Annotated in this window: 50 protein-coding genes, 3 tRNA genes and 1 pseudogene; 14 read left to right on the top strand and 40 right to left on the bottom strand. The window is 62.3% G+C overall.

Translation table 11 applies throughout. From position 1 onward, the window contains the following. Positions 1-541: 541 nt before the first annotated feature. Positions 542-2,419 (top strand): ABC transporter ATP-binding protein, encoded by a 1,878-nt coding sequence (locus tag PQQ96_RS24905; RefSeq protein ID WP_408297608.1) that lies wholly within the window; start codon positions 542-544, stop codon positions 2,417-2,419. A 68-nt stretch (positions 2,420-2,487) separates the two neighbouring features. Here PQQ96_RS24905 and PQQ96_RS24900 read toward each other — a convergent pair whose 3' ends face one another. From PQQ96_RS24900 to PQQ96_RS24890, 3 genes are all read right to left on the bottom strand, one after another. After that, on the bottom strand, positions 2,488-2,952 hold the full coding sequence (locus tag PQQ96_RS24900; protein WP_408297606.1) for a DUF2214 family protein: 465 nt from the start codon (positions 2,950-2,952) through the stop codon (positions 2,488-2,490). Between the two features lie 162 nt (positions 2,953-3,114). Then, positions 3,115-3,966, bottom strand: coding sequence for a hypothetical protein (locus PQQ96_RS24895; RefSeq protein ID WP_408297604.1), 852 nt, complete (start codon positions 3,964-3,966; stop codon positions 3,115-3,117). Positions 3,967-4,230: 264 nt separating this feature from the next. Next, positions 4,231-5,295, bottom strand: coding sequence for a glycosyltransferase family 4 protein (locus PQQ96_RS24890; protein WP_408297602.1), 1,065 nt, complete (start codon positions 5,293-5,295; stop codon positions 4,231-4,233). A gap of 693 nt (positions 5,296-5,988) precedes the next feature. Here PQQ96_RS24890 and PQQ96_RS24885 point away from each other — a divergent pair. Beyond that, positions 5,989-7,824 (top strand): ABC transporter ATP-binding protein, encoded by a 1,836-nt coding sequence (locus PQQ96_RS24885; RefSeq protein ID WP_408297600.1) that lies wholly within the window; start codon positions 5,989-5,991, stop codon positions 7,822-7,824. A 124-nt stretch (positions 7,825-7,948) separates the two neighbouring features. Here the strand turns inward: PQQ96_RS24885 and otsA are convergent, their stop codons facing one another. Together otsA and otsB are read right to left on the bottom strand one after the other, a co-directional pair. Further along, positions 7,949-9,409 (bottom strand): alpha,alpha-trehalose-phosphate synthase (UDP-forming), encoded by a 1,461-nt coding sequence (otsA, locus tag PQQ96_RS24880; RefSeq protein WP_408297598.1) that lies wholly within the window; start codon positions 9,407-9,409, stop codon positions 7,949-7,951. A gap of 55 nt (positions 9,410-9,464) precedes the next feature. Continuing rightward, positions 9,465-10,214 carry a trehalose-phosphatase gene (gene otsB / locus PQQ96_RS24875; RefSeq protein WP_408297596.1) on the bottom strand — a complete coding sequence of 250 codons (750 nt, stop codon included), beginning with the start codon at positions 10,212-10,214 and terminating at the stop codon, positions 9,465-9,467. 474 nt (positions 10,215-10,688) lie between these two features. On the opposite strand from otsB, the gene PQQ96_RS24870 reads away from it, so the two are divergent. From PQQ96_RS24870 to PQQ96_RS24860, 3 genes are read left to right on the top strand one after another with little or no spacing between them, the layout of a single operon-like run. Then, on the top strand, positions 10,689-11,258 hold the full coding sequence (locus PQQ96_RS24870; protein WP_408297624.1) for an SCO family protein: 570 nt from the start codon (positions 10,689-10,691) through the stop codon (positions 11,256-11,258). An 18-nt stretch (positions 11,259-11,276) separates the two neighbouring features. Continuing rightward, positions 11,277-11,738, top strand: a complete 462-nt coding sequence (locus tag PQQ96_RS24865; protein ID WP_408297594.1) for a copper chaperone PCu(A)C — start codon at positions 11,277-11,279, stop codon at positions 11,736-11,738. 9 nt (positions 11,739-11,747) lie between these two features. Next, positions 11,748-12,638 (top strand): cytochrome c oxidase assembly protein, encoded by an 891-nt coding sequence (locus tag PQQ96_RS24860; protein ID WP_408297592.1) that lies wholly within the window; start codon positions 11,748-11,750, stop codon positions 12,636-12,638. A gap of 75 nt (positions 12,639-12,713) precedes the next feature. On the opposite strand, the gene PQQ96_RS24855 is transcribed toward PQQ96_RS24860, so the two are convergent. The 4 genes from PQQ96_RS24855 to PQQ96_RS24840 all read right to left on the bottom strand — a co-directional run bounded on the left by PQQ96_RS24855 (position 12,714) and on the right by PQQ96_RS24840 (position 15,120). Further along, entirely contained in the window at positions 12,714-13,214 is a 501-nt protein-coding gene (locus PQQ96_RS24855; RefSeq protein WP_408297591.1) for a GNAT family N-acetyltransferase, read from the bottom strand. 94 nt (positions 13,215-13,308) lie between these two features. Further along, the gene (locus tag PQQ96_RS24850) at positions 13,309-14,067 is read right to left on the bottom strand and encodes a TraB/GumN family protein (RefSeq protein WP_408297589.1); all 759 of its coding nucleotides are present in this window, start codon (positions 14,065-14,067) and stop codon (positions 13,309-13,311) included. A 47-nt stretch (positions 14,068-14,114) separates the two neighbouring features. After that, entirely contained in the window at positions 14,115-14,519 is a 405-nt protein-coding gene (locus tag PQQ96_RS24845) for a hypothetical protein (RefSeq protein WP_408297587.1), read from the bottom strand. A gap of 106 nt (positions 14,520-14,625) precedes the next feature. After that, the gene (locus PQQ96_RS24840) at positions 14,626-15,120 is read right to left on the bottom strand and encodes a hypothetical protein (protein ID WP_408297586.1); all 495 of its coding nucleotides are present in this window, start codon (positions 15,118-15,120) and stop codon (positions 14,626-14,628) included. Between the two features lie 496 nt (positions 15,121-15,616). On the opposite strand from PQQ96_RS24840, the gene PQQ96_RS24835 reads away from it, so the two are divergent. Together PQQ96_RS24835 and PQQ96_RS24830 are read left to right on the top strand one after the other, a co-directional pair. Continuing rightward, a complete protein-coding gene (locus tag PQQ96_RS24835) occupies positions 15,617-16,633 on the top strand; it encodes a hypothetical protein (protein ID WP_408297584.1) in 1,017 nt (338 codons plus the stop codon). 4 nt (positions 16,634-16,637) lie between these two features. Further along, positions 16,638-17,411, top strand: a pseudogene (locus PQQ96_RS24830) (IS110 family RNA-guided transposase); the annotation flags it as partial. A gap of 597 nt (positions 17,412-18,008) precedes the next feature. On the opposite strand, the gene PQQ96_RS24825 reads toward PQQ96_RS24830, so the two are convergent. From PQQ96_RS24825 to uvrC, 5 genes are all read right to left on the bottom strand, one after another. Beyond that, positions 18,009-18,082, bottom strand: a tRNA-Cys gene (locus tag PQQ96_RS24825). A 104-nt stretch (positions 18,083-18,186) separates the two neighbouring features. Continuing rightward, positions 18,187-18,262 (bottom strand) — tRNA-Gly (locus tag PQQ96_RS24820). 62 nt (positions 18,263-18,324) lie between these two features. Next, positions 18,325-18,400: transfer RNA gene (locus tag PQQ96_RS24815), tRNA-Gly, on the bottom strand. A 239-nt stretch (positions 18,401-18,639) separates the two neighbouring features. Beyond that, the gene (gene pgsA, locus PQQ96_RS24810) at positions 18,640-19,233 is read right to left on the bottom strand and encodes a CDP-diacylglycerol--glycerol-3-phosphate 3-phosphatidyltransferase (protein WP_408297583.1); all 594 of its coding nucleotides are present in this window, start codon (positions 19,231-19,233) and stop codon (positions 18,640-18,642) included. Between the two features lie 219 nt (positions 19,234-19,452). After that, on the bottom strand, positions 19,453-21,651 hold the full coding sequence (gene uvrC, locus PQQ96_RS24805) for an excinuclease ABC subunit UvrC (protein WP_408297581.1): 2,199 nt from the start codon (positions 21,649-21,651) through the stop codon (positions 19,453-19,455). 258 nt (positions 21,652-21,909) lie between these two features. Between uvrC and earP the strand changes: the two genes are divergently transcribed. The 3 genes from earP (at position 21,910) to PQQ96_RS24790 (ending at position 26,086) form a co-directional block, all read left to right on the top strand. Then, positions 21,910-23,103 (top strand): elongation factor P maturation arginine rhamnosyltransferase EarP, encoded by a 1,194-nt coding sequence (gene earP, locus PQQ96_RS24800; protein WP_408297579.1) that lies wholly within the window; start codon positions 21,910-21,912, stop codon positions 23,101-23,103. A 404-nt stretch (positions 23,104-23,507) separates the two neighbouring features. Further along, complete coding sequence (gene efp, locus PQQ96_RS24795; protein WP_097390005.1) at positions 23,508-24,065, top strand: elongation factor P; 558 nt, start codon at positions 23,508-23,510, stop codon at positions 24,063-24,065. Between the two features lie 638 nt (positions 24,066-24,703). Next, the gene (locus PQQ96_RS24790) at positions 24,704-26,086 is read left to right on the top strand and encodes a sigma-54-dependent transcriptional regulator (protein WP_408297577.1); all 1,383 of its coding nucleotides are present in this window, start codon (positions 24,704-24,706) and stop codon (positions 26,084-26,086) included. Positions 26,087-26,203: 117 nt separating this feature from the next. Here PQQ96_RS24790 and nagZ read toward each other — a convergent pair whose 3' ends face one another. From nagZ to PQQ96_RS24680, 22 genes are all read right to left on the bottom strand, one after another. Next, positions 26,204-27,232 (bottom strand): beta-N-acetylhexosaminidase, encoded by a 1,029-nt coding sequence (nagZ, locus tag PQQ96_RS24785; RefSeq protein WP_408297575.1) that lies wholly within the window; start codon positions 27,230-27,232, stop codon positions 26,204-26,206. A gap of 69 nt (positions 27,233-27,301) precedes the next feature. Continuing rightward, positions 27,302-27,745, bottom strand: coding sequence for a holo-ACP synthase (acpS, locus tag PQQ96_RS24780; RefSeq protein WP_054036229.1), 444 nt, complete (start codon positions 27,743-27,745; stop codon positions 27,302-27,304). 16 nt (positions 27,746-27,761) lie between these two features. Further along, the gene (pdxJ, locus tag PQQ96_RS24775; protein WP_120303336.1) at positions 27,762-28,526 is read right to left on the bottom strand and encodes a pyridoxine 5'-phosphate synthase; all 765 of its coding nucleotides are present in this window, start codon (positions 28,524-28,526) and stop codon (positions 27,762-27,764) included. Then, complete coding sequence (recO, locus tag PQQ96_RS24770; protein WP_408297573.1) at positions 28,523-29,443, bottom strand: DNA repair protein RecO; 921 nt, start codon at positions 29,441-29,443, stop codon at positions 28,523-28,525. The genes pdxJ and recO overlap by 4 nt, the downstream gene beginning before the upstream one ends. Beyond that, on the bottom strand, positions 29,430-30,329 hold the full coding sequence (gene era, locus PQQ96_RS24765; protein WP_408297571.1) for a GTPase Era: 900 nt from the start codon (positions 30,327-30,329) through the stop codon (positions 29,430-29,432). The genes recO and era overlap by 14 nt, the downstream gene beginning before the upstream one ends. Positions 30,330-30,384: 55 nt before the next feature. Continuing rightward, positions 30,385-31,542, bottom strand: a complete 1,158-nt coding sequence (gene rnc / locus PQQ96_RS24760) for a ribonuclease III (protein ID WP_408297569.1) — start codon at positions 31,540-31,542, stop codon at positions 30,385-30,387. A gap of 177 nt (positions 31,543-31,719) precedes the next feature. Further along, on the bottom strand, positions 31,720-32,613 hold the full coding sequence (lepB, locus tag PQQ96_RS24755; protein WP_408297567.1) for a signal peptidase I: 894 nt from the start codon (positions 32,611-32,613) through the stop codon (positions 31,720-31,722). An 18-nt stretch (positions 32,614-32,631) separates the two neighbouring features. Next, a complete protein-coding gene (lepA, locus tag PQQ96_RS24750; RefSeq protein ID WP_408297565.1) occupies positions 32,632-34,425 on the bottom strand; it encodes a translation elongation factor 4 in 1,794 nt (597 codons plus the stop codon). Between the two features lie 193 nt (positions 34,426-34,618). Beyond that, positions 34,619-34,909 carry a glutaredoxin family protein gene (locus PQQ96_RS24745; RefSeq protein ID WP_408297563.1) on the bottom strand — a complete coding sequence of 97 codons (291 nt, stop codon included), beginning with the start codon at positions 34,907-34,909 and terminating at the stop codon, positions 34,619-34,621. Then, a complete protein-coding gene (locus PQQ96_RS24740; RefSeq protein WP_408297561.1) occupies positions 34,906-36,426 on the bottom strand; it encodes a DegQ family serine endoprotease in 1,521 nt (506 codons plus the stop codon). Before PQQ96_RS24740 ends, PQQ96_RS24745 begins: the two co-directional genes overlap by 4 nt. Positions 36,427-36,463: 37 nt before the next feature. Next, positions 36,464-37,507, bottom strand: coding sequence for a MucB/RseB C-terminal domain-containing protein (locus PQQ96_RS24735; protein WP_074285873.1), 1,044 nt, complete (start codon positions 37,505-37,507; stop codon positions 36,464-36,466). A 4-nt stretch (positions 37,508-37,511) separates the two neighbouring features. Beyond that, positions 37,512-38,138: a sigma-E factor negative regulatory protein gene (locus PQQ96_RS24730; protein WP_408297558.1), complete on the bottom strand. Its 627-nt coding sequence runs from the start codon at positions 38,136-38,138 to the stop codon at positions 37,512-37,514. An 82-nt stretch (positions 38,139-38,220) separates the two neighbouring features. Further along, on the bottom strand, positions 38,221-38,820 hold the full coding sequence (rpoE, locus tag PQQ96_RS24725; RefSeq protein WP_073431795.1) for an RNA polymerase sigma factor RpoE: 600 nt from the start codon (positions 38,818-38,820) through the stop codon (positions 38,221-38,223). Positions 38,821-38,921: 101 nt separating this feature from the next. Beyond that, complete coding sequence (locus PQQ96_RS24720) at positions 38,922-39,323, bottom strand: protein YgfX (RefSeq protein ID WP_494478207.1); 402 nt, start codon at positions 39,321-39,323, stop codon at positions 38,922-38,924. A 99-nt stretch (positions 39,324-39,422) separates the two neighbouring features. Further along, positions 39,423-40,661 (bottom strand): beta-ketoacyl-ACP synthase II, encoded by a 1,239-nt coding sequence (gene fabF / locus PQQ96_RS24715; RefSeq protein WP_408297554.1) that lies wholly within the window; start codon positions 40,659-40,661, stop codon positions 39,423-39,425. 232 nt (positions 40,662-40,893) lie between these two features. Next, positions 40,894-41,133, bottom strand: a complete 240-nt coding sequence (acpP, locus tag PQQ96_RS24710) for an acyl carrier protein (RefSeq protein ID WP_004197638.1) — start codon at positions 41,131-41,133, stop codon at positions 40,894-40,896. 151 nt (positions 41,134-41,284) lie between these two features. Next, a complete protein-coding gene (gene fabG / locus PQQ96_RS24705; RefSeq protein ID WP_074282643.1) occupies positions 41,285-42,034 on the bottom strand; it encodes a 3-oxoacyl-ACP reductase FabG in 750 nt (249 codons plus the stop codon). A gap of 95 nt (positions 42,035-42,129) precedes the next feature. Next, on the bottom strand, positions 42,130-43,065 hold the full coding sequence (gene fabD / locus PQQ96_RS24700) for an ACP S-malonyltransferase (protein WP_408297552.1): 936 nt from the start codon (positions 43,063-43,065) through the stop codon (positions 42,130-42,132). A gap of 111 nt (positions 43,066-43,176) precedes the next feature. Further along, a complete protein-coding gene (locus tag PQQ96_RS24695) occupies positions 43,177-44,166 on the bottom strand; it encodes a beta-ketoacyl-ACP synthase III (protein ID WP_408297550.1) in 990 nt (329 codons plus the stop codon). Next, complete coding sequence (plsX, locus tag PQQ96_RS24690) at positions 44,166-45,272, bottom strand: phosphate acyltransferase PlsX (protein WP_408297548.1); 1,107 nt, start codon at positions 45,270-45,272, stop codon at positions 44,166-44,168. The genes PQQ96_RS24695 and plsX overlap by 1 nt, the downstream gene beginning before the upstream one ends. A 172-nt stretch (positions 45,273-45,444) precedes the next feature. After that, the gene (gene rpmF / locus PQQ96_RS24685) at positions 45,445-45,624 is read right to left on the bottom strand and encodes a 50S ribosomal protein L32 (RefSeq protein WP_120344197.1); all 180 of its coding nucleotides are present in this window, start codon (positions 45,622-45,624) and stop codon (positions 45,445-45,447) included. A gap of 101 nt (positions 45,625-45,725) precedes the next feature. Beyond that, on the bottom strand, positions 45,726-46,370 hold the full coding sequence (locus PQQ96_RS24680; RefSeq protein ID WP_408297546.1) for a DUF177 domain-containing protein: 645 nt from the start codon (positions 46,368-46,370) through the stop codon (positions 45,726-45,728). Between the two features lie 234 nt (positions 46,371-46,604). Here PQQ96_RS24680 and PQQ96_RS24675 point away from each other — a divergent pair, with 234 nt between their 5' ends. Both PQQ96_RS24675 and PQQ96_RS24670 read left to right on the top strand, forming a co-directional pair. Further along, entirely contained in the window at positions 46,605-47,222 is a 618-nt protein-coding gene (locus PQQ96_RS24675; RefSeq protein WP_408297544.1) for a Maf-like protein, read from the top strand. Further along, positions 47,219-47,938, top strand: coding sequence for an SAM-dependent methyltransferase (locus PQQ96_RS24670; RefSeq protein WP_408297542.1), 720 nt, complete (start codon positions 47,219-47,221; stop codon positions 47,936-47,938). The genes PQQ96_RS24675 and PQQ96_RS24670 overlap by 4 nt, the downstream gene beginning before the upstream one ends. 130 nt (positions 47,939-48,068) lie before the next feature. Here PQQ96_RS24670 and PQQ96_RS24665 read toward each other — a convergent pair whose 3' ends face one another. From PQQ96_RS24665 to PQQ96_RS24650, 4 genes are read right to left on the bottom strand one after another with little or no spacing between them, the layout of a single operon-like run. Then, positions 48,069-49,073 carry a S49 family peptidase gene (locus tag PQQ96_RS24665; protein ID WP_408297540.1) on the bottom strand — a complete coding sequence of 335 codons (1,005 nt, stop codon included), beginning with the start codon at positions 49,071-49,073 and terminating at the stop codon, positions 48,069-48,071. 33 nt (positions 49,074-49,106) lie between these two features. Further along, the gene (locus tag PQQ96_RS24660; RefSeq protein WP_408297538.1) at positions 49,107-49,511 is read right to left on the bottom strand and encodes a Rieske (2Fe-2S) protein; all 405 of its coding nucleotides are present in this window, start codon (positions 49,509-49,511) and stop codon (positions 49,107-49,109) included. Next, a complete protein-coding gene (locus tag PQQ96_RS24655) occupies positions 49,508-50,167 on the bottom strand; it encodes an HAD-IA family hydrolase (RefSeq protein WP_408297537.1) in 660 nt (219 codons plus the stop codon). The genes PQQ96_RS24660 and PQQ96_RS24655 overlap by 4 nt, the downstream gene beginning before the upstream one ends. Next, complete coding sequence (locus PQQ96_RS24650; protein ID WP_408297622.1) at positions 50,160-51,194, bottom strand: RluA family pseudouridine synthase; 1,035 nt, start codon at positions 51,192-51,194, stop codon at positions 50,160-50,162. The genes PQQ96_RS24655 and PQQ96_RS24650 overlap by 8 nt, the downstream gene beginning before the upstream one ends. A gap of 732 nt (positions 51,195-51,926) precedes the next feature. Between PQQ96_RS24650 and PQQ96_RS24645 the strand changes: the two genes are divergently transcribed. Beyond that, positions 51,927-55,250: an Rne/Rng family ribonuclease gene (locus tag PQQ96_RS24645; protein ID WP_408297536.1), complete on the top strand. Its 3,324-nt coding sequence runs from the start codon at positions 51,927-51,929 to the stop codon at positions 55,248-55,250. A gap of 240 nt (positions 55,251-55,490) precedes the next feature. Then, a complete protein-coding gene (gene moaA, locus PQQ96_RS24640; RefSeq protein WP_408297534.1) occupies positions 55,491-56,600 on the top strand; it encodes a GTP 3',8-cyclase MoaA in 1,110 nt (369 codons plus the stop codon).

The following is a 56,600-nucleotide window of genomic DNA, read 5'->3' as shown; positions in this document are numbered from 1 at the left end:
CCACCAGATTCGCGGGTCTCCGAAGAACCGCAAGAGAAAGCCCTCGAACGTAAGTCGAGGGCTTTTTTGTTTTTGTTTCCGTTTTTTGCGTGCGTGCGGCGGATTGATCACTCACATCACCCACGCGTACGCGCGCCAATACGCATCCGCACACGCACCACCAAACGCTCGAGCGCCGGCTCTGCTTCGAAGTCAACACCGAACTTTCGTACGATTGCGGTCGCCAAATACTGCTGATATAGTCAGTTTTCGGGCACTTGCCCCGTCTACTTTCTCCACCTCATTCGACTACAGGGAGGCGTCACATGTTCGCAGTGCATATCGTCGTCCCTGGAATGGCCTCACGGCCATTCTCGCGACCTTAAATCCGTCGCGTCGTCGCTCACGCGGTTCTGCCTGAACAGGCGTCCGCGTAAATACCAGACGGTCCGTAGTCTCATTGCCGGCGTTGTTGTCAACACAGCGCGGCTCGCTTGACTGTCTCTTCCTTTCGCTTCTGACTGGAACCTCGGTGCGCTCGCGCGCCACCGGGTCGTGGCAAATGACTAGAAAAAAACTCGACTTTCGCGGGCAAGCCTTCAAGGATGTCCTCGGCTTCACCTTCCTTCACTGGGCCAAACAGCCTTGGCGCATCTTTGCGATTAGCGCGCTGGTGCTGCTCTCGGCGTTGGCCGACGTACTCACGCCGATGTTCGCCGGACGGCTCGTCGATGCAATCGCTGCCGGCTCCGCCGGCGACACTGTCGCGTGGCACGCTGCGATCACGGCCTTCTGCGTGCTAGGCGCGCTGGGACTCGGCGCCACGCTGCTTCGTCAGGGTGTGTTCTTCAACATCATCAGGCTCACGCTCAAGATGATGAGCGAGATCGCTGCGAACGCGTTTCATCGCGTGCAACGCTTTTCGACGGACTGGCACGCCAACAGCTTCGCCGGATCCACGGTGCGCAAGATCACGCGTGGCATGTGGGCGCTCGATCTGCTCAACGACACGCTGCTGATCGCACTGTTCCCGTCGATGGTCATGCTGGTCGGCGCAACCGTGCTGCTCGGCTGGCGCTGGCCGATGATGGGCGCGGTCGTCGGTTTCGGTTCGGTGCTGTATATCGCGGTGACCGTGGCCATGTCGCTCGGCTTCGTTGCGCCCGCCGCACGCCTCGCTAACGCATGGGACACTCGTATGGGCGGCGCCCTCGCCGACGCAGTCAGTTGCAACGGCGTGGTGAAAGCGTTCGGCGCCGAAGCGCGCGAAGAAGCCCTGCTCGACCGTGTGATCGTCAAGTGGCGTCATCGCACGCGCCGCACATGGATACGCGGCACGATCAACGGCGGCTTGCAGGGCGGCATGCTGGTGGCAATCCAGGCTGCCATTCTCGGTGCTGCGTTGCTGTTGTGGATGCGCGGCGAAGCGAGCGTCGGCGACATCACGTTCGCGCTGACGATGTTCTTCATGCTGCAAGGCTATCTGCGCGACGTGGGTATGCACATCCGCAACCTGCAGCGTTCGGTCAACGACATGGAAGAACTGGTGTCGCTGGAGAGCCAGCCCCTGGGCATCGAAGATCGGCCCGGCGCGGGTCCGATCACGATCGGCAAAGGCGAAATTCGCTTCGAGCACGTCACCTTCCACTACGGTGCGAAAGCCACGCCGCTCTATGACAACTTCTCCGTGCGCATCGCGCCGGGAGAACGCGTCGGGCTGGTCGGGCATTCGGGTTCCGGGAAGACGACCTTCATCAAGCTGATCCAGCGTCTGTACGACATTTCGGAAGGCCGGATCACGATCGACGGTCAGGACATCGCCCGTGTGCGGCAGGCGTCGTTACGCAGCCAGATCGCGATCGTTCAGCAGGAGCCGGTGCTGTTTCACCGCTCGCTGGCGGAGAACATTGCCTATGCCCGGCCCGGTGCGAGCCGCGCCGAGATTGAACGCGCCGCGAGGCTCGCCAGTGCGCACGACTTTATCGCGACACTGCCTCAAGGCTACGACACGCTGGTAGGCGAGCGCGGCATCAAGCTCTCCGGCGGCGAACGTCAGCGCGTGGCGATCGCGCGGGCGTTTCTCGCGGACGCACCGATCCTGATTCTGGACGAAGCGACCTCGAGCCTCGACAGCGAAAGCGAAGTGCTGATCCAGCACGCCATGGAACGGCTGATGGTGGGCCGCACGACGCTGGTGGTGGCGCACCGCCTGTCTACCGTGCGAGCGCTGGACAGGCTGCTGGTGCTGGACAAGGGCAAGGTCATCGAGGAAGGCAGTCACGAGGCGTTGATCAGACTCGAGAACGGTCTGTACAGGCGGTTGTTCGAACGTCAGGCGCTGGAGTTGATCAAGGGCTTGAGCGACTCGGAGATCACGCACAAGACCGACAGCGCGAAGGCGAGTCGGCTCGATGACTCAGGCCTGGTGGTCGAGAAGTAAATGGCTGCGAGCGTGCGGGACGTCATGCGGAAGGTGCCGGCTGAACCAGCCGGCACCTCAACGCGCGACTAAACCACGCCCGCAGGCAACCCGATGCCTCGCGCCATGCCGGTAGCCGCGAACACCATCAACACCAGCAGCACGGTCTGGATCACGCTGAAACGCGCATACGTACGGGCTTTTCGCAAATCAGGCGGGGTGCCGCTTCTGATCGAGGCGCGCCAGCGTATCAGGCCGAGCATCGTCGGGACTTCGAGGATGAGTATCAGCACGAGCAGCGTCATCTTGACGTGAAAGAGCGGCTCGTGAAGGTAATAGTCGGCGCCCTTTTCGAACCCGCCAAAGGCGCGCATCAGACCGGTGACGACCAGCACCAAGGCCGAAAGGCCCCACCGCGTATCGGAGCGGAATACGGATCGCAGCGCTGCAGGCACACTGGCTCGCCGTAGCGACCAGGTACGCCGAAGAATCGACGCGAGGGCAAAGCCAAAAGCGAGCAGATGAAGGGTGGCAAGCAACCAGCGAACCAGCATAGCGACTCCTGCAAACGGCGCAATACGATCGATGTATGTCTCACTCGCCCACTGAAACAAAACGCCGGGCGGCACTTTTTACACTTCTTATTATCGACTACAGCTCACTTCACGACGCCTGCTTCGGCAATGCGATGTGGTCAACGGCACATAGCACCCGATTCAGACTTGCCGCAACGATGTGTCGAGCGCACGCGCGGCGACCCGATCGCCCTCGGTAGTCAGCGCGGTGCGGAACACGGTTTGCCGATTGTGGCCTGCCGCAGCCGGCGAATCCCATAGCAATTCGATTTTCGGACGCCGGTGGAAGCCACCGCGAGCCAACGCAGGCGCGCCCACCGTGCCTAGCGGCGCCGCAGGCCCACCTGACTCGCCGGCAACACCGAACGCCACCACGGGGGCAGGTGTTGGCGTCGCGCTCACGCCGTGATCCGCCCATCGTACTGACAATTCGCGGGCGTCGTACTGGCCCACCTTGCGACGCTCGGCCCAGACGACCACGGTGCGTGTGGCCGGATCGAGTGCGACCGCGTAGCGGCCGATCGCAAAGCGCCGCGCGGCGATATTGGTTCGCCACAGCGCGCGCGGCCGGCAAATCCACACGACCGCCGCGTACAACGCCGGCGCAGCCAATAGCCAGCCGTTGGTGGCCGCCACCGCCTGCGCGGCGCGCCGCCAACCCGCGCTCGCCGCAAATGCGCCGACCGACCAGACCGCAAACAGGAATCCGAGGAAAGCAAACAGGCGCAGCGCCTGCCGCAGCCATTGCGGCAGCGGATGTAAGGGACGCTCGGCCACGGCGCGCGCGCCCGGCAGGAAGATCAGCAGGAACAGGAACACCAGGTTGATGCACGCCCAGGGCGAGGACACCATCGCCGACAGCGACGCGCCCAGGTCCATCTGCGCCATCGAAAACAGCCAGCGAGCGAGGAGCACGAGACCGATGGCGCGCAACGCGAAAATCGTTCCGGCGCCGGGCGCCGCGTTCGCACGCGTCTCTTTCGTTCTCGCCAAGGCATCCTCCTGTCGTCGGCGGCGCCGCAGCCAAATTTGCGGCAGGGTCATTATAGGGATATTACCGAGACAGGCTCATCCTTGCCGGTCTCAAAACGTACTTTCTGCCGCTCACGGGGCCAAAACGCGGCGCGCATGCAACAACGCCCCGTGGGCGAGATGCGCGCGGGGCGTTGTTGGGGTGCAGCCGGACCACCTGATCGCCGTGGCCGCCGAGCCAAAGGCGCGCCGGCAAACCGGCCTGACTGCTTTGACTGACCGTGCTTAGCCGGCGTTGACTTCGCGCAGCACCGTACGATGCTTCTGACGCAGCAGTTCTTCGTAGGTGGCGACGTAGTTCTTCGCCATCACCTTCGACGAGAAGCGCGATTCGAATGCCGCCCGCACCTTGGCGCGCGGCAGCGTGTGCAAGCGCTTCACAGCGGCGACCGCGCTGATTTCGTCTTCGACGACGAAACCCGACACGCCGTTTTCGATCACTTCCGGCACCGAACCACGGTTGAACGCGATCACCGGCGTCCCGCAAGCCATGGCTTCGATCATCACCAGGCCGAAGGGCTCCGGCCAGTCGATCGGGAACACCAGTGCATGCGCGTTGCCGAGAAACTCACGCTTTTCGGCTTCGCCGATTTCGCCAATGTATTCGACGTGCGGGAGCGCCATCAGCGGCTTGATCACTTCTTCGTAATAGGCACGGTCGGCCTTGTCGATCTTGGCGGCGACCTTGAGCTTCATGCCTGCCTGCCCGGCGATGCGGATCGCGCGGTCGAGACCCTTCTCCGGCGAGACGCGGCCGAGGAATGCGAGGTAGCCCGGCTCGACGTCCTTGATCGGCGTGAGCACGTTTTCCGGCAGGCCGTGATAAACGGTTTGCAGCCAGTTCGCCTGTTGCAGCGGGATGCGCTGGTTGTCCGAGATCGACACCACCGGCACGTCGCTGAACGTATTGAAGATCGGTTGCAGTTCCGGCAGATCGAGACGGCCGTGCAGCGTGGTCAGGAACGGCACCGGCTGGCGGGCGAACAGCGAGAACGGGTAGTAATCGATGTGGAAATGCAGCACGTCGAATTCGTCAGCGCGGCGGCGCACTTCTTCGAGCAGCAGCATGTGCGGGGCCATCACGTCGCGGATGGTCGGGTCGAGGCGCAGCGCCTGCGGCCAGAAAGCTTCGAGTTTCGCCGAGGTTTGCGAATCGCCGCTCGCGAAAAGCGTGACGTCATGGCCCTGTTCAACCAACGCTTCAGTCAGGTAGGACACCACGCGTTCCGTACCACCGTAAAGCTTGGGCGGAACCGCCTCGTGCAAGGGAGCGATTTGAGCGATTCGCATAATGAAGAACTCCTCGTAAAAAATCAGGCAAAAGTACTGCGTTTGGTAAAAGCGACTCGCTTGCTCGCCAGGGCAGTCTGGCCGGATGTGCCGGCGCGGGCCTGATTCTTTCGAGAAATCCTGCGATGGATCGCTTGGGTAGTGGGCCCAGATCAGCTAGTCAGTGTCTGCGCATGTGCCGGTAAACGCACACGGGGCACCTACGTTGACAATCTGTCAGATATTTCGGTGGACCAACAGAGCACGCATTATCAGTGCCGGGGATCTCGCTGCACCACAACATTTCAAAGTCTTTACGTTGTTACAAAGGCGAAACACTTTACAAACCCTTGTTTTATAAGACAGTTCTACAGTAGCAACTGGCTTGCAACGCTGACCCGACGACGGCAGCTGTAAGTTCCTGCGTCAACTTTACCGGCAGGCATTGAAGAAATGCCGCACCGCAGTTGAATGCAGTTTGTAATTATATCCCGAAATTTCGCGCAGCCTGCGTGAACCACAGTCCCATCGGCGGGTCGAGTGAACACCAGGTCGCGATCGTCTATCGCGAAATCAGTCGCGCCATCGCCCGGATACACAGGGCGCAATCGCTTTTGCATGTTTACAATGCGAAGCATCGGCCTCGCGGCGAACGCATTTGCTGTGGCCCATGCCTTGCATGCACAACCCGAAACACATCGACCTCACGATCAATTGGAACATTTAACCATCGCCCAGCGTAATGCCCAGAACGCAAAGCTTGCGAGCTATGCGCATCGGCCGCTTGCGTTTCTTTTCCGCTTTATCCGCCGCCATCCGCTCGCGCATGCGATCGTCCTGTGCAGCGTGTTTGCGGCCGTGGGCTGTGCGCTCGCTTCGCAATATGCGATCAAGCACCTGATCGACGTGCTCGGCGAAGGCCGGCATCACCCCGGTCCGTTGTGGGGCGCGTTTGCCATCCTGGTCGGCCTGATCGCCGCCGACAACCTGCTGTGGCGGGTCGGCGGCTGGGTCGCCGCGCATACGTTCGTGGCCGTGACCGGCGACTTGCGGCGCGACCTGTTCCAGTACCTGAGCGGCCACTCGCCGACTTACTACTCGGAGAAACAGCCAGGCATGCTGGCGAGCCGCATCACGGCCACCTCGAACGCGGTCTACACCGCCGAAAACACCACCGCCTGGAACGTGCTGCCGCCGTGTATCGCGGTGCTCGGCGCGATCGTGATGATCACCGCGGTGAATCCGCTGATGGCGGGCGGCTTGATGCTGTGCTCAGCCATTCTGTCGGTGGTGCTTTACAAACTGGCCGGGCGTGGCTCGGCGCGGCATCACCATTTCGCGACCAAAGCGGCGTCCGTGGATGGTGAACTGGTCGACGTGATCAGCAACATGGGCCTCGTGCGCGCCTTCGGCATGACGCTTCGCGAGCAGCAGCGTTTCGGCGCGACCGTCAAAGCGGAAATGGACGCACGCCAGCAGAGTCTGCTGTATCTGGAAAAGCTGCGCCTGCTGCATGCTGTCATTACCGCGCTGCTGTCGGCGGGTTTGCTGGGCTGGGCGCTGTGGCTGTGGGATCAAGGCCGTGCGACCTCCGGTGACATCGTGCTGGTCAGCTCACTCGGCTTCACGATTCTGCACGGCACGCGCGATCTGGCCGTGGCGCTGGTCGACGTCACGCAGCACGTCGCACGGCTCGCAGAAGCCGTTCGCACCCTGCTCGAGCCGCACGGCATGCCGGATCGCGATGGCGCCACCGAACTCGTGCCGCAAGGCGGCCGGGTCGATTTCGAAAGTGTGACGTTTGCCTACCCGCGCCGCCGGCCGATTCTCGATCACTTCGACCTGCATATCGAGCCGGGCCAGCGGGTCGGCCTGATCGGCAAGTCGGGCGCGGGCAAATCCACCGTGCTGGCGCTGCTGCAACGTTTCTATGAGACGCAGGGCGGTGCAATCAAGATCGACGGTCAGGACATCGCCACGATCACCCAGGACAGCCTGCGCCATACGATTGCGCTGGTGCCCCAGGATATCTCGCTGTTCCATCGTTCGGTGTACGAGAACATCGCTTATGGCCGCCCTGAAGCGAGCCGGGAAGAAGTGCTCGCCGCCGCGCGCGAAGCCCGCTGCAGCGACTTCATCGAAGCCATGCCGGAAGGGTACGACACCATCGTCGGGGATCGCGGGGTCAAGCTGTCCGGCGGGCAGCGCCAGCGCATCGCGATCGCGCGGGCGATCCTGAAGAATGCGCCGATCCTGCTGCTCGACGAAGCCACCTCGGCACTCGACAGCGCATCGGAAGAAGCGATCCAGAAGGCGCTCGACCGGCTGATGGTGGGCCGCACGGTGATCGCGATCGCGCACCGGTTGTCGACGCTGAACAACTTCGACCGGATCATCGTAATGAGCGCCGGCAAGGTCATTGACGACGGCAGCCCGGAAGAGTTGCGCCTGCGGCCGGGCCTGTATCGCGATCTGCTCTCGAAGCAGTACGGCAAGGGCACCACGCTGCATGTCGGCGGCAAGAAGATGGATGAGCAGCACGTGGTCTAAGCCACGCGCCGCCCTCTGCTACTCCAGCAACGAACGCAGTACCAACCGCAGCACCGAACAGAAAAGCCGCTCGAAAGCGGCTTTTCTGTTTTCCTGGGCCGTTGAAGCCGGCCTGACTAGCCGCCTATCCGGCCAGGGTTTCGCGCGCCGCTTTCTTGCCCGATCCAGCACGCACCTTCACCGTTCGGGTGCTCTTCGCGCCATCCGCGCTCTGAAGATCACGCATGAAGTTGTCGCGCCACACCGACACGTTGTTCTCGCGCAGTTGCACCATCATGTCGCGATAACGCGCCTGACGCTCCGCAAGCGGCATCTCCAGCGCCTTGGCCAGCGCCTCGGCCATGCCGTCGATATCGACCGGATTCACGATCAACGCGCCATCCAGTTCCTGCGCGGCACCGGCAAAGCGTGACAGCACGAGCACGCCCGGATTCTCCGGATCCTGCGCGGACACATACTCCTTCGCGACGAGGTTCATGCCGTCACGCAACGGTGTGACGTAGCCGACATGCGCCGTGCGAAACAGCGCGGCTAGCACCGAGCGCTCGTACTGCTTGTGGATATACAGGATCGGCGTCCAGTCCAGCTCGGCAAAGCGTCCATTGATACGCCCCGACTCCCCTTCGAGCTGCAGACGGATGTCCTGATAGGCATGCATGTCGGCGCGCGTCGGCGGTGCGATCTGCAGGAACGACACTTTGTTGCGTTGCGCGGTGGCGTGTTCCAGCAGGCGCTCGAACGCGCGGAAGCGCTCGACCAGTCCCTTCGAATAATCGAGGCGGTCCACGCTCATGATCAGCTTGCGCGAGTGCAGCGCCGTCTTCATCGTGCGCACCGGCTTGCCGCGCTCGCCCGCTTTCGCGAGCTCGGCGATTTCGTCCGGATAGACGCCGATCGGATAAGCCCCCGCACGCAAGGTCCGCCCGAACGCATGGACAGCAAGCGGCCCGCGGGCCGACACGTCGACCGTGCCGTTCGCCTCATTGACGATGTAGTCGCAGAACGCCCGCAAGTCCGGCGCGGTCTGGAAACCGAGCAGGTCGAACGAACAGAGCGCTTCGACCAGCTCGCGATGCGGCGGCACCGCCAGCAGCACCTGCGAAGCCGGAAACGGAATATGCAGAAAGAAGCCGATGCGATTTTTCACGCCGGCCGCGCGCAACGCCTGGGCGAACGGAATCAGGTGATAGTCGTGGACCCAGATCACGTCGTCTTCGCGCAGAAGCGGCACGAGTTGCTGGGCAAGCCACGCATTGACGCGGCAATAGCCTTCGAAGTCGTGCCGGTCGTACTGCAGCAGATCGGCGCGATAGTGGAACGCGGGCCACAGCGTGGCGTTCGAAAAACCGCGGTAGTACTGGTCGTAGTCGCGGCGCATCAGCGCGATGGTCGCGAAGGTCACCGGCCCGCGCTCCTCGACCTTGATCTGCGGCTGGCCCGAGCTGAGCACGTCGCCGCTCCAGCCGAACCACATGCCGCCGGTTTCCTTCAGCGCGTCGTACACGCCGACCGCCAGACCGCCCGCGGCCGGACCGCCTTCCGAAATAGGTGCGACCCGGTTCGATACGATGATCAGTCGGCTCATGAAGCGCGATTCCCGATGCAGTGAGTCATGGTCGTTGAGCGATGCTGCGTCATCATCACGCTCCGCGCGCGGCCGCGACAATCGATTCCAGCCAGTCGAGCAGCGCCGTTACCGACTCGACGCGCGTATGCGCCATCGTGTCGCCCGCGCCCACCTTGATCGACACGCCGCCGCGTTCATTGACGACGGCAAAGCCTTTCTCGTCGGTCAGATCGTCGCCGGCAAACACCGGATTGCGGCCGACGAACGGCGGCTCCTCCAGGAACGCGCGCATCGCGCGACCCTTGTCGACGTCCTTCGGTTTGATTTCGTAGACCATCTTGCCCGGCTGCAACACATACGAACCGGGGTAGTCGGCCACCAGCCGCTCGGTCGCCTCGCGCGCCACCGGCTCGCGGTCGGGCGCGTTGCGGTAGTGCAGCGCCACCGCCGCGCCTTTGATTTCGAGCAGCATGCCGGGATGTTCGTTGACGACCTGCGCGAGCACCTGCTCCATGCGCAACAGGCGCTCGTCGTGAAAGCCGATACGCTGCGTGTCGCCGTTTGCGTCGCGCCGTTCGGCGCCGTGCAGACCGGCGATCGGCAGATCGGGCATGCCGAGAAAACTGTCGATGCTGTCGATGCCACGGCCCGACACGATCGCGACCGCACCGTTCGTGAGACTGCGCAACTCGGCCAGCAACGCCATGACGCGCGGTTGCACCAGCACGCCGTCCGGCGTGGGCGCGAGTTCGACGAGCGTGCCGTCGAAGTCGAAGAAAAATGCCGTCTCGCTGGGAGACAGAACCGCCGGAAGTGCTTGCATCGGTTAATTTTGCCTTTCAGCCCTCTGCGGCCGGAAAAGTGTGCGCATCTTACCGCGCATCCGTCAATTTTTCGAGAAAGTAAGCCAGGACACAAGCCTGGCCGGGCAGCGCGACCGATGCCACGGACCAATGCGTTCAAAAAGAGAACGATCAGGCTTCAGCCAGCTTTCAGCCACCTGCGTCAAATTGCCTCGCAAACCGTGCGCCTGCGGGCGCTGTGCGACGTCATCAGACATTTTGCGATACAGTCGCAGCCACGCAGACCATCGCAGTTACGGCCATATTTGCACACTATGAGGGGCCGCGCGCTTCGTGCGATCACGCCGCGTCCGCTCACGGACTGCGTCACGCGCCGCTCGTCAATCGAGTCATTGAACCCTGCTTTGTTCCCAAACATCTCGTCCCGACACTCGCAGCCGAAACTCGCGTCATCACGCCAGCCGTGGTCCAGACGCCTGGTCGCGCTGACCGTCATGGTGAGCGCGCTGACCACGCTCACCGCCTGCACGCATCCCACCGAACCGTTCCAGTTAACCAACGTGACCGGTCACTTGCCGGATCTCGATTTCAAACTGACAGGCGACGACGGCCGTGCCGTGACCGGCGATTCGTTTAAGGGCCGCACCTCGCTCGTCTACTTTGGCTACACGCATTGCCCGGACGTTTGCCCCGAAACGATGGGCCGCCTGATGCAAGTGCTGGCCAAACTCGGCCCGGACGCGCAAAAAGTGCGCATCCTGTTCATCACCGTCGACCCGGCGCGCGACACGCCGCAAGCCTTGCACGACTACGTCGGCGCCTTCGACTCGCAACACGCCGAAGGCCTGACCGGCACCGACTGGCAGATCGAGTCGCTCGCCAAGCGTTACCGGGTTGCCTATCAGATGGAAAAGCGCGACCCCAACGGCAACTACGAAGTCACCCATAGCTCGGCCGTCTATGTGTTCGACCAGCAAGGCCACGCGCGCCTGCTCGCCACCGATCACGATACTCCCGATGCGATCGCACAAGACCTGCGCCGCATCATTGATGACCGTTCCTGACCTTTCCCGAGTTCATTCATGTCGATCAAGATCAAAACGTTGGCCGCACTAAGCTGCACCCTCGCCCTCTCATTCGGTTTCGCAACGGCTGCGCTTGCCGCTGGCGCTAACGCAATCACCGTCAAAGACGCCTGGGTGCGCTGGCTGCCGAATAACCTGCCCGCCGCCGGCTACGTGACGCTGGTTAACACGAGCGACAAGCCGGTCGACCTCGTCGATATTTCCAGCAACGACTATGGCGACGCGATGCTGCATCAAACCGTGTCGAACGGTTCGACGCAGAAGATGGTGATGGTCGACAAGCTGACGGTGCCCGCGCATGGCCAGGTCGCGGTCGCGCCGGGCGGCTATCACGTGATGCTCGAAGACGCGAAGCACAAGATCGCGCCGGGCGACACCGTGCATCTGACGCTGAAGTTCTCCGACGGTGAAACGCTCGATACACCGTTCGCCGTCAAGTCGCCCGCCCAGACCAAGTAACGCCCTGCAATGAACCTGCTCTACTGGCTCGATCCCTGGGAGTTTTCGCCGACCGTCGTCATCGCCTTGCTGGTGCCGGCGATCCTTTTCGTACGCGGCGCGCACAAGGCGAAGGTGTCGATCCCCCGGCGCATTTCCTTCTGGTTCGGGCTGGTCGCGTTGTATGTCGCGCTGCATACGCGGCTCGATTATTTCTTCGAGCATGAGTTCTTCATGCATCGCGCGCAGCATCTCGTGTTGCATCACCTCGGGCCGTTCTTTATCGCGCTCTCCTATCCAGGCGCCGCGTTGCGCGCGGGTATTCCGTTCAGCTGGCGGCAACGCTTCGTGCGGCCCGCGCTGGAGACCCCCGTGGTGCGCAAGCTGCTCGACGTGGTGATGCATCCGGTGGTTGCGGTCACGTTGTTCGTCGGGCTGATCTACTTCTGGTTGATGTCGCCGATTCATTTCGTGGCGATGCTCGACTGGCGGCTCTATCGCGTGATGAACTGGAGCATGGTGATCGACGGCCTGCTGTTCTGGTGGCTCGTACTCGATCCGCGGCCAGCGCCGCCGGCGCGTTTATCACCCGGCAAACGCGTACTGGTGGTGATCGCCGCGATTCCGCCGCAAATCATGCTCGGCGCGTTTATCTTCTTTACGCCGCGCGAGCTGTATCCGATCTATTCGATTTGCGGCCGCGCCTTCACGTGGCTGAGCCCGATACGCGATCAGCAGATCGGCGGGCTGTTGCTGTGGATTCCGGGCTCGATGATGAGCGTGATCGGCGCGCTGGTGGCGTTGCGTCACTGGATGCGGCTGTCGGCGCGCGGACGTCTGCGCGGCGAACGGCGCGCAGAGGCGAAGCAAGGCTTGGCGCCAGCCGCATCAGCCCCTACGCCTGCGAGCGGCCACCGGTGATAACGTCGAATCGGTTGAAGTCGTAACATTTGAAGCCGGTCGGCGCGCACGCGCCGAGCCCGGTTGCAGCCTGGCTTAGACCGAACGCATCCACACGTGCGGGATGCCGTCCTCTTCGTGAATCTCCGACACCGGCGTAAAGCCGAATGCGCCGTAGAAGCCTTGCAGATGCGCCTGCGCATGCAAACGGATCGGCGTGCCGGGCCACTGCTCCCGGATATGCGTGAGCGAGCGTTCGAGCATCGCGTTGCCGAGGCCGATGCCGCGGAATTCCGCTGTTGTCAGTACCCGACCGATGCGGATATCGGTGTCTTCGGCGTCGGGCAGCAGCACGCGCAGATAGCCCGCGAGCGGCGGTCTCTTTTCGCCGGAGCCGTCGCCATAAGCAAACAGATGCCAGGCCTCTGAATCGAGCCCGTCGATATCGCCATACACGCAGTTCTGCTCGACGACGAACACCGCGCTGCGCGCCGCCAGCATTGCATAGACTTCGGCGGTCGTGAGGTCGTCGAATGCTTTCCAGCGCCATTCGAGTTGCGCCAGTCGCGTGGCGGCAGTTTGCTGCGGTTCGGTCATGGAAGATCTTCAAAAGAGGCGCGCCTCGATAGACGGCGGCAATGCGGAATTATGCCGCGCGTGGCGGTCTTAGGCTATGCCGCTCGCAAACCCGCTAGCTGCTTACCCAAACCGGCTCGACGGGTTGCCCGAGACATTCGATCAGGTTACCGGGCCCGCACAAATGCAATGCACCCACCACCACCAAGGTCCGCTCCGGCCGCATGAGTCGCTCCTTCAAGCGCGCCGCCCATGCGCGATTGCGTGCATCCAGGATCGCGTGGCGGATGCCGGGCAGGTTGAACATCGGTGACTCGACCGCGATCTGGTACACGGCCTGCAAATCGCCATGCAGCCAGGCCGTATGCATTCGCTCGAGTGTGCGCTGCGGTTCGTCGAGATCGGACATCAGCATGCCAAGCGCGGTGCCGACGGCTTCGAGCGGAATCGATTCAAGCGACGCCGCCACTTCCTCCGCGGTCTCGAGATACTCGTACGGTTTGCCCTGCGTGAGCGCCGAGCGCAGCATGCGCGGCTCTACGCCTTCGACGACTTGCTGGAACAGCGTCGGCGCAACGACCAGCACGGCCCACGGACGCAGATCGACTAGCGGCGCTAACGGCCCCTCGGCGGGCCACACAGCGTGTAGCTGATTCCAGGCATCGGCGGATAGCAAGGGTTGCAGTTGATCAGCACCGCTCTGCGAAGCGGCCTTCAGAAACGGCAGGATCGTCGGTGGATCGGATTCGAAGACCAGCGCTTCGGCCCAGTTGTACGCTTCGGCGATCCATGGCGGCGTTCTGCGGCTCGTCGCCGGAAACAGATGCATCGAGCCGAGCAGACGGACGTGGGTGCCGGTGAGTTGTAGGTACATGCAGCCTCGTGTGGACAGGCAATTGCGCAAAGAGGCAATCGGGCGATTCAATCGACGGCGCGCACCGCGGCGGCCCGGCTTGTGGCCCCTCGCCAGGCGGTCCGCACCGTGAACGCGACGAACAGCAGAAAGACGATCTGCGAAAGGTACAGGTCCATGCGGATCGGATGGTGCAGCGCGAACCATGAATTGTGCACCACGTCGGTCACGATGACGGCGACGCAGAGGATCAGCCCTGCTCGCGGACGCAACAGCAGTAGCAGAGCGGTTAGCGGATCGATGAAGAGCAGAGACGTCCAGTAGATTCGCGTGAGCGGCGCCGCGCCGCCGTAGTCCCACCAGAGTCCGTGAACCAGGGCCACTTGCAGATGTGTCAAGGTGGCGCCGCAGAGGCATAGCGCGTAGATCAGGCGTAGGTAGAAGGAGCGGCGTTCGAGGTTTGGAATACGCATTCCTGGTCAGTTTCGCAGTCAACAATGAATAGAAAAAAAGCCCCGGTGTTTTCGGGGCTTCTTTCTCACGCAGCAAAAGCTGACAGTTTAATCGCGCGCATGCCAATCATTCCGTGCTTCTTTTGTACGACTCCAGTTCGGCTGTATAACGCTCGTTTCGCACGCCATTACTGCCGTAATATTCTTCCACTGACTTCACCCAGCGGCCAATTTCGGGCACATACCAGAACGCTTTATAAGTGCGTCCGGTCACCTGGACGGGGCCTGTTTTCTGTGCGTGAGTGATCATGGCGGTGTCGCCCTGCTGCATCTGCACGGCTTGCGTGACGGTCTGCGTCGGCTCGATCTGCGCAACCCAGTCGCCTTCGGCTTCGACTTTAATCGCCTGAAATTTTCCCGCCGGTACCTCAACGGTTTCAATATCACTCACCCGATATTGGCTGCTCCACTTTTGCGAAGCGAAGGCCTTGTTCGGATGCTGTTCCGTATATTCCACGGTCCAGGTTTTGCCCGGCGATAGCGGGAAAACGAACGGCCGATTGACGACCACGTCCGCGCCATTCACATTGCGTTCGCGGCTCCAGTCGGCTCCCGCGATCACTTCACTCGGCGCCTGGGTCGAACCCGATTGCTTCGATGTGTAGTAGATGTGAGAAGGCGTTGCGCGCAAGACCGTCACTTCATCGTGCGTCTGGCGCCATATTGACGGCGCCTTCTCAAAGGTGTCGACATAGGTCCATGAATCCCCACCTTTAATGGCAGGCGGCGGTGCCGATTGCGCGATCGCCCGCAGTGGCAACCCAATGGCACACAGCACAACAGCGGTTATGGTTTTTTTCATTGGTCGAATATTGTATTAACAGCGGGTTTGCCCTACCCCTGTGCTTTCGCTACCGGGAAACAACATGCCCATTGCATCGCATGTCTAACAATGTTTCTGAATACGCGAAACAGCATGGGATACTTTACATGATCGGCATCGAACTGCTAGCGATCAATGCTTCATTCGGGGCTCTTAATAAGTCATTAGAATAAAATTGAAAGACAAAAAATAAAATATGAAAGTAAATAAAAAGCGATTGGTAAATAGACATTTCATGCTGGCCACGAGCGCCGCATTTATTTTGTCTGCGTGTGGTGGCGGCTCGTCAGGCAGTTCGGGATCGACAGCAAACACGGCGAATCTGAGCGCCGCGCAAAAGAGCTACGAAAGTGTCGCGCTCGCGGCAAACGGCGGCATGCATTATCTGAGCGCGAGCCTGTCAATTAGCACATCGTCGACTGGCGCACTGACGGTCAATCCGAGCAGTGTCTTCTATACCGACGACTCGAGCATTCCGCAGAGCCTCGCAAACGGCGCGCAGCCGCTGACTGTCACGTACACGTCCGTATCATCGGCATTGCAAGTACCGACAATTGCGGTGTCACGCTTGCTCGTCAACGGCGCCGTTTATAGCGAAGCGGTTCCGCCGCAGGCCCAGGTCAGCTACTCGGGGCAGAATGTGCAAGAAGCCTATCTGGCCTCGGACGGTAAAACAGTGATCCGCACGTCACTTGGCACCAACTACAGCGTCGTGCCACTGACGGGCCTGATTTCCGCCTCACCCGCCGAACTCTTTGCCAATAGCGCCGTTGGTATCCTCACGAATACGCTCAACGGGCAATCGCTGTACAACCAGCAGGCCAGTTGGCAAACGGGTGCGGCCTACATCAAGGTCGTGAGGCAAGCAGTCGGCGACGAGGCATTCACGTACGACTGCGTTGCGCCCGTCACGACCGGAACCAATCCAACACCGTGCTCAGCCACGATTTCGACGCTTGAAAATTTCTTTCCCTACGCGAGCACGACAGACGGCAAGACCTATCAGATCGGCGACGGCCAGATCGTCACGTTGGCCGGCGTGCGCGCATGGGTCGCCAATACGGCACTCGGCGGGGCGACCACCGATTACCGGGTCTACTACCAGAACAACGGCGGAATCTACGCAGGCTATGTGATCAAGGACGGCACGACATTGCAGGTCGCGCCGCTTGGCGGCGGAACGCCGCAAGACAACTACTACTTTCTGAACAGCGCGGCGGTTCAATCGATAAAGTCAGCGATTGTTTTTTGAGGCGGTGACGAACGAGCCGGCACAGCTGCCTGCTCGCCACGCTGAACGCGGGGATCACGTGCCGTCGCCGCAGGACGAGGCGTCGCGCCAGCTGATGCGCGATCGCGGGGAACTGCAGAAGGAAGTCCTGCAGCATCGCGACCGTATGCGCAAACTGCTGGCCACGCTCGGCTGCTGGGATGAGGTCGACCACAAGGCCTTTGCCGGCCGGCTCGCCCGTAGCGAGGTGAAGTGCCACGACGGCACGCCACTGCCGCCCGAGCTGCGTGAACGGCTGCTGCGCGAGTGCGAACGGCTGGCACTGGCGGAGCAGCAACTCGCCGCGCTGGAGAAGACGCGCAAGGCGAGCGTGCCGGCCGCCGCGCGCAAGCGCAGCGAGGACCTGGCGCGCCTGAAGGGCATCGGCGAAGTGGGTGCGTCGCGCCTCGCGCTGGAGTTGTTCTGGAGGGAGTTCAGCAACCGGCGCCAGGTGGGGGCGTGCGTCGGGCTGGTGCCGCAGCCCGACGACAGCGGCGAGAGCCATACCGATCAGGGCATCAGCAGGCAGGGCAACCGGCGGGTGCGCGCGCTGCTGGTCGAGATGGCGTGGACCTGGCTGCGCTACCAGCCCGGCAGCGCGCTGACGCAGTGGTTCAACCAGCGCACCCAGGGCACCGGACCGAACCGCCGCGCGCGACGCATTGCGATCGTCGCGGTAGCGCGACGTCTCGCGATTGCGCTGTGGCGGTATCTGAAGGACGGCGTCATCCCCGAAGGCGCAGAGCTGAAGTCAGTCTGAGCCAGCAAGGTATCACAGCAACGCCGTCATGCACGACGCGAAACTGATGGATGGACGGTTTGAAGTGAACATGCCCGTCAAGTCCCCGGGTTACCGAAGTAACCGGTTTTACAGATGGGGCATGTTCCCGGAAAAGACTCCGGCGTAATGCGCATGCAGGATGAGGCTGGCCTGGCGCCGGCGGATAGAAGGTGGTCGGACGTCAGGTCTGACGCGCGCGATGACCGGCTTCAGACCAGAAACGCAGACTGGATTGCGGCAATGGTTGACGGCGCGGTGGAAATCCGCCCCGGGAATACGCGGCTGAAATGCGCCCTGTATGCTGGCGAGCCGCAATCAACGCAAGGAGGAACCCGCGTCATAACGAGCCCGAGTTATCCACCGCCGGCCGGGCGTCGTGGTCGTGAGAGGCGACCCGCTGACCGGCCGTGGATAACTCCTGGACATCAGTTCATGGCGTCCACAAAACAGGTAGTTCGCGAAAGGCCTTGACAACTTCCTGCTCATAGAAGGGGACTTCCACCCCCAACCTGTTGCGCATGCTCGGCGCACAAAGAAAAGCCCCGACAAGTCGGGGCTTTTCTTTACATCAACTACTGGAGGCGCGAGCCGGAGTCGAACCGGCCTAAACGGCTTTGCAGGCCGCTGCATAACCGCTTTGCTATCGCGCCGCAAGCGGACTGGAACCTAGCTGCAGATTCTCAGATTTGCCTGGTGGGAAGCCGTAAGGACCAACCCACCAAACAAAAAGGGAAGCGTTGCTTCCCCTTATGTATGGAGCGGGAGACGAGGCTCGAACTCGCGACCTCAACCTTGGCAAGGTTGCGCTCTACCAACTGAGCTACTCCCGCATTGCCCTACTTCACAACGCCTTGCACTTTTACTTCGCCAAACAACGCGTTGCTTAAAAAACTGGAGCGGGAGACGAGGCTCGAACTCGCGACCTCAACCTTGGCAAGGTTGCGCTCTACCAACTGAGCTACTCCCGCAATTTGCTGCTAACTGCTGCCTTGTTACTGCAACTACTCTCTTACTGCCTCCGACGTTTCGAACTGCGTGCATCGGAGAAACGAGATTATGGAGAAACGACTGGAACGTGTCAACCCCTTTTGCGAATGTCTTTAACTGAAAAGATTTCACTCACGCTTCGGAGACATGCGCGGAGGCGTTCGCAGAGACGCTCGACCCGCAAACGCCACTGTGGCAACGCGCCCCGATCGTTCTCCAGTTAGGCAACGCCACCCCGTTCACGAATCTGCGGCCACGCGAGTTTCATGTAGTAGAGCATCGACCAGATCGTCAGGAACGCGGCCAGATAGATCAACCACAGGCCCCACACACGCGTATCGACCGAGACGCCGCCGCCGAACTGCAACGGCCCGTAAAACAGCAGCATCGGAATCGCCACCATCTGGCACACGGTCTTGAACTTGCCGAGGGAATTCACCGCGACGCTCTTCGACGCACCGATCTGCGCCATCCACTCACGCAGCGCCGAGATCGCGATCTCGCGTCCGACGATCACCAACGCAATCGCCGAATCGATCCGTGCCAATTGCACCAGCACCAGCAACGCAGCCGTCACCATCAGCTTGTCGGCAACCGGGTCGAGAAACGCGCCGAACGCCGAAGTCTGGTTCCATTTGCGGGCCAGATAGCCGTCGAACCAGTCGGTGAGCGCCGCCAGAATGAAGATTGTCGCGGCCGCCAGATTGCGGTGGGCCAGGCTCATCATCATGTCGGGCAAATAAAACACGCCGACGACGAGCGGAATCAGAACGATCCGCAGCCAAGTCAGGAAAATCGGGAAATTAAACGGCATGGGCAGGCGCAGCGTCTGACAAGGGAGATGCAATTGTGCCGTGTCACAAGACCTGCCACAAGCAAAGCGGCGCACGGGCTCCGCGCGCGCCACCCCGGAGTACCGCTGATCGGCCGCCTGCAGCCGCTTGTGGGCCGCTTCCGCGCCGTTTATCGACTAGTTATCTGCCGCTTATCTGCCGTCCACCTGCCGCTCCTCAGGCAGCGTGGGGTACCGCGATCAGTGCAATTGGCGGTAGATCTGCTCGGCGAGTGCCTGCGAAATCCCTTCGACGCTCGCCAGATCCTCGACGCTCGCCGCGACCACCCCACGAAGCCCGCCGAAGCGCGCCAGCAACCGCTGCCGCCGCTTTGCCCCCACCCCTTCGAGCTCTTCGAGCCGCGAGGTCTGGCGTGTCTTGCCGCGCTTCGCGCGCATGCCGGTGATGGCGAAGCGGTGCGCCTCGTCGCGAATCTGCGCGACCAGCATCAGCGCCGCGCTTTCCTTGCCGAGTTCGAGCGGCGCGCGGCCGTCGGCGAAAATCAGGGTTTCGAGACCGACCTTGCGTCCCTCGCCCTTCGCCACGCCGACCAGCATGCCGGTATCGAGACCCAGTTCGGTGAACACCTGCCGCGCGATTTCAACCTGACCCTTGCCACCGTCGATCAATACGATGGTCGGCAGGATGCCACCGGCCGCCGCCGGCTCCGCGGCATCCGGTGCGAGCGACGGATCCGCGGCGGCGTCGGTTTGCAATTCGGCCGCTTCGTCGGCGGCGTTCGCAGCGGCTTGCGCGACCATCTTCTCGTAACGACGCGTGAGCACCTGGCGCATCGCCGCGTAGTCGTCGCCCGGTGTGATGCCCGCGATGTTGTAGCGGCGATATTCGGACGACTGCATCTTGTGATGGTGATACACCACGCACGACGCCTGCGTCGCCTCACCCATCGTGTGGCTGATGTCAAAGCACTCGATACGCAAATGCGCGAGGTCGTCGCACTCCATGCCGAGCGTGTCGGTAAGCGCGCGCGTGCGGGCCTGCTGCGAGCCCTGTTCCGAGAGCAGACGCGCGAGCGCGAGCCGCGCGTTCTGCTCGGCCATCGCAAGCCATGCGCGCCGTTGCCCTTGCGGCTGGCGCAGCACGGTCACCTTATGGCCGGCCTGTTCGATCAGCACGTCGACCAGCTCGCGCGTGGTCGGCGCATGGCTGACCACGAGCACCGGCGGGACGCGATTGCCGATGTAGTGCTGTGCAATGAACGCCTCGAGCACTTCGGATTCGATGCCGCCGGCAGTTGCACGGCCTTTGCGTGGCGCTGAAGGTTCGATTTCAGACTCGGCGGCCTCATCCGCCTCAGCGTCGACCGCAGCGTCTTCCTCGTCATCGCTCTCTTCGGACGCCATCTCCTCAGCGATTGCGAGCGCGTCAGCTGCATCGGACGATGCGTTCGCGCCGCTCGCGGCCTCGTCAGATGCGGAGCCGGCGCCGGTCGCGCCATCGACCAACAGCTCATCGTCGCCCCCCTCTTCAAGCCCGCCCTCGCCGACCGTCAGGGCGCTTTCCACATGCGCCGGGAAATAGGCCTTGTCGCCCAGATGCCGTCCGCCGCGCACCATCGCGAGATTCACGCACACGCGCCCACCGAGCGCGACGACCGCGAGAATATCCACATCGCTATCGCCACCGACTTCGATCGCCTGCTGATGCAGCACCGTCGACAGTGAACTCATCTGATTGCGCACCGCCGCGGCCTGCTCGAACTTCAGCTCGCTCGCGAACGCGTGCATTTTCTGTTCAAGCTCATTCATGACCTCGCCCTGCCGGCCGAGCAGAAAGCGCGACGCGTTGGCGACGTCGCGCGCGTAATCTTCTTCACTGATCGCCGCGACGCACGGCGCCGTGCAGCGGCCAATCTGATGCAGCAGACACGGCCGCGTGCGGTTGTTGAACACCGAGTCTTCGCAGGTGCGCAACTGAAAGACGCGCTGCAGGATCTGGATGCTCTCGCGCACCGCCCACGCACTCGGGAACGGGCCGAAGTACTGATTCTTGCGATCCACCGAGCCGCGGTAATACGCCATGCGCGGAAACTTGTGGCCGGTCAGCTTGAGATACGGATACGACTTGTCGTCGCGAAACAGAATGTTGTAACGCGGCGCCAGCGCCTTGATCAGATTGTTTTCGAGCAGCAGCGCCTCAGCCTCGGAGCGCGTGACGGTCGTCTCGATGCGCGCAATGCGCGTCACCATCATCGCGATCCGCGGCGACAGTTGCGTCTTCGTGAAATAGCTCGAGACACGCTTCTTGAGATCGCGTGCCTTGCCCACGTAAAGCACCGCGCCCTGCGTATCGTAATAGCGATAGACGCCGGGCAGATGCGGCAATTGGGCGAGCACTTTTTTCGGCTCGAAAACGTCGGTTGCTTCGGGTTCGGTCATGCAGAATCGGTTGGCTGGGACAGTGTCGCGAAGCCTCTGCCTGCGTGCTGCGCGCTGAGTGCTCACTTAGGCGCGAAACCGAGGATGAGTGCTTTAGAATCGCCAGTTTAGAGCATTCTGCGGGTGTTCGAACCCTGCTGCATTGAATGGGGCGATGCGTCGGAGCAAGCCAGCGGCTGAAGCTGATTGCGCCGCCCGCCAGCAAGGTCCGGCAAAACCCAGGCACACCACCCGTTCCACTCTGCGATCCACGCCACCATGTCCTCCGCTACGCCCGCTTCCGAACGATCCGTTGCCGCGCCCACGACGATCGCCTGCGATATCTTTTGCGCGGTGATCGACAATTTCGGCGACATCGGCGTGTGCTGGCGTCTCGCGCGCCAACTGGCGAGCGAGCACGGCTGGCAGGTGCGTGTGTTCGTCGACGACCTGCATGCGTTCCAGAAACTGTGCCCGTCGCTGGCGCTGGATCGCGCGCGCCAGGCGGTCGGCGGCATCGCCATCGAACACTGGCACGAGCCGGCCCATGCGGGCGATACGCTCGAGGTGGCAGACGTCGTGATCGAGGCATTCGCCTGCGAGTTGCCGCCGATCTACGTGGCCGCGATGGCGCGGCGCGAACGCGTGCCCGTGTGGTTCAACCTCGAATATCTGAGCGCCGAAGACTGGGTCGCGGATTTCCATCTGCGGCCATCGCCGCATCCGCGCTATCCGCTGACCAAGACCTTCTTTTTCCCGGGACTCGGCCCCGGCACCGGCGGCGTGCTGAAAGAACCGGACCTCGACGCCGCGCGCACGGCCTTCGAGGCGTCGCAACCGGCGCGCGAAGCGTGGTGGCTGAAGACCACCGGTCGCGCGCCGCCACCGGCCACGGCGACGGTCGTTTCATTGTTCGCTTACGAAAACCCCGCCGTCGACAGTCTGCTCGAACAATGGCGCGACAGCGCCGAACCGGTCGTTCTGCTGGTACCGGAAGGCCGCATTTCGGGCGCGGTCGCGCGCTTTTTCGGCCTGCCTTCGTTCGCCGCCGGTTCGCGTGCCGAGCGCGGCAACCTGAGCGTCCACGCGCTCGCATTCACGGAGCAACCCGGCTACGACACGCTGCTGTGGGCGAGCGACATCAATTTCGTACGCGGCGAAGATTCGTTCGTACGCGCCCAATGGGCCGCCAGACCCTTTGTCTGGCACATTTACCCCCAAGCCGACGAGGCCCATCTGCCCAAGCTCGACGCCGCACTCGCCCACTACGCCCGCACCTTGCCCACCGATGCGCGGGACGCCCTCGCGCGCTTCTGGCACGCATGGAACAGCGCGGGCCGGCCGGACTGGGCTGAATTCCAGCGCCACCGTGCGGCGCTGAAGCTGCGCGCGACCGAATGGGCCCGCGAACTGGCCCAGGTGGGCGACCTCGCTGGAAATCTGGCCTTGTTCGCAAAAACTCAGTTAAAATAAGCGGTTATCCAACGGCCGACGACGCAAGCGCGGCCCGATCGCAGCGGTGAACCTTAGCCGCCACGCATAACAAACCGCTGGCGAACCCGGCATCGAAAGATGCATGAACCGCCCTCAGTTTGATCGTGAGTGGCGCAACGTCAAAAAAGGGGCGCACCCTGTCGTTCGGCGCCACTCGCGATCACGCCCGCACAGGGTAAAAAGCAGGTAACGGATTGCAGGGGTTGCAGGTTTGCAGCCCCGCCGCGGGTCACCGCGGCAAGCCGGCCACGCTCCATGCCCCGCTTCCGGCAGGCTGCCGCTCCCAAGCGGCGCCCCGCCGTGGTGCGAGGAGCAGCGAAGCCGCTTGCGCCGTATGCCGTTGAGCAAAAGTTGAAGCTACTTATTTCGTACAGGACAGTTTTATGAAGACCGCACAGGAACTCCGCACCGGCAACGTCGTGATGATCGGCAGCGACGCAATGGTCGTGCAAAAGGCCGAATACAACAAGTCGGGCCGTAACTCCGCCGTCGTGAAGATGAAGTTCAAGAACCTGCTGACCGGCGCAGGCATGGAAAGCGTGTACAAGGCAGACGACAAGTTCGACGTCGTCGTGCTGGAACGCAAGGAAGTCACGTACTCGTACTTCGCTGACCCGATGTACGTGTTCATGGACGCCGACTACAACCAGTTCGAAGTCGAAGGCGAAATGATGGGCGACGCCCTCCATTACCTCGAAGACGGCATGGCTTGCGAAGTCGTGTTCTACAACGAGAAAGCCATCTCGGTCGAACTGCCGACCACGCTGGTCCGTGAAATCATCTACACGGAACCGGCAGTCAAGGGCGATACGTCGTCGGGCAAGGTGTTGAAGAACGCCAAGCTGACCACCGGTTTCGAACTGCAAGTGCCGCTTTTCTGCAGCATCGGCGACAAGATCGAAATCGACACGCGTACGCACGAGTACCGCAGCCGCGCCTAAGCACCTGCAGCCTGAATCCTGCGCTGGAGCACGTCCGGCGCAGCGATAAAAAAATGGCAAAAAAAAGCGTCCACTTTGGGCGCTTTTTCTTTTCTGCGCCGCCGTGTATGGTTGTGGAAAACTTTACCGGCAGACTTCTCAAAAATGCCTGCCCGTTGCACTGAGCTTCCTGCCTTGCGTCGAACAAACCATTGATGGGCTTAAGTAATTAGCTTTGGCACAGTCCGTGCTTTTTTTTGAGACAGATTGCCAAGATTTTTTCTTCAACTCCGGAGATGCGGCAAGACCTGAGAGGCAAGCGCAAATGAGGTAGGACGCTTCTTGGATCGCGACCAGGATTTCTGACCGGTCGAATGAAGGAAATACAGGTGCCCCAGCATTAAGGCGGCATCCATTGAAAAGAAAAAGGACCAGAACAACGTGAGTCGAATCGCCCCGCTCCGCGCGCAAGTCGTGTTGCACGATTTGCGCGGCGTTCATGCCAGTTGGCCTGCGGCTATTCCGCAGCCACGGCAGATGCTGCCCGCGCGGGACCGCATTCGTCCGGCAGTACCGGCCAGCCATCGCGCCCGGGTCGCGTGCCAGCGTATCGGCGCGGCGCACCGGGCATTCCGTCAATCTAAAAAATAGCGCTCGCCATGCCACATGCCCTGATTGTTGAAGACGATCCCAACAGCCTGTCAGGCCTGTCCGCCATCCTCGCCGCCGACGGCTTCTCCGTCGACACCGCGACCACCATCGCCGAGGCCCGGGCGGCGCTGACGCGCTTTATCCCCGATGTCGTGCTGGTCGATCTGAATCTGCCGGATGGCAGTGGGCTCGATCTGCTGCAGCACCTGCCCGCGCATCCGCCCGGCGGCGCCTTGCCCGTGATCGTGATGACCGGCAATGCGACGGTCGAGAGCGCGATCGAAGGCCTGCGGCATGGTATCTGGGACTACTTGCTCAAGCCGGTCAATATCCCGCGTTTGCGTAGTCTGCTTGCCCGGATTCCGCGTCCGTACGAACTGACCGAAGAAGTCCAGACGCTGCGCGCTCAACTGCGCCAGCTCGGCCGTTTCGGCTCGCTACTGGGCCGCAGCGGTGCGATCCAGCATGTGTACGACACGATCGAACATCTCGCGCCGACCGAAGCCGCCGTGCTGATTTCCGGCGAAGCCGGCACCGGCAAGCGGGTCGCCGCGCGCACGCTGCACGAGATGAGCCGGCGCCGCAAAGGGCCGTTCGTCACGTTCGATTGCCGGACGGCGGGCAGCGTCGCGGCGCATCGTTCGCTCGACAGCCTGCTGTTCGGTCACGAACGCGGTGCGTTCAGTGGTGCCGAGCAGCGCGAGCCGGGCCTGTTCGAGCAAGCCAGTGGCGGCACGCTGTTCATCGAAGAAATCGCCGAGTTGCCGCGCGCCCAGCAGGAAGCGCTGCTGCGCGCGCTCGATTCGCAGACCTTCATGCGAGTCGGCGGCACCAATCAGGTAGTGACCGATTTCCGGCTGATCGCGTCGACGCGCAAATTGCCGCGCGCGGCAGTCGACGACGGCAGCCTGCACGGCGACCTCGCGCTGCGTCTCGAAGCAGCCGCTGTCACACTGCCGCCGCTGCGCGAGCGCGGCGACGATCCGGCCTTGATCGCGCAAGCCGTCGTCGACGAACTGAATCGCGAAGCTAGCGCGCGCGGCACGTCGGAAGCGGCCAAACAGGTCGGGCCGAACTTCCTGCGCGAGTGCCTCTCGTACGAGTGGCCAGGCAATGTGCGCGAGTTGCAGGATCGCGTGCGCCGGGCGTATCACGCGTCGGGCGACGTGCTGGAATCGTTGCGTGCCGATGAAGCAGGCTCGGCGAACGGACGCGATCTGAACGGCAGCCGCGTGCAGATCGCCGTGGGCACGCCACTCGCGGATGTCGAGGAAATGCTGATCCGCGCGACACTGGATGCAGTCGGGGGCACGCGTCATCGCGCGGCGTCGCTGCTGGGGATCAGTCCGAAGACGCTGTACAACAAGCTGCAACGGATGCGGTTGAACTGACCCGGTGAGGCCAGCTTCATTGGTCGGCCAAGCTTGAATAAAAAACGGCGCCTGAGACAGGCGCCGTTTTTTTTCGATGCAAATGGGTTAGCGGCTTATCCGCTCACGTCGCGTGGCTCATGCAAATGCGCTGCGCACCAGGGCCTGCGCTTGCAGATACTGCGGCTCGGCGACCAGCTTGCTCCACTTCAACGCCTTGCCGCGCGGCCGCATGCGCTTAAGCCGCTGCTGCGACTCCTTCGAGGGCGTGAAGCGCAGCGCGTCCAGCACCTTCTCCGCTTCGTCCGGCTGATTGCAGATCAGCACCATGTCGCAACCGGCCTCCAGCGCAGCAGTCGCGCCTTCTGTCAGCGTGCCGCCCTGGCGTGCGGCTTCCATCGAGAGATCGTCGCTGAAGACCGCGCCTTCGAAGCGCAATTTTCTCCGCAGGATGTCCTGCAACCAGACACGCGAAAAACCCGCCGGCTTCGAGTCGACCTGGGGATAAACCACATGAGCAGGCAGTACGGCCCCGAGCGCCACACCGAGCCAGTCGTACGGCGCCATGTCGTCGCGCAGGATCTCGTCGAGCGAACGGTCGTCGACCGGCATCGCAACGTGGGAATCCGCGTGCGCGAAGCCGTGTCCAGGAAAATGCTTGCCGCAATTGCTCATGCCGGCCAACGCGAGGCCGTGATTGAGGTTCTTTGCCAGCAACGCCACCACGCGCGGATCGCGGTGGAACGAGCGATCGCCGATCACCTGCGACTGGCCGTAATTCAGATCGAGCACCGGCGTAAAACTCATATCGATGCCGCACGCGCGCAATTCGGCCGCGAGGATATAGCCGACCGCGGTCGTCACCTTGGTGGCGTGCAACACGTCGCTGTCCCACAGCGCACCGAGCTTGCCCATTGCCGGCAGCACCGTGAAGCCGTCGGTGCGAAAACGCTGCACGCGGCCGCCTTCGTGGTCGACGGCAATCAGCAGATCGTCGCGGATCGCGCGGATCGCATCGGTCAGCGCGATCAGTTGCTCGCGGCTCTCGTAATGGCGCGCGAACAGGATCACGCCGCCGGTCATCGGATGGGCAAGGCGGCGTTTGTCGTCGTGGTTCAGCGTTTTGCCGACCACGTCGAGCATCACCGGTCCTGGAGTGAGTTTCATCGAATTCCGCTGGAAAAAAACCTGGAGCAAAGAGAGACACGGCCGACGTGCGCCGCGTTCAGAAAATTTTTATTCGTCGCTGGCGGGTGCATGGGGGGCGTCCGGCCCACGTGCCACTTCCCCGGTTTCCGCGATCACAAACGACACCGCGTAGTCGCGTTCGTCGCTGATCGTCACACGCGCCGTGATGCCGCGCGCGTCGAGCCATTCGGCCAGCTCGCCCGACGCCACCACCATCGGCTCGCCGCTCGGCTTGTTGAGCGTTTGCAGCGCGCGCCAGGTCATCGGCCAGCGCATGCCAAGGCCGATCGCTTTAGAGAAGGCCTCTTTGGCCGAGAACCGGGTGGCGAGAAAGGCAAGACCACGCGCCGCCGAACGCGCGTGACGCGCGTGATAAACGCGCAGCTCGTCCGGGCCGAGCACCTTCTCGGCGAAGCGGCCGTTGGTGCGTGTCATCACCGCAGCCACGCGGCTAACCTGAACGATGTCCGTGCCAATGCCGTAGATCGTCATGGGCGCCGCCGCGGCTTTAAGCGCTTGCGCCGAGACGGGCGGCGACCATGATCGCCTTCATCTCGCGCACTGCGTTGTCCCAGCCGGCGAAGATCGCATGCGCGACGATCGCGTGGCCGATATTCAGTTCGACGATGCCTTCGATCGCGGCGATCTGCTGAACGTTGGTGTAGTGCAGGCCGTGACCCGCATTGACCTTGATGCCGAGCGTCGCGCCGAACTCGACGGCACGCACCACGCGTTCATATTCGCGCTGCTGCTCGGCGGGATCGTGCGCTTCAGCATAGCGGCCCGTGTGCAGTTCGATCACCGGTGCGCCCGCTTCGTGCGCGGCGCGGATTTGCGTTTCGTCCGGATCGATGAAGAGCGACACGCGCGAGTTCGCTTCGGCGAGTTGCTTGCATGCGGCGCGCACGGCTTCGAACTGGCCGGCGACGTCGAGGCCGCCTTCAGTTGTCAGTTCCTGGCGCTTTTCCGGCACAAGGCAAGTGTCGTGCGGTTGTACCTCACACGCGATGTCGAGCATTTCCTGAGTGACCGCGCATTCCAGATTCATGCGCGTTTTCAATAGCGGCCGCAGCTTACGCACGTCGGCGTCGACGATATGGCGGCGGTCTTCACGCAGATGCAGCGTGATCACATCGGCGCCGGCCTCTTCGGCCATCAACGCGGCGCGGATCGGATCGGGGTAAGACGTGCCGCGCGCATTGCGCAGCGTGGCGACGTGATCGATGTTCACGCCCAGGTCAATCACATTCGGCGACGTAAGAAAGAAGCTCATAAGTTCTGCAAGTCGATCAGGATCTGGCGCGTCGCGAGTGGCGTGCCGCCAAGGTAAGTGTTGAGCAGAAAGCGCATCAGCGTTTTGCTTTGCGCCACGGTCTGCACTCGATGGTAATCGTCCTTTTCCATATCCAGCAAGGTCTGTCCGGCGATCACCGGCCATTGCGCTGGCAGATCGTCGGACGCTTCGCGTACGCCGCGCTCCGGGTCGAACACATAGCGGCCTTCGGCTTGCACCGCTTTGCGCGCGACGGTGCGATCGAGCGCCATCGCGTAACCAGTTTCCCGCAGCAGCACACGTTCGAACGAGCGTAGCACCTGCACGGGCGGTTCGTCATGCGCGAGGCGCGTCATCGTGACGACGTAGTGATGGAACAGTTGCGGATGCGGGTCTTCGCGTGCGCAGAATTTGACCAGCAATTCGTTGACATAGAAGCCGCAGAGCAACGCGTCGCCCGCTAAAGGCAACATGCCGCCGACCCATTCGGCCCCGGTCAGCGTGCGCACTTCGGATTTGCCCGACCATGACAGCGCGAGCGGCTGGAAGGTTTGCAGCACGCCGCGCAAGGCGGAATGAGGACGTTTCGCGCCCTTCGCGACGAGCGCGAGACGGCCGTGATCGCGCGACAGCACGTCGATGATCAGACTGGTCTCGCGGTACGGGTAGCTGTGCAGGACGAAAGCGGGTTGCTCCGCGATCCGGTAATCGGACGCAGAGGGTCGAGGCGTGCGGCGCGTCAGCGCTTTGCGCGGCTCGCCTTCGGCGCCTTGAGCAGCCTGAGCGCCCGTGGCACTCGATGAGGCTTTTTTGGTACTACGAGCGGGTTTGGACGGCTCGCGTACCGGCGCTGCCGGCGCCGAGTCGTCCGGGTCAGCGTCGGAATTCAGCGTCATCCACGCGTCATTCGTACCCATACGCGCGGAGTCCGGCTTCGTTGTCAGCCCAGCCGCTCTTCACCTTGATGAAGGTTTCCAGATACACCGGACCGTCGAACAGCTTTTCCATGTCGAGGCGCGCTTCAGTGCTGATCTGCTTCAGCTTGGCACCCTTCTGGCCGATGATCATCGCCTTTTGCGTATCGCGCTCCACCATGATGGTCGCGAAAATGCGCCGCAGACGCCCTTCGGTTTCGAATTTGTCGATCAGCACGGTGCTCGTGTACGGCAGTTCGTCGCCAGTCCAGCGGAACACTTTTTCGCGCAGGATTTCGGCGGCCAGAAAACGCTCGCTACGATCGGTCAGGTCGTCTTCGCCGTAGATCGGCGCGCCTTCCGGCAGGAACGGCTTGACCGTCGCCAGCAAACGCTTGATGTCGTCCGGATTCTTCGCCGACAGCGGCACGATCTCGTTGAACTGACGCAGCGCACTCACCTGCTGCATGAACGGATACAGCGAGTCCTTATCCGTCACGCGATCGAGCTTGTTCGCGATCAGCAGGGTGGGCACCGACGGCGGAATCAGGTCGAGCACCTTCTGGTCGTCCGGGCCGAAGCGACCGGCTTCGATCACGAACAGGATCGCGTCGACCGAACTCAGCGTGGACGTGACCGCGCGGTTGAGCGAACGGTTCAGCGCGCCGCTGTGCTTGGTCTGGAAACCCGGTGTGTCGACGAAGATGTACTGCGCGTCTTCAAACGTATGAATGCCGGTAATGCGATGGCGCGTGGTCTGCGCCTTGCGCGACGTGATACTGACTTTCTGGCCGACCAGCGCGTTCATCAGCGTGGACTTGCCGACATTCGGGCGGCCGACGATCGCGACCATGCCGCAGCGAAAACCAGTGGGAGTGGGAGCGTTCATATTCGGGCTACGGCAGGTTCAGATCGACGCGCGAGGAATGGCGCGCCGATGGCAATCAATGGCCCGCATCGGCGACACGGGTTTGCACCGCATCGGCTACGCCGGGTTCGTGTTCGACAGGTGCCGGCACGCCAGGCGTGGGCACGGCTGCGCTGGGTGTGGTTTCGCGGCTGCGATGTTTGTCGGCGCTGCGGACGGCGCTGGCTTCCGGTTTGGCTTCGGCTGCCTTGTCGGCTGTTTTGTCGGCTTTCTCAGCGCGCTCTGACTTGTCCTGTCCGCTGTATTCCACGTGTGCGGCGCGAATCACAGCCAGCGGCGCGGACGTCGCAGTCAGGGTCGGCCGTTCGGCTGCGGACTCCGCCACCGGCGCTGTGCGGGATTCACCCCGCCCGGTCCCGCGCTCACCGCGTTCGCCCTTGCGATCCGGGCTGCGCAGGTCGAGCGCGGCCTGTACGCCGGTTACACCGGGCACGATCTCCGGCTCGGCATTCTTCGCCGCACGGGCGCCCTTTGAACGCTTGGGCTTGGCGACCACGGCGGGCGCGGCCGCCATCACCTCGTCGAGCGCTTTCTTGGCTGCGGCCTGCTCGGCAGCCCGACGGCTTGCGCCGGAGCCCGACACTTTGACTTCCAGCTTTGGCACCGTGCATTCGACTTCAAACTGCTGATTGTGCGCCGCACCATGGGTCGCGACGACCGTGTACGTGGGCAACGCGATCTTGTGACCTTGCAGATATTCCTGCAGCAGCGTCTTGGCGTCTTTGCCGAGCGTGCGCGGGTCGATGTGATCGAGAATCGGCACGTACAGGCGCTTGATCACCGTTTGGGCGGCATCGAACCCGCCGTCGAGGAACACCGCGCCCAGCACGGCTTCGAGCGTGTCAGCAAGGATCGACGGGCGGCGGAAGCCGCCGCTGCGCAGTTCGCCCTCACCGAGACGCAGCCCTTCGGAGATATTCAGGGCCTGAGCAATTTCATAAAGCGACTGCTGTTTAACCAGATTGGCGCGGACGCGCGACAGGTCGCCTTCGTCCAGTTTGCCGAAACGTTGGAACAAAAGCGCAGCCACCGCGCAGTTCAGAACGGAGTCGCCGAGAAACTCGAGCCGTTCGTTGTGCGTGGAACTATGACTGCGGTGCGTTAAAGCCTGGCGCAACAATTCCGCATTGCGAAATTCGTAGCGCAGACGGCTTTCCAACGGAGATAGGGGCATGGGCAGAGTATAACGCGGGTGCCTGCCCCGGCGAAAACGCGGGACGGCCAGCGGAAAAAGCGTGGTGAAGCGACGTTACCGCAGATTCTTAAAGTAGCGTGATAACACGCCGCGCGACTGAGGTGACCTAAGTGTGGGTCACCTGCGCGGCGTGTCGTGCAATCAAGGCATGCGTGCTCAGTGGAACGGGCCGATGCGTTTCAGATTGCTGAAGTTCATCCAGATGAAAAACGCGCGACCGACGATATTCTTATCCGGCGCAAAACCCCAGTAGCGGCTATCCGCGCTGTTATCGCGGTTGTCGCCCATCATGAAGTAATTGCCAGGCGGCACTTTGCAGATCACGCCGCGTGCGTTGTACGTGCAGTTATCGCGATACGGATAATCTTCCGCGCCGACGATGAACGGCGGCACGGCCGGGTTGTTCAGAATCGCGTTCTTGCGGCCGTCGAGATCTTCTTCGAATTGCTTGGCGTAGCCGAGGCGCTCTTCGTCGAGGTAGTCAGGCAGCGCTGTTTCCGGCACCGGCTTGCCGTTGATCGTCAGTTGCTTGTCCTGATAAGCGACTGTGTCGCCCGGCAGGCCGATCACGCGCTTGATGTAGTCGACCGATTCGTCTTTCGGGTAGCGGAACACCACCACGTCACCACGCTCGAGCGGACGGCCCTCGGTGAGTTTCGTGTTGGTGATCGGCAGACGGATACCGTAGTCGAATTTGTTGACGAGGATGAAGTCGCCCACCAGCAACGTCGGCACCATCGAGCCCGACGGAATCTTGAACGGCTCAACCACGAACGAGCGCACCACGAACACCACCAGAATCACCGGGAAAAAGCTCGCCGAATACTCGAGCCACCACGGTTGACGCAACTTGTCGTCACGCAGACGGGCGCGCGTTTGCGCCGCATTTTCGTCGGCGAAACGCTCACCGACGCGTGCCTGCTGGCGGTCAAACTCAGCGACCACGGCTTCCGCCGCGCGCCGCCGTTGCGGCATGAAAACCAGTTTGTCTGCGACCCATGCGACGCCCGTCAAAATGACGAGCACAAAAAGAATCAGCGCAAAATTCATAGGGTTCCGTTGTTCGTCTTATTTGTCTTCGACACGCAGGATCGCGAGGAAAGCCTCTTGGGGAATCTCGACCGATCCCACCTGCTTCATTCGCTTCTTGCCTGCCTTTTGTTTCTCGAGCAGTTTCTTCTTACGGGAAATATCGCCGCCGTAGCATTTTGCCAGCACGTTCTTACGCAACGCTTTAATGTTTTCGCGCGCGATAATATTCGCACCGATGGTGGCCTGAATCGCGACGTCGTACATTTGCCGCGGAATCAGCTCGCGCATCTTCGCCGCCACTTCGCGGCCGCGATACTGGCTTTGCGAACGGTGCACGATCACCGACAACGCGTCGACCTTGTCGCCGTTGATCAGCATGTCGACCTTCACGACGTCTGCCGCGCGGTATTCCTTGAACTCGTAATCCATCGACGCGTAGCCGCGTGAGATCGACTTCAGACGATCGAAGAAATCGAGCACGACTTCGCCCATCGGGATTTCGTAGGTCAACTGCACCTGACGGCCGTGATACTGCATGTTGATCTGCGCGCCGCGCTTTTGCGTACACAGCGTGATCACCGCGCCGACGTAGTCTTGCGGCATGTACAGATTCACGGTGACGATCGGCTCACGCACTTCTTCGATCTTCGACGGCTCCGGCATCTTGGCCGGATTTTCGACCATGAGGATCGTGCCGTCGCGCTGCAGAACTTCGTACACCACGGTCGGCGCCGTGGTGATCAGGTCCATGTCGAATTCGCGCTCGAGCCGCTCCTGCACGATCTCCATGTGCAGCAAGCCGAGGAAACCGCAACGGAAACCGAAGCCAAGCGCCTGCGAGACTTCCGGCTCGTACATCAGCGAGGCGTCGTTCAGCTTCAGCTTTTCCAGCGAGTCGCGCAGCGCGTCGTACTGGTTCGCTTCGACCGGATAGAGACCGGCGAACACCTGCGGCTTCACTTCCTTGAAGCCCGGCAGCGGCTCGGCGGCCGGACGATTCACGAGCGTGACGGTATCGCCCACTTTCGCCGCGGCCAACTCCTTGATGCCGGCGATGATGAAGCCCACCTGCCCCGCGGACAACGACTCGAGATTCTTCGACTTCGGCGTGAACACGCCGATGTGCTCGACCGGATACTGCGCACCGGTCGCCATCATGCGGATCTTGTCTTTCGGACGCAGCGTGCCGTTGACGATACGCACCAGCATCACGACGCCGACGTAGTTGTCGAACCACGAGTCGATGATCAACGCCTGCAGCGGTGCTTCCGTATCGCCCTTGGGCGGCGGCACTTTGGCGATCAGCGCTTCGAGCACGTCTTCCACGCCGAGGCCGGTCTTCGCGCTGCAATGCGTCGCGTCGGTGGCGTCGATGCCGATCACGTCTTCGATTTCTGCGATTGCGTTCTCGGGATTCGCGGCCGGCAGATCGATCTTGTTGAGCACTGGAATGACGTCGACGCCAAGCTCGATCGCCGTGTAACAGTTGGCGACGGTTTGCGCTTCCACGCCCTGGCTTGCGTCGACGACCAGCAACGCGCCTTCACATGCGGACAGCGAGCGGCTGACTTCGTACGAGAAGTCGACGTGGCCCGGCGTGTCGATCATGTTCAGGTTGTAAATCTGCCCGTCACGGGCCTTGTACGTCAATGCGGCGGTTTGTGCCTTGATGGTAATGCCGCGCTCGCGCTCGAGATCCATCGAGTCAAGCACCTGGGATTCCATCTCGCGGTCGGACAAGCCACCGCAGATCTGGATGATGCGATCCGCGAGCGTCGACTTGCCATGGTCGATGTGCGCAATGATCGAGAAGTTACGAATATGATCCATTCAGTACCGATCAAGCGAAAAAGGCGCGCTCGGACAATAGCGGAGCACGCCTTGTAAGTAGGTGAAAAACCTATCTATTTTAGCCGAAAAGGCTATCGCCCGGCGCATCTTGCGAGGCTCGGGCGGAAAAGACGGCTCAGGAGAGGCGTGAAACAGGGGATGAACGACGCACGTTCGCGCCCGGTTTGGCCCTTTAACTGGATCCCAAATGCGTGGATCCCGAATGCGCCGCCACTACGCGTGCGGCGAGCGCGGCACGAACCCGTGCCGCATCCAGGTGATAGTGACACAGTTCGACACCGTCGCAGACCAGAACCGGCACCCATTCGTTATAACGGGCTTCCAGCACGGGATCGGTGTCAACGTCGATCACGACGACTTGCGCACCGAACTCGGCCAGCAAAGGCTCGAGCGCGATGCGCATGTCGTCGCATAAGTGGCACCACGCGCGCCCGTAGAGCGTGAGTGGCGCCACCTTCGTCATTTCTGCGCGCTACGCGGGCGAATCGGCACGAACTGGGTGTTCTCGCCGCGACGGACCAGCAACGCGACCATCTTCTGCGGATCGAGGTGCGAAGTCAGGTCGTCGAACTGCTTCGCGCTCGTGATATCCGTGTCGCCCACACGCAGGACGATGTCACCCTTTTGCAGCCCGACGCGCACGGCCGGGCCGTCCACCGCGTCGATCTGTACGCCATTGTGCAGCTTCAGCGCCTTCATCTGGTCGGCAGGGATATCGCTCACGGCGAGACCCAACACGTTCGTGGCGCGCTGCTTTGGCACCGGCGGCTTTTTATCATCTGCCTTGGTGGTCTTGTCCGGCTGCATCTCGGCAATCGTGACGGGCAGATCACGCGTCTGACCCTTGCGCCAGATCGTAATAGTCGACTTGGTGCCCGGCTTCGTATCGCCGACCATGCGCGGCAAATCCGTTGCCGTATCGACCGAATGGCCGTTGAACTTCAGGATGATGTCGCCCGGCTGCACGCCGGCTTTATCTGCCGGACCACCCGGTTCGACACTGCTGACCAGTGCGCCCTGCGCCTTGGGCAGACCGAGTGAATCGGCCACGTCCTTCGTCACTTCACCGATCGCCACCGCGATCCGGCCGCGCACGACCTTACCCGAGGTTTTCAGCTGGTCGGCCACGCGCATCGCCTCGTCGATCGGAATCGCGAACGAGATGCCCATGAAGCCGCCGGTACGGCTGTAGATCTGCGAGTTGATGCCGATCACTTCGCCCTGCATGTTGATCAGCGGACCGCCGGAATTGCCCGGATTGACCGCCACGTCGGTCTGGATGAACGGCAGATAATCGCCCGTATCGCGCCCCTTGGCGCTGACGATACCGGCCGTCACTGTGTTCTCGAGACCGAACGGCGAACCGATCGCGACCACCCACTCGCCCACCCGCACCTTGTTCGAGTCGCCGATTGTGATAGTCGGCAAATTGGCGGCGCTGATCTTCACGACTGCAACATCGGTCCGATCGTCCACGCCGATCAACTTCGCCTTGAACTCGCGCTTGTCGGTGAGGGTGACGTAAATGGTGTCCGCGTCGTCCACGACGTGCGCGTTGGTCATGACGTAGCCGTCCGCCGACAGAATGAAGCCTGAGCCGACGCCGCTGTTCTGTTCTGCATCACCGCCGTTATCCGGCGAGTCCTGGCTGCCGCCGCTACCGCTCCCACCGTTATCGCCACCGCGCGGCGTACCTGGAGACTGAGGCGACTGCGGCAACGGGATGCCGAAGAAACGGCGGAAGAACTCCGACATGTCGCCGTCGTCCATGCCTGGCGGCAATCCGCCGCGGGCACCGCTGTTCGACACGCGCGTCGTCGTGCGAATGTTGACGACTGCCGGGCCGACCTTGTCGACGAGGTCAGTGAAGTCGGGCAGATTGGCTGCTGCGGGAGCCGCCGACGCCATGTGCGGCATAAGCGGCAAACACGCCGCTACCACCGCGGCCGCGAGGAATTTGCGCACCGAGAAAGTCGTCATATCGTAGCAAGCCGAGGGATTCGAGTGATTCGGAAGATTACTTCGGAGCTTTATATTCTATGGCAGACGCAAATTGCTGCAATGTGGTCTGGGGCACTTCACCAAGCAGAGTAATCCAGAAGTCGCCGCGCCGCTTGACCAGTACGTGTGTGGCCCCGCTGCTGCCCGCGCCTTCCTTGCGCGTGTTGTTCTCGACCGGCTCGACAAACACGGAAATGGCCGCGAGGCCGTCGGAGAATACGGCCTGATCGACCGGAATGGTCGGCTGGCCGGCCTCGCGCGCAGCCATGGGGCGGCGCAGCTCGCGAATCATGTGGAAGCCCGGCACCGTCGGCGTGATCTGCCAGCCTTGCGCTGCCATATCGACCGGCTCGACCGGCGGACGCACGACCGTCCACCCTGCCGTATTACGAATACCGTTGACGATGGCGGTCTTGTCGACCGGCACGCCGATGCGAATCTGCGAAAACGACAGCTGTTCGAGCACCTGACCATTCGGATCAAGTGTCTGCGCGCGCAGCAGCAGGCCCGTCTTCTTGTCGGCCCACAGCTTGTAAGCAAAGCGGTATGCGTCTTTCGGGTCGAGCTCGATGACCTGGCTGTCGATACCCGCGACGCGGTCGTCGCCGAGCAGCTTCGGGTCGTACACCGACAGCACCTGCTCGCCGCTTACGGCCAGCAGCGCTGGGAACGAATCTTTGTTCTGGCGCTTCTCGACCACGCACAGATGCCGCTCCGGCACGAACGTGTAGAGATCTTCGTTATGGCGAAGCATTTTGCGCGGCTTGCCGTCGAGGCTTTCGAGTTGCTCGAATTCGCCGTCAGTGCGGGTCGCGTAGTGCGCGATCCGCGACGTCTGAACGAAATTGCCGCGCTGATAGACGAACGCGCCCTCGTAGTTCTGCTGCTGGGCGGCCTGATGAATTCGATCGAGCAGCTCCGCGGCCGTGCGACGGGCGACGAGCGGATCGTCGGTTTGTGCAAAGACCCGCGGTGTAGCGGACAGCAATACGGCTGCGCAGAACAGAAATGCCGGCAGCCGCCCCCAGATAGTCGTTTTATTCAACCGCGGAGTCTGCATCAAACTATTGGCCTTGCGTAGAAACTGCGGCAGCGCGAATCAGCGGCATCGAGCCCGGCATGACCGGTTGTTGCGCGAATTGCTGGTGAGCTTCCAGATACTGATCGAGACTTGCGTCACGAATGATGTTGGCGTCTTGCGCGACCGGCTGGACCGTCGCAACAGGCACCGACGCCATGGCCACGCGTTGCAGCGAATCGCCATGCGACTGGAGCGACGCGACTTGCGCCATGCCCGCGCCGCCCGGCACGCCTTGCAGTTGCGGCACGACGATCCACGTCAGCGTGGCAGCGGCAGCAGCGACGGCAAAGGCCGGCACAACGCGGCGGCGCAACGCCAGCAAACGGCGCGCAACCGGCATGGCAGCAGGCGCGAGCACGTGCGGCTCGTTGTCGAAACGTGCGGCAAAACCGCTCAGGAACGCGTTGCTCGCCGCCGGGCTGACCGCCAGATCGTCAGAACGCAGCGCGTCGCCGATCAGGTGATAGCACGACCAGGCGGCACGATCCTGGCCGTCCAGTTCGGAAACAAACGTGTTCAGATGCTCTTCGCCGAACAACTCGCCGTCGACAAAAGCGGACAGACGCTCGCCGCGCGAGCTGGCTTGCGATTGCATCGAGACCGACCCCATGATGCTCCCCATCTTACAAATACCCCGTAGTGACACCACTAATCCAGATATTGCACCCGCGCCCCGCCCGGCAGACTGGTGTTTACCAGCGCTTGCCTTCAGGTGTGTCAAGCAACGGACGCAATTTTGCCGCAATGGCTTCGCGAGCGCGGAAAATTCGTGATCTGACTGTGCCAATTGGGCAACCCATCATCTCAGCGATTTCCTCGTAACTCAAACCTTCAATTTCACGAAGAGTAATGGCGGTGCGCAACTCTTCCGGTAAAACCGCCATCGCAGCATTGACCGTCTCAGCGATCTGCTTGCTCATCAACATCGACTCAGGCGTGTTGATATCCCTTAGTTGGTCGGCGTCCGAGAAAGTTTCAGCTTCTTCAGCATCTGCTTCGGTCGAAGTCGGTGCGCGCCGCCCTTGGGTCGCAAGGTAGTTCTTTGCCGTATTGACTGCAATCCGGTACAACCACGTATAAAAGGCCGAATCCCCGCGAAACTGGGGCAACGCCCGGTACGCCTTGATAAAGGCGTCCTGAGCGACGTCTTCCACTTCGGCCGGGTCCCGCACGAGGCGGGAGATCAGCCGGAGAATCTTACGGTGGTATTTGGAGACCAGAAGCTCGAACGCGGCCTTGTCGCCCTTCTGGACGCGCTCGACCAGCACCTGATCAATTTCTTTTTCGCTCACCTGATAAATCCGTTAACTATAGGGCGCATGGCGGGGGACCATTGTAGCGTCCCCATCATCTCGGCACGTTACTCCGGTAACAGCGGTTACAGTCGTTACAGTCAGGCTCCGGCGCCACGCCGGCCCAGCACGGCCAGCTCCCGGAAGACGGACGCAGGAAGTGCGTCAGCGGCAAGAAGTAGCGTGCGGGAGCGCCCATGGTCCGGCGCCAGCGCCAGAACAAGCAAGCGACCGCTCCATTGCGAACAGCCGGCAATGCGGCCCTGCGCCAGCAAACTGCCGTCCCGGCTCCAGGCAGCCAGTCCGTCCGGGCCGGTTTTCAGCGCAACGGGCTGCGCACGCTCATGCTTTGCCGCGCAGAGCATCAGCAACGCCCCCACGGCAAGCGTCAACGGAACCGCCTGCCAGTCGCCCAGATGCGAGGCGAGGCAAGTATAAGTGGCCAAAGTCGCAATCAGGACGAATGCCCCCAAAGCGGCGCGCATGGCGACGGAGCGCCGCAACGTAATCCGTTGCGGCGCTCCGTCGGGCGTTGCCGATCCGGGAGAAACCGCCGGCCAAGCCGGCTTTTTCGACTGGCGTGTCACCAAACGATCAGGCGATCAGGCGCGCTTGAAGACCAGCGTGCCGTTCGTGCCGCCGAACCCGAACGAGTTCTTCAGCGCGACGTCGATCTTCATCTCCCGCGCGGTGTTGGCGCAGTAATCGAGATCGCAGGCCGGATCCTGGTTGAAGATGTTGATCGTCGGCGGCGACACCTGATGATGCACGGCCAGCACGGTGAACACGGACTCGAGACCGCCGGCGCCGCCCAACAGGTGACCCGTCATTGACTTGGTCGAATTCACGACCATGTCTTTGGCGTGGTCGCCGAAAGCGCGCTTGATGCCGGTGGTTTCAGCCAGGTCGCCGAGCGGCGTGGACGTGCCGTGCGCGTTCAGGTAATTCACCTGATCGGCGTTGATGCCCGCGTTCTTCATGGCGGCCAGCATGCAGCGGCGCGCGCCGTCGCCGTCTTCCAGCGGTGCGGTCATGTGATAGGCGTCGCCGCTCATCCCATAGCCGCTGACTTCGGCGTAAATCTTCGCGCCACGTGCCTTCGCGTGTTCGTACTCTTCGAGCACCATCACGCCGGCACCCTCGCCCAGCACGAAACCGTCGCGATCCTTGTCCCACGGACGGCTCGCCGTTGCCGGATCGTCATTGCGTTGCGACAGCGCACGCGCCGCCGCAAAGCCGCCGACACCCAGCGGCGACACGGTGGATTCCGCGCCGCCGGCGATCATCACGTCGGCGTCGCCGTATTCGATCAGGCGCGAAGCCTCGCCGATACAGTGCAGACCGGTGGTACATGCGGTCACGATCGCCAGATTCGGACCCTTGATGCCGAACTTGATCGACAGGTGGCCCGAGATCATGTTGATGATCGAGGCGGGCACGAAGAACGGCGAAATACGGCGCGGGCCGCGATTCAGCAATTCGGTCTGCGTGTTTTCAATCATCGGCAGGCCGCCGATGCCCGAACCGACCACCACGCCGATGCGCTCGGAATTCTCGTCGGTGACTTCGAGGCCGCTGTCCTGCATCGCCTGGATGCCGGCTGCGACGCCGTAATGGATGAACGTATCCATATGGCGCGCTTCCTTACCGGGGATGTAGTCCTCGATATTGAAGCCCTTCACCTCGCCGGCGAAGCGAGTCGAAAAGTTCGACGCATCGAACTTCGTGATATTGGCAATACCCGACTTGCCGGCGACCAGATTGGCCCAGCCGTCGGCAACATTATTGCCAACAGGCGAAATCAGCCCCAGGCCTGTAACAACAACACGACGGCGGCTCACGGTAACCCCTTTTTCATAGATGACAAAAGCAAAAGCCACAGCGGCCACAGGAACTTGCCCTGTGTGCCCTGTGGCTGTTTATCTCGGCAATCGCGCGGAAAAATGCGCTGTCAACATCGCTTGCTCCTGCATGGCAACCGGCGCAACAAAATGCGCCAGCCCTGCTGGCGTCGGAAACCGACACGGCAGGGCGTCATACGTCGCCAACGCAGAAACGCAGGCGCGAATGACTTTAGGCCTTGACGTTCGCGCGAGCGTAGTCGATCGCTTGCTGAACGGTGGTGATCTTCTCGGCTTCTTCATCCGGAATTTCCATGCCGAATTCGTCTTCGAGGGCCATCACGAGTTCAACGGTGTCGAGCGAGTCGGCGCCGAGGTCGTTCACGAACGAAGCTTCGTTCTTGATCTCAGCTTCTGCAACGCCCAGTTGTTCTGCGACGATCTTCTTGACGCGCTGTTCGATATTGTCCATTACCCCTCCAAGGGAAAAGAAGTTCAAAAATACAGGTGCGCGCATTTTATCAGGTTTGACCCGGCAAAAAAGCGGCGCATCGGGTTCCTGTCAAGGCATGCGCCTTACGCTTTTGCAAACGCATCAAGGCGCGGATAGTAACCGAATTTGGTTACGACATGTACATTCCGCCGTTCACATGCAGTGTCGTGCCGGTGATATAACCCGCTTGCGGCGACGCGAGGAACGCCACGGCGTGCGCGATATCGTCCGGGCTGCCCAGCCGGCCGAGCGGAATCTGCGTCTTCAGCGCGGCTTGCTGCTCTTCCGGCAGGGTCTTGGTCATGTCGGTGTCGATAAAGCCCGGCGCGACGCAATTGACAGTGATACCACGGCTGCCGATCTCGCGTGCCAGTGCGCGCGTCATGCCTGCTACGCCAGCTTTCGCGGCTGCGTAGTTGATCTGCCCCGGATTGCCGGCCGAGCCGACCACCGACGTGATGTTGATGATACGGCCGCCCTTCGCCTTCATCATCGGACGCAGCACCGCGCGCGACAGACGGAAAACCGACTTGAGATTGGTGTCGATCACCGCGTCCCAGTCGTCGTCCTTCATACGCATCGCAAGCTGGTCTTGCGTGATACCGGCGTTATTCACCAGCACGTGCAGCGCGCCAAATTCCTTCACGGTGCCGTCGATCAGCGCTTCGGCTGCGGCGGCGTCGTTCACGTTGAGCACCGCGCCGCGACCGTTCACGCCAGCCGCGTTAAAGGCTTCGCTGATTGCCGCCGCGCCGCTTTCGCTGGTCGCCGTGCCGATCACCGTCGCGCCCTGGCGCGCCAGTTCCATCGCGATTGCACGGCCGATGCCGCGCGACGCGCCCGTCACGATTGCGATTTGCTTGTCGAGAGTCTTTTCCATCTGTCAGTCCGGATGCCCTTTCGGAGGGCTGATTGATTCTTGATGTCGCGCTTGCGGCCTGCATGCGCCCTGCTTGCGGCCCTATGAAGCGGCGTTCAGCCCGCCGCCACCAGCTTGAGCGTTTCTTCGAGCGAAGCCGGATCGAACACCGAGGCGCCAATCAGATTGCCGTCGATGCGCTTCGTCAAGCCCGCGAGGACCTTGCCAGGCCCGCATTCGATTACGTGCGTGACGCCTTGCGCCGCCATCGCCTGGACGCTTTCGACCCAACGCACCGGACCTGCTGCCTGACGCACCAGCGCGTCCTTGATCTTTGCCGGCTCGTTGACCACCGCGACGTCGACGTTGTTGATCACCGGAATCGACGGCACCTGCACGTCGACGCTAGCCAGATACTCGCGCAATTGATCCGACGCCGGCTTGAGCAGCGACGAGTGAAACGGTGCCGATACCGGCAGCGGCAACGCACGCTTGGCGCCCTTCGCCTTCGCGACTTCGCAAGCCTTTTCGACTGCAGCCTTGTGACCAGCGATCACGACTTGTGCCGGCGCGTTGAAATTCACCGCTTCGACGACACCTGCGACCGACGCTTCGGCACAAACCGCGCGCACCGTGTCGTCATCGAGGCCGAGAATGGCTGCCATGCCGCCAACGCCGACCGGCACGGCCGTTTGCATCGCTTGTGCGCGAAAACGCACGAGCGGCACAGCATCGCGAAACGCGATCGCGCGCGCCGCGACCAGCGCGGTGTATTCGCCGAGGCTGTGGCCGGCAACGATGGCCGGTTTCGGGCCGCCCGCCTGCTGCCACGCGCGGTAAATCGCATACGCGGCGGTCAGCATGACCGGCTGGGTATTGGTGGTGAGGTTCAGATCTTCAACTGGGCCTTCGGCGATCAGCTTGCCGAGATCCTGATTGAGTGCATCGGACGCTTCCTGAACCGTCTCACGCACGACCGCGTGATCGGCGAATGCGTTGAGCATGCCGACCGCCTGCGAACCTTGCCCAGGAAAAACGAACGCAAATTTCATATCGTCCCCAAAATCGATGTTGTCAGATGTGGGTGGCGCACCCGATTGATGGCGAGCGCGCTCAAGCGTAGCCGAGCGCCGCGAAGAGCGCTCGCCATAACGTCGCCGCTATCAGTAGCGGATAACCGACGCGCCCCACGTAAAGCCGCCGCCAACGCCTTCGATCAGCACGTTCTGGCCGCGCTTGATGCGGCCGTCGCGCACCGCGACGTCGAATGCGAGCGGAATGGACGCAGCCGACGTATTGCCGTGCTCGCCCACCGTGACGACCATGCGTTCCTGCGGCAAGCCGAGCTTACGGCAGGTGCTTTGCATGATGCGGATATTGGCCTGATGCGGAATCAGCCAGTCGATCTGATCGGCCGACAGATTCGCTTTTGCGAGTGCTTCGACTGCAACCTTTTCAAGCACATTGACCGCGAGCTTGAACACAGCCTGCCCGTCCATGTGCAGGAACGCGCTGCCCTCGATCACACCACCGTTCACATTGCCCGGCGTGCAGAGAATGTTCGAATGGCTGCCGTCGGCGTGCAATGCGCTCGCCAATACACCCGGTTCCTCGGACGCCTGCAGGATCACCGCGCCCGCGCCGTCGCCGAACAGCACACAGGTGGTGCGGTCCTTGAAATCGAGAATGCGAGAGAAGGTTTCCGCGCCGATCACGAGCGCTGTGCGATGCTGACCGCCGCGAATCAGGCTGTCCGCCATCGCTACCGCATAAGCGAAGCCCGAACAGACGGCCTGCACGTCGAATGCCGCGCCGTGGTTCTTGATGCCGAGCTTGTTCTGCAACAGGCACGCCGTACTCGGAAACACAAAGTCAGGCGTGGAGGTTGCAACGATGATCAAATCGATGGATTGCGGATCGATATCCGCCGCTTCGATCGCGCGCTGCGAGGCGATCAGCGCCAGATCGCTGGTAGTGACATCGGGTTCGGCGAAGTGGCGCGCATGGATGCCCGTGCGGGCAACGATCCATTCGTCGCTCGTCTCGACGCCCTGGCTGGCGAGACGTTCAGCCAGATCCTGATTGGTGACGCGTCCGGGCGGCAGGTAGCTGCCGGTGCCGATCACGCGGGAATAAATTGTCGATTGAGCCATTATGCCTTCGAGGATTGCGCAGCGTAGGGCTCGGCCGGCTGGCCTGCGATCGGGCTTGCGTGACCCGCACCGCTCGCGTCGCGCGCCGCCTGCTCGAGAGAACCTGCGTTCTCTTCCATTGCTCGCGCAAGACGTTCCAGCACGCCGTTTTTGACGGCATCATACCCGCGTTTGATAGCCCACTCAAACGCGTAGGCATCTGCCGAGCCGTGGCTTTTGATCACCAGCCCACGCAGGCCCAGCAACGCGGCGCCGTTGTATTGCCGGTGATCGACCCGTTTCTTGAAACGCATCAATACAGGCAATGCGAGCACCGCCATCACCTTGGTGAGCCACGAGCGGCCGAACTCTTCCTTGATGATGTTGGAGAGCATCTGCGCGAGGCCTTCCGACGTTTTCAGCGCGACATTGCCGACAAAACCGTCACAGACGATTACGTCAACCGTGCCCTTGAAGATGTCGTTGCCTTCAACGTTACCGTGAAAGTTAAGTGTACTCGCGCGCAGCAGTTCGCCGGCGCGTTTGATGGTCTCGTTGCCCTTGATGACTTCTTCGCCAATGTTGAGCAGGCCGATAGTGGGCCGCTCCTTGCCTTCGAGCGCGGACACGAGCGCGTGCCCCATCTCCGCGAACTGCAGCAGATGCTGCGGTTCGCAGTCGACGTTGGCGCCCAGGTCGAGCATTGTCGTGTAGCCAGTGGGATTGGGCATTGCAAACGCAATGGCCGGGCGTTCGATGCCCGACAGCGTTTTCAGCACATAGCGCGAGACCGCCATCAGCGCGCCGGTGTTGCCGGCGGAAACGCAGGCTTGCGCCTCGCCTTCCTTGACGCGGTTCAGCGCCACGCGCATGGAGGAGTCTTTTTTCTTGCGCAGCGCGACTTCGACCGGATCGTCCATGGCGACGATCTCGGAAGCAGGTACGACGGTCAGCGCCGGCAGGTCCTGAGCCTTCAACTTCTTTAACTGCGCACGAATCGCACTTTCAATGCCGACGAGCAGCAGCTCAGCATCGGGATGCGAACGAACGAAGTTGACGGCAGCGGGAACGGTCACGGACGGGCCGTGGTCGCCTCCCATGCAATCTATCGTGAGCTTTACTGTCATGGAGTGCGACGAATTTCAGACGCCCTGCATGGGACCAGAGTAAGCGCTACAGCGCCAACTGCGATCGACACAAAAAAGCGGCAATTTAATGCCGCCTTTTTGCCGAGCCGGGAAAATGTCAAGCGAGCCGATCGCCACGCGAAACGCCAAGGGGCGCAACGCAGTGAAACGATTAGTCGTTCTTCGTCTTGACGACTTTCTTGCCGCGATAGTAGCCGTTCGGGCTAATGTGGTGACGCAGATGCACTTCGCCCGTGCTCGGCTCGACGGCCAGCGGCGCTGCCGACAGGAAATCGTGCGAACGGTGCATACCGCGCTTCGACGGCGACTTCTTATTTTGTTGAACTGCCATGACTAACTCCTAAAAATTTTCCGAATTCTAACACAGCCCGGCCCGGTGTCCGCCATTGACCGAATGGCCAATGCGCCCGAATCGCGCTCCCATGCAACTGTTCAATGCTTCTTGTCGCCCGGCTCACCGCGCTTGAGACCTTCGAGCGCCGCAAACGGATTGGGCCGCTCGGGCTCACCGCCCTCAGCAGCTTCGTCCGGCGCAGCCTCGTCGCCCTCGCCTTCTGCTCCGGCCACACCAGAGACGAGGCTCTCGTGCACTTCGGGACACTCCTCGTGCTTGGGCACGAGCGGCAAGGAAAGCAGCAACTCTTCTTCGATCAAGTCGATGAGATCGAACTGGCGCGAGCCCACGATCACTTCGACTTCATCCTCGTCGAGCGGAAACTCTTCGGCTTCCGCCTCAGTGCTGACGATCCGGTAAGTTGCATCGACATTGAACGGCTGCAAATACGGTGTCATACACCGCTGACATTCGAGCCATGCAGCGCCGTGAATCGCGAGCCTCAGATAAGGCTGCGGACCCTCGGTGCCGTCGTCCTGCAATTCCGGCTGCGTCGCCCCTTCGGCTTGCCAGGTGAACGCGGTATCGCGATCTGGCGCTTCTGCCGGGACTTCGTTTAACATGCGCGGCAGTTGCGAGACGCGCACGACACCCGCGGCCTGACGCCCACTCCGCGCAAATTCGAACAGATCGATATCGTGCGGGTCGGATAGACCAGCAGGGTTGCCAGGATGTTGAGTCATGTGCGCTCCTGCGTCGGCAAGGATTTCGCCGGGGGTAAATCGGTTTGCAAAGTAGCCCGCGGACCTCGTGCGGGCTGCATATTGCCAACACGGCAAGGCCGTCTACGCAATAGCATACCGATGAAAAGCCCGAAATCATATCCGTTTTGTCTTTTCGAGTCAAACACTTAAGCCCGTACACGCGCGAACTCCGCGCAGCCCCGTACGACCCGTCTCTCTAGCCGTTGGTTGACCATGCCAGACTCCCCCAATCGCCTGCCACGCCTGATTCTGGCGTCGAGTTCGCCTTATCGACGCGAGCTGCTCGAGCGCCTGCGCGTTCCGTTCGATGTGATCGTGCCCGCGATCGACGAAACGCCGCTCGCCGGCGAAACGCCCGAAGTGACCGCCCTGCGACTCGCCGAGGCCAAAGCGCGTGCCGTGACAGACAAGCTGGGCGCGGGCGAAGCCGCACTCGTCATCGGCTCCGATCAGGTTGCCACCTACGACGGCCTGCAGATCGGCAAGCCCGGCACGCATGAGAAGGCGCTCGCCCAGTTGCAGGCCATGCGCGGCCGCGAAGTACTGTTTCATAGTGCACTGTGCCTGTTCGACAGCCGCTCGGGGGCGGCGCAATCGGCCGATGTCATTACCCGCGTGCAGTTCCGGGATTTGCCGGACGCGGAACTGGACGCCTATCTGCGCGCCGAAACACCGTACGACGTCGCGGGCAGCGCCAAATCCGAGGGCCTCGGCATCGCCTTGCTCGAGGCGATCCATTCCGACGACCCGACCGCACTGGTCGGCCTGCCGCTGATCGCGCTGTCGCGCATGCTGCTCGCCGCCGGCTACCCACTCCTGAGGACGCTATGAGCGGCACTTTGTATCTGATCCCGAACACCCTCGGCGAAGGCGATGCCGACGCGCTCGACGCCGTCCTGCCCGCGCCGGTGCGCGCCCGCGCGGCATCGCTCAGCTATTACATCGGCGAAAACGCGAAAACCACCCGCGCTTTCCTGAAGAAGGTCGGCACCGAAAGGCCGATCCAGGAAATCGAGATTCGCGAACTGAACGTCAACACCCCGGCCGGTGAGATCGACAAACTGCTCGCGCCTTTACTGGCGGGCACTGACGCGGGGCTGGTTTCCGAAGCCGGCTGTCCGGCGGTCGCCGATCCGGGCGCCCTGCTGGTGCGCCGCGCGCATGAGCGCGGCGTAAAGGTGGTGCCGTTTGTCGGACCGAGTTCGATTCTGCTGGCGTTGATGGCATCCGGCCTGAACGGCCAGAGTTTTGCGTTTCACGGCTATCTGCCGGTCGACGCCGTCGAACGGGCCAAGCGCCTGCGCGACCTGGAGCAGCAGTCGCGCAAAGCCAAACAAACGCAGATCTTTATCGAGACGCCCTATCGGAATCGCGCGCTGCTCGACACGTTGCTGGCAACCTGCGCGCCGTCCACCCTGGTGTGCGTCGCCGTCGATCTGACGCTGGAGACGGAAACCATCGCCAGCCGCACCGTGGCCGACTGGAAGAAAAAACCGGCTAGCGATCTGCACAAGCGGCCGGCAATTTTCCTGATCCTCGCGGTCTGATCGCGGCCGCTTCTTAAGCCGGTCGATTCGCCGATCGGCGTGCTGTTTGCCGTTTAGTACAGAAGAAACAAAAAAACCCCGTGCGATCGACTTTTGATCGCACGGGGCTTTTTTACGCTCAATCAACCCATCACCGCAGGCTCATCTTCCCGCCGAGCGCCATTGCGTGAACGGCGCCGCTGCCGACCGCCGCCCCGAACTTGCGCGCCACGCGGTCCGTAATGCTCTCCTTGACCGTGTAGTCGACGATATCCGGCGCCTTGAAGAGGTCGCGCGCAACGTAATCCGCGTCGCCGAAACCGTCTGCAAGCCCCAACTCGACACTCTTCTGACCGGTCCAGAACAGGCCCGAGAACATATCCGGCGTCTCGTGCAGGCGCTTGCCGCGGCCCTCACGCACGGCGTCGATGAACTGCGCGTGGATCTGATCGAGCATGTCTTGCGCATGTTCGTCCATCTTCGGCGTTTCCGGCGAGAACGGGTCGAAAAAACCCTTATTCTCACCCGACGTGTGCAGGCGGCGCTGGATCCCCAGCTTGTCCATCAGCCCGGTAAAGCCGAAGCTATCCATCAACACGCCGATCGAACCGACGATGCTCGCCTTGTCCACGTAAATCTTGTCGGCCGCCGCGGCCGCGTAATAGCCGCCCGAGGCACACATGTCGCCGACCACGACATACAACGGAATCGACGGATACTTGGCGCGCAGCCGGCGAATCTCGTTGTAGATGATGCCCGCCTGCACCGGGCTGCCGCCCGGGCTGTTACAGCGCAGGATCACGCCTGCCGTGCCTGCGTCGTCGAACGCACTTTCCAGCGCGGTGTTGATATCTTCCGCGTTCGCGTTCGTATCGGCGGAGATTTCACCGTCAAGCGTCACCATGGCCGTGTGCCGGCCCGTGGTCGCAACCTTGTCGCCAGTGAAATCAAGCGCGCCCCATATCGCCAGCAGCAGGACGATCAGGAACACAAACCGGAAGAAGATCTTCCAGCGGCGTGCCGCGCGCTGTTCTGTGATGGCCGCAAGCGCGATGCGCTCGAGCGCGGCGCGCTCCCAGCCCGGCTCATCGGCAGGCGTGCGGGGGCGGCCTGTCAAGGACGGTTCCTTCGGTTCGGGCGTCAAATTGTCGGACATGCGGTGCAGTGGAAAGATCGAAGAAGGGAAAAATCAGGGCGTGGCCGGGCGAAGTTCGCCGTCCGGCAGCCAGAACACGGCGCGGCCGTCAGGTGTATCCCGCTCGTCGACCTGGACGGGACGCAACCGGCCGCCGCGGCACGGGCCGCCGACGCATTTGCCTGTATCAGGCGCGTAAATCGCGCCATGTGTGGCGCACATCAAGTATAAACCGGACGATTCGAAGAACTGCCCCTCGGCCCAATCGAGCTCCATTGGCACGTGAGCGCAGCGATTCAGATAGCCGTATGCACGGCCATCATAGCGAACAAAAAATACCACGACGTCGCCGCCGCCAAACCTTGCCGCGCGCCGCACACCGGCTCCGCCGTCGACCAGCTCTTCGGACGCGCAAATGCGAACCGCTTCCGCCGCCGCTTCGGCCATACCCGTGCTCATGCGTTCTCTCGCAGCCATTCTGACAGTGCGCTCACGCTGGAAGCGACGAATTTCGGCGACAAAGCCGTCAACGAACCAGCAGGATGCGCGCCGTATGTGACACCGATGGCCGCGACGCCGGCATTGATCGCCATCTGCAGATCGTGCGTCGTATCGCCGACCATCACCGTACGCGCCGGATCCTGCCCCAGTTCACGCGTCAGTTCATGCAGCATGGCCGGATGCGGCTTCGAAAAGGTTTCGTCCGCACAGCGGGTGCCGTCGAACAGGCTCGTCAGGCGTGACTGGTCGAGCGCGCGGTTCAATCCGACACGGCTCTTGCCCGTCGCCACCGCCAGCAGATAACCCTCGTCGCGCAACGCCTGCAACATCTCGCGCACACCGACGAACAGCTCGGTGGTCTGGTCCTTCACTAAATAATGGAAGCGATAGCGCTCAGCCAGGCGCGGGTAATCGGCCGGATCGAGCGTGGGTGCGGCGATTTGCAGCGCGTCGCGCAGGCCGAGGCCGATCACGTAACTGGCGGCCTCATCGGCGGGAACCGGCAGACCGAGATCGCGGCATGCCGCCTGGATGCTGCGCGTGATGTGCGCGGTCGAATCCATCAGCGTCCCGTCCCAGTCGAAGACGATCAGATCAAATTGCTCTCTAGCCATGCGGTGTCGTCTCCGGGTTTGACCCACTTCGTGATTCACGTAATTCATTGAGTTGCGCAACGAAACTGCGGCATTCGGCCGGTAACGGCGCCTCGAACTGCACGGGCGCGCCAGTCGCCGGGTGCGTCAGCTTAAGACGGTAGGCGTGCAGGAACATGCGCTTCAGGCCAGGCTTGGCGTTGGCGCGGGCCAGCGCCTTGTTCAGCGCGAAGTCGCCGTATTTGGCATCGCCGACGATCGGCAGCTCCAGATGCTGCAAATGAACGCGGATCTGATGCGTGCGCCCGGTCTTCAGTTCCGCCTCGAGCAGCGCGTACTCCGGCCAGCGGTCGATCAGATTGAAGACCGTGTGCGACGCGAGCCCGTCGGCCTGGACGCGCACGCGCCGTTCGCCATCAGCGGTCAAATACTTGTGCAGCGGCTCCTTGACCGCGCGGCGGCGGCCCCAGTCGCTCGCCCATTCGCCGTGGACGCACGCATAGTAGCGCTTATCCATCTTGTTCTCGCGAATCTGCTCGTGCAGATTGACCAGCGCGGTGCGTTTCTTGGCGAGCATCAGGATGCCGGACGTCTCGCGATCCAGCCGATGCACCAATTCGAGGAATTTCGCCTGCGGCCGCGCTTCGCGCATCTGTTCGATCACGCCGAACGCGACACCGCTGCCACCATGGACCGCCACGCCGGCCGGCTTGTCGATCACGAGCATGTGCTCGTCTTCAAAAATAATTTTGAAATCAGCGCTCGGCACCGGCGCCTGGGCGATGGCCTCGTTCGGTTGAGCAACGCGAATGGGGGGCACACGTACCAGATCGCCCAGCTCGAGGCGGTACTGCGCGTCGATCCGACCCTTGTTGACACGCACCTCCCCGCTACGCAGGATGCGGTAAATATGGCTTTTCGGCACGCCTTTACAGACGCGCAACAGGAAGTTATCAATGCGCTGTCCGGCCGCACTGTCGTCGATCTCGATCATCGAGACCTGGTCGCTTGCGACCGATTTCTGGGATATTTTGCCTAACTCTTTCATTATGAATATAATTTGCCCAGCAGTCTGCGGCGGCCGGCGCAGTGTCCGGAATTCGGGCGGATTGCGCAGGCGCAAGCGATAAACCGTTATTTTACTTGCGCCGGGGTCTGGTTGCTCACCCTGAAAATGAGATGCAACATGTTGCACGCACGAGGTCAGTGCCCGGCAGGGACGGCGCCCACAGGCGCGTTCGGTCAAGGTCAGCCTCGACGGTAACGGAATTTTGGTAAAAAAGAATTTAACTTTCAGCTTCGGTATCGGGCGGTCTGACGCCCTGCTGGTTGAAGCTGCGAGTTGCGAAAATACGGCGTGCGCCCGAGGCGTCTTGTAGAAAGTACAAGACATGGCGACGTCAAAATGAGGCGAGACACCCCCAGCGAGAAAAGACGCGCCGACTGCGCGAACTTCCCGCTGCGGCATGACCGCAGCCTTCGACCCTCCGGTCACGCGCCCACCCGGCGCACCGGCGCGAGTGGACGAAAGGCTTATGAAGGTCTGCTGGCAGAACCCGCGGCGTGTCGGGTCATTATTTGAAGCCGTGTTCGCATGTGCCCTGCGGCACCGTGCCCATTTGTTAATGGGGCCGGGCCCTCTCAGGCAATTCTCCCGCCATTTTTCCCGCTCCAGCGTGCTTGTGAAAACACAATAAGGCGCGGCATGCCGCTGCCCTCCTGGCTCTCGCGACTGACAACCGCGCAGCTGAGGGCTAGCTAAGCCGCCTGGAGCCGTTCAATGAAACGAATGTTGTTCAACGCGACGCAGCAGGAAGAACTGCGCGTTGCCATCGTCGATGGGCAAAAACTCATCGATATCGACATCGAAACCGCCGGTCGCGAACAGCGCAAAGGCAATATTTACAAGGGCATCATCACCCGCATCGAGCCCTCGCTCGAAGCCTGTTTCGTCAACTACGGCGAAGACCGCCACGGCTTCTTGCCGTTCAAGGAAGTCGCCCGCCAGTATTTCCGTGATGGCGTCGATATGCGCTCCGCGCGCATTCAGGACGCCCTCCGAGAAGGCCAGGAACTGATCGTTCAGGTCGAAAAGGAAGAGCGCGGCAACAAGGGCGCGGCCCTCACCACCTTCATCTCGCTCGCCGGCCGGTATCTGGTTCTGATGCCGAACAACCCGCGCGGCGGCGGTGTCTCGCGCCGGATCGAAGGCGACGACCGTCAGGAACTGCGCGAAACCATGGCGCAACTGCAATTGCCGGAAGGCATGAGCATCATCGCGCGCACGGCCGGTATTGGCCGCAGCGCCGAAGAGCTGCAGTGGGACCTGAACTACCTGATGCAACTGTGGCGCGCCATCGAGGCCGCGTCGCAAAGCGGTTCGAGCGGCCAGCCGATGCTGATCTATCTCGAATCGAGCCTCGTGATTCGCGCGATTCGTGACTATTTCCAGCCGGATATCGGCGAAATCCTGATCGACACCACTGAAATCCATGACCAGGCCCGCGCCTTCATGGATATCGTGATGCCAGATAATGTCAGCAAGGTGAAGCGGTATCACGACGACGTGCCGCTCTTCTCGCGCTTCCAGATCGAACACCAGATCGAAACCGCGTACTCGCGCACGGTGCCCCTGCCTTCGGGCGGCGCCATCGTGATCGACCACACGGAAGCGCTGGTCGCGATCGACGTGAACTCGGCGCGCGCCACCAAGGGCGCCGACATCGAGGAAACGGCAGCACGCACCAACCTCGAAGCCGCCGACGAAGTGGCCCGCCAGTTGCGCCTGCGCGACCTGGGCGGCCTGATCGTGATCGACTTTATCGACATGGAATCGGCCAAGAGCCAGCGTGAAGTCGAGCAACGCCTGAAAGACGCTTTGAAGCACGACCGTGCGCGCGTCCAGATGGGCAAGATCTCGCGCTTCGGCCTGATGGAACTGTCGCGTCAACGTCTGCGTCCGGCTCTGTCGGAAGGCAGCCATGTGACGTGCCCGCGCTGTAACGGCACGGGCCACATCCGCGATACCGAATCGTCCGCGCTGCAAGTGCTTCGGATCATTCAGGAAGAAGCGATGAAGGAGAACACCGCGGCGATCCATTGCCAGGTGCCGGTCGAAGTGACCGCCTTCCTGTTGAACGAGAAGCGCGCGGAAATCAACAAGATCGAGTCGCGTTTCAAGGTCAATGTCGTTCTGATCCCGAACAAGCACCTCGACACGCCGCATTACAAGCTCGAACGTCTGCGTCACGACGATGCACGCCTCGACGAGCCGCGCGCCTCGTGGAAGATGGCCGAAGAAGCAGCCCGCGAACTGGAATCGGAAACCGGTTACAGCAAGCGCGCTGAAGAAGTGAAGCCGAAGCAGGAAGCGGCGGTCAAGGGCATCACGCCTGAGAAGCCGGCCCCGAGCGCGCCGGTCCGTCCGGCGGCAACCCCGGCTCCGGTGGCTGTTACGCCGGCTGGCGGCGGCTTTATCGGCTGGTTGAAAAATCTGTTCGGCATGCAGCCGGCTGCACCGGCGCCTGCCGCACCGGTTACGACCGACAAGCAGACGCGTCCGCAACGCGGCGAACGCACGGAGCGCGGTGAGCGCACCGGCGAACGCGGCGGCGATCGCAACCGCAATCGCCGTGGCGGCGCAGGTGGCCGCGATGCCGCAGGCCGTGGTGAAGGCACGACCGGCGGCCGTCAGGCTCAAGGTCAGCAGCCGTCGCAGCGTCGCGAGGAACGTGAACCGCGTGAAGGCCGTGAGGCACGCGAAGGTCGTGAGCCGCGCGAACCGCGTGCTAACCGTGAGCAGCGTGAACCGCGTGAGGCCCGTGAAGGCCGCGAACCGCGCGAGGCTCGTGAGCCGCGTGAAGGTCGCGAGGGTCGTGAAAACCGTGACCGCGACACGCGTGGCGGCGATCGTGCGGAAACCGTCGACGGCGCTCCGCGCGCCGAACGTGGCGAGCGCCAGGAACGCGGCGAACGCCGTGAGCGTGGCGAGCGCGCTGAACGTGGCGAACGCCGCAAGCAGCAGCCGGAAGCAGCAGAGGCACTGACGCAAAACGAGTCGCAAACAGCGGAAGAACTGGCGCAAAACCAGACCGCCCTGGGCGAAAACGGTGCGCCGATCGATCAGGAAGCGGTAGCGCGTGAAGGTGAAGAGCGCCGTCGTCGCCGTCGCGGCCGTCGTGGTGGCCGTCGTGAGCGTGAAGAAGACGTCAACGGCAACCTGGCTGCGGACGTCGCGGAAGGCGAAAGCGACACCGCCAACGTGACCGACGAAGCGCCGGTGCGCACCGCGCATCAGCCGGTCGAGCACAAGGCCGAAGTCAACGAACTGAACGACGTGAAGCCGGTGGAAGTGGCAGTCGCTGCTGTCGCGACGGAAACCGTTGTGGTCCGCGAACTGCACACTGCAACTGAAACGCCGGCTGTGGCCGTCGAGACAGTTGCGAAGACGGAAGAAACGGTTGTGGCGGTCGCAGAAGCGCCGGTAGCACCCGTTGCGGTCGAGCAGGCAGTGGAAGCGCCGGTGGCGCAAGCCGTTGCCGCGCCGGTCGAAGCAGTGCAAGCTGCGCCGGCCGCCAGCGAGACGGTTTCGTTCGTCGAACCGGTCGCGCATGTTGAAACTGCGCTTGAAACTGCGGTTGAAGCCCCGGTTGAAGCGCGGGCCGAAGCGCCGGTAGTGGCTCCGGTCGTTGAAGCGCAAGCTGCTCCTGCCCCGGTAGAAACCGTGGCTCCGGCAGCAGTGGTCGAAGCACCGGCTGCCCAGTCGCCACGGCAAGCCGATATCTTCGAAGCGCAACCGGTCGTTGCGACGGTCGCACCGGCAGTTGAAGCGGTCGTTGAACCGGCAGCAGTCGAGCCGGCGCCCGTTGCAGCCGCTGCACCGCAAGCACCGCGTCACGCCGGTGTGTCGGCGGAAGCCCTGAAGCCGGTGCTGGAACAAGCCGGTCTCGTCTGGGTGAACACCGACGCCGACAAGCTGCGGGCCGCGCAGGAAGCAGCAGCGCAAGCGGCCAAGCCGGTTCGCGTGGGTCGCGAGCGTAAGGCGTTGCCGCCGGTCGAAACCGCGCCGATGCAAATGGTGGAAACCGGTAAGCACCCGCAGTAAGCGAACCGCCGCCACGCAAAAAGCCCGCCCTCACCGGCGGGCTTTCTGTTTTATGAGCGTTGCGCGCACGCCCGATCGCGTGCTGTATGCCGCTCCCCGTATACCCGGACAGCGTTCGGGGGCCGGCAGCCGCCGGATGCATTTCCGCTAGAATGAAGAAATAGGCACCAATCGCAGCACCGGTCACAGCATCTAAGCAGCACCTAAGCAGCCCGAACGAAGCATCAAGCGAAGTAACCCATGTCCCGACGCATCATCCCTGTTACCGATTTCAGCGCGGTACCGGTCATCTCCGGCCCCGTGCAGGCGCCAAGCGGCGCACTGCACGACACGCTGGCGCGCCCGCTGCGCGATCTGCGCATCTCGGTGACGGATCGCTGCAATTTCCGCTGCGTCTACTGCATGCCGCGCGCGGTGTTCGACAAGGATTACGCGTTCTTGCCACATAGCGCCCTGCTCAGCTTCGAAGAAATTGAACGGCTGGCGCGGCTCTTCGTCGCACATGGTGTCGAGAAAATCCGTCTTACGGGTGGCGAGCCGCTGCTGCGCAAAAATCTGGAATTCCTGATCGAACGGCTCGCGCAACTCACCACGCCGGAAGGCCGCCCACTCGATCTGACACTGACCACCAACGGCTCGCTGCTGGAGCGCAAAGCGCGCAGCCTGAAAGACGCCGGCCTGACCCGTGTGACGGTGAGTCTCGATGCGCTCGACGACACCCTGTTTCGCCGCATGAACGACGCCGACTTCGCGGTCGCCGACGTGCTGGACGGCATCGCCGCGGCGCACGCAGTGGGGCTCGCGCCAGTGAAGGTCAACATGGTCGTCAAGCGCGGCACCAACGACAGCGAAATCGTGCCGATGGCGCGCCACTTCAAAGGCTCGGGCACGGTGTTGCGCTTCATCGAGTACATGGACGTGGGCACCTCGAACGGCTGGAACATGACCGAGGTGCTGCCTTCCGCTGATGTCGTGACACGCATCGCCGAGCATTTCCCGCTCATGCCGCTCGAAGCGCACAGCGCCGCCGAGACCGCCCAGCGCTGGGGTTACGCGGACGGCAGTGGCGAGATCGGTGTAATTTCGAGCGTGACACGCGCATTTTGCGGCAGTTGCACGCGCGCCCGGCTGTCGACCGAGGGCAAGCTGTACCTGTGCCTGTTCGCGTCGTCCGGCCACGATCTACGCGCGTTGCTGCGCAACGGCGCGAGCGACGCCGATATCGCGACCGCCGTCGCCGAAATCTGGCAGGGCCGCAACGACCGTTATTCGCAATTGCGCGGCAGCAGTGCAGCCGCGCCGCGCGAGCAGGACGGCCGTCGCGTCGAAATGTCGTACATCGGCGGCTAG

The sequence above is a fragment of the Paraburkholderia sediminicola genome (genome assembly GCF_046027825.1).
GTDB lineage: Bacteria > Pseudomonadota > Gammaproteobacteria > Burkholderiales > Burkholderiaceae > Paraburkholderia > Paraburkholderia sediminicola_D.
Note: the sequence above shows the minus strand (reverse complement) of the source record. Positions and strands in the feature narration are given on the sequence as shown.

What these genes read in the sequence shown, in the direction of transcription:
- PQQ96_RS24730 (WP_408297558.1), bottom strand. Translation starts at nt 38,138, where the DNA reads ATGGGGTCGGTCTCGATGCAATCGCAAGCCAGCTCGCGCGGCGAGCGT.
- earP (WP_408297579.1), top strand. Translation starts at nt 21,910, where the DNA reads ATGTCCTCCGCTACGCCCGCTTCCGAACGATCCGTTGCCGCGCCCACG.
- PQQ96_RS24695 (WP_408297550.1), bottom strand. Translation starts at nt 44,166, where the DNA reads ATGGCTCAATCGACAATTTATTCCCGCGTGATCGGCACCGGCAGCTAC.
- PQQ96_RS24850 (WP_408297589.1), bottom strand. Translation starts at nt 14,067, where the DNA reads ATGTACCTACAACTCACCGGCACCCACGTCCGTCTGCTCGGCTCGATG.
- PQQ96_RS24650 (WP_408297622.1), bottom strand. Translation starts at nt 51,194, where the DNA reads ATGAAAGAGTTAGGCAAAATATCCCAGAAATCGGTCGCAAGCGACCAG.
- PQQ96_RS24735 (WP_074285873.1), bottom strand. Translation starts at nt 37,507, where the DNA reads ATGCAGACTCCGCGGTTGAATAAAACGACTATCTGGGGGCGGCTGCCG.
- PQQ96_RS24675 (WP_408297544.1), top strand. Translation starts at nt 46,605, where the DNA reads ATGCCAGACTCCCCCAATCGCCTGCCACGCCTGATTCTGGCGTCGAGT.
- PQQ96_RS24670 (WP_408297542.1), top strand. Translation starts at nt 47,219, where the DNA reads ATGAGCGGCACTTTGTATCTGATCCCGAACACCCTCGGCGAAGGCGAT.
- uvrC (WP_408297581.1), bottom strand. Translation starts at nt 21,651, where the DNA reads ATGACCGAACCCGAAGCAACCGACGTTTTCGAGCCGAAAAAAGTGCTC.
- PQQ96_RS24745 (WP_408297563.1), bottom strand. Translation starts at nt 34,909, where the DNA reads ATGACGAAGGTGGCGCCACTCACGCTCTACGGGCGCGCGTGGTGCCAC.
- PQQ96_RS24740 (WP_408297561.1), bottom strand. Translation starts at nt 36,426, where the DNA reads ATGACGACTTTCTCGGTGCGCAAATTCCTCGCGGCCGCGGTGGTAGCG.
- rpmF (WP_120344197.1), bottom strand. Translation starts at nt 45,624, where the DNA reads ATGGCAGTTCAACAAAATAAGAAGTCGCCGTCGAAGCGCGGTATGCAC.
- fabG (WP_074282643.1), bottom strand. Translation starts at nt 42,034, where the DNA reads ATGGAAAAGACTCTCGACAAGCAAATCGCAATCGTGACGGGCGCGTCG.
- nagZ (WP_408297575.1), bottom strand. Translation starts at nt 27,232, where the DNA reads ATGAAACTCACTCCAGGACCGGTGATGCTCGACGTGGTCGGCAAAACG.
- PQQ96_RS24645 (WP_408297536.1), top strand. Translation starts at nt 51,927, where the DNA reads ATGAAACGAATGTTGTTCAACGCGACGCAGCAGGAAGAACTGCGCGTT.
- rnc (WP_408297569.1), bottom strand. Translation starts at nt 31,542, where the DNA reads ATGCCCCTATCTCCGTTGGAAAGCCGTCTGCGCTACGAATTTCGCAAT.
- plsX (WP_408297548.1), bottom strand. Translation starts at nt 45,272, where the DNA reads ATGACAGTAAAGCTCACGATAGATTGCATGGGAGGCGACCACGGCCCG.
- acpS (WP_054036229.1), bottom strand. Translation starts at nt 27,745, where the DNA reads ATGACGATCTACGGCATTGGCACGGACATCGTTCAGGTTAGCCGCGTG.
- PQQ96_RS24870 (WP_408297624.1), top strand. Translation starts at nt 10,689, where the DNA reads ATGGTGAGCGCGCTGACCACGCTCACCGCCTGCACGCATCCCACCGAA.
- PQQ96_RS24860 (WP_408297592.1), top strand. Translation starts at nt 11,748, where the DNA reads ATGAACCTGCTCTACTGGCTCGATCCCTGGGAGTTTTCGCCGACCGTC.
- pgsA (WP_408297583.1), bottom strand. Translation starts at nt 19,233, where the DNA reads ATGCCGTTTAATTTCCCGATTTTCCTGACTTGGCTGCGGATCGTTCTG.
- PQQ96_RS24665 (WP_408297540.1), bottom strand. Translation starts at nt 49,073, where the DNA reads ATGTCCGACAATTTGACGCCCGAACCGAAGGAACCGTCCTTGACAGGC.
- lepA (WP_408297565.1), bottom strand. Translation starts at nt 34,425, where the DNA reads ATGGATCATATTCGTAACTTCTCGATCATTGCGCACATCGACCATGGC.
- acpP (WP_004197638.1), bottom strand. Translation starts at nt 41,133, where the DNA reads ATGGACAATATCGAACAGCGCGTCAAGAAGATCGTCGCAGAACAACTG.
- efp (WP_097390005.1), top strand. Translation starts at nt 23,508, where the DNA reads ATGAAGACCGCACAGGAACTCCGCACCGGCAACGTCGTGATGATCGGC.
- PQQ96_RS24865 (WP_408297594.1), top strand. Translation starts at nt 11,277, where the DNA reads ATGTCGATCAAGATCAAAACGTTGGCCGCACTAAGCTGCACCCTCGCC.
- PQQ96_RS24655 (WP_408297537.1), bottom strand. Translation starts at nt 50,167, where the DNA reads ATGGCTAGAGAGCAATTTGATCTGATCGTCTTCGACTGGGACGGGACG.
- PQQ96_RS24900 (WP_408297606.1), bottom strand. Translation starts at nt 2,952, where the DNA reads ATGCTGGTTCGCTGGTTGCTTGCCACCCTTCATCTGCTCGCTTTTGGC.
- lepB (WP_408297567.1), bottom strand. Translation starts at nt 32,613, where the DNA reads ATGAATTTTGCGCTGATTCTTTTTGTGCTCGTCATTTTGACGGGCGTC.
- pdxJ (WP_120303336.1), bottom strand. Translation starts at nt 28,526, where the DNA reads ATGAGCTTCTTTCTTACGTCGCCGAATGTGATTGACCTGGGCGTGAAC.
- otsA (WP_408297598.1), bottom strand. Translation starts at nt 9,409, where the DNA reads ATGAGCCGACTGATCATCGTATCGAACCGGGTCGCACCTATTTCGGAA.
- moaA (WP_408297534.1), top strand. Translation starts at nt 55,491, where the DNA reads ATGTCCCGACGCATCATCCCTGTTACCGATTTCAGCGCGGTACCGGTC.
- PQQ96_RS24855 (WP_408297591.1), bottom strand. Translation starts at nt 13,214, where the DNA reads ATGACCGAACCGCAGCAAACTGCCGCCACGCGACTGGCGCAACTCGAA.
- PQQ96_RS24890 (WP_408297602.1), bottom strand. Translation starts at nt 5,295, where the DNA reads ATGCGAATCGCTCAAATCGCTCCCTTGCACGAGGCGGTTCCGCCCAAG.
- PQQ96_RS24835 (WP_408297584.1), top strand. Translation starts at nt 15,617, where the DNA reads ATGCTGGCCACGAGCGCCGCATTTATTTTGTCTGCGTGTGGTGGCGGC.
- PQQ96_RS24905 (WP_408297608.1), top strand. Translation starts at nt 542, where the DNA reads ATGACTAGAAAAAAACTCGACTTTCGCGGGCAAGCCTTCAAGGATGTC.
- PQQ96_RS24680 (WP_408297546.1), bottom strand. Translation starts at nt 46,370, where the DNA reads ATGACTCAACATCCTGGCAACCCTGCTGGTCTATCCGACCCGCACGAT.
- era (WP_408297571.1), bottom strand. Translation starts at nt 30,329, where the DNA reads ATGAACGCTCCCACTCCCACTGGTTTTCGCTGCGGCATGGTCGCGATC.
- PQQ96_RS24660 (WP_408297538.1), bottom strand. Translation starts at nt 49,511, where the DNA reads ATGAGCACGGGTATGGCCGAAGCGGCGGCGGAAGCGGTTCGCATTTGC.
- PQQ96_RS24790 (WP_408297577.1), top strand. Translation starts at nt 24,704, where the DNA reads ATGCCACATGCCCTGATTGTTGAAGACGATCCCAACAGCCTGTCAGGC.
- PQQ96_RS24845 (WP_408297587.1), bottom strand. Translation starts at nt 14,519, where the DNA reads ATGCGTATTCCAAACCTCGAACGCCGCTCCTTCTACCTACGCCTGATC.
- otsB (WP_408297596.1), bottom strand. Translation starts at nt 10,214, where the DNA reads ATGCAAGCACTTCCGGCGGTTCTGTCTCCCAGCGAGACGGCATTTTTC.
- recO (WP_408297573.1), bottom strand. Translation starts at nt 29,443, where the DNA reads ATGGGTACGAATGACGCGTGGATGACGCTGAATTCCGACGCTGACCCG.
- fabD (WP_408297552.1), bottom strand. Translation starts at nt 43,065, where the DNA reads ATGAAATTTGCGTTCGTTTTTCCTGGGCAAGGTTCGCAGGCGGTCGGC.